Here is a 55980-nt window from a genome sequence, read left to right as displayed (position 1 = left end):
TGGTGGTTCATCGTCAGGAGACAGAAGAGGTGGTCGTCGTACTCGGTGACGGTCTTTCCGGGCCAGTGCTTGTAGACCGCGCCGACCTCGAACTCTTCGTAGGTGCGTCCGAACTGCATGGTGCTCAGGCCTCCGGGGCTTCGAACTTGGAGGTGCGCTGCATGCCCGCGGTGCGTCCCTTGCCGGAGATGACGAGGGCCATCTTGCGGCTGGCCTCGTCGATCATCTCGTCGCCCAGCATCGCCGAGCCCTTCCTGCCGCCGGCCTCGGACGTGCAGTAGTCGTAGGCGTCCAGGATCAGCTCGGCGTGGTCGAAGTCCTCCTGGGAGGGGGAGAAGACCTCGTTGGCGGCCTCGACCTGGCCGGGGTGCAGGACCCACTTGCCGTCGAAGCCGAGGGCGGCGGCACGCTGGGCGACCTCGCGGTAGCCGTCGACGTTCTTGATCTGGAGGTAGGGGCCGTCGATCGCCTGGAGGTTGTTGGCGCGGGCGGCCATCAGGATCTTCATCAGGATGTAGTGGTAGGCGTCGGCGTCGTAGCCGGGCGGCTGCTCGCCGACGACCAGGGACTTCATGTTGATGGAGGCCATGAAGTCGGCCGGGCCGAAGATGATCGTCTCGACGCGCGGCGAGGCCTGCGCGATCGCGTTGACGTTGTTGAGGCCCTGCGCGTTCTCGATCTGCGCCTCGATGCCGAGCTTGCCGGTCTCGAAGCCCATCGTCTTCTCGATCTGCGTGAGCAGCAGGTCGAGCGCGACGATCTGCTGGGCGTCCTGGACCTTCGGCAGCATGATGCAGTCGAGGTTGTGGCCCGCGCCCTCGACGACCGTGACGACGTCGCGGTACGTCCACTCGGTGGTCCAGTCGTTGACGCGCACGACGCGGGTCTTGCCCGTCCAGTCACCCTCGTTGAGGAACTTGACGATGGTGTGCCGCGCTTCCGGCTTGGCGAGCGGCGCGCAGGCGTCCTCCAGGTCCAGGAACACCTGGTCGGCGGGCAGGCCCTGGGCCTTCTCCAGGAAGCGGGGGTTCGAACCCGGTACCGCGAGACACGAACGGCGCGGACGCAGACGGTTGACGGGACTGGTCATGCACTCAACTTCCTTGAATTGACGGCGGGTTGGTTCGGCGGACCGGTCGCCGGCCGGCTCAGCGGCCGAGCAGTTCATCCGAGATGATCTTCAGCTGGATCTCCGAGGTTCCTTCGAAGATCTTGGTCAGGCGGGCGTCGCGCCAGTAGCGCTCGACCGCGAAGTCGGTCGTGTAGCCGGCTCCGCCATGGATCTGGATGCCCTCGCTCGTGACCCACTCGGCCATCTCGGTGGCGTGCTGCTTGACCATGGACGCCTTGACGCTGCTCCGTCGTCCGCCGTCGATCTCGGCGCAGACCTGGTACATCAGGGCGCGGGCGGCCTCGATCCGGGTGGCCATGTCGGCGATCTTGAAGCGGATGGCCTGCTTGTCCGCGATGGGCCGGCCGAACTGCACCCGGGTCCCGGCGTAGGCGATCGAGTCCTCGAGGGCCCCGCGGGCCAGGCCGATCGCGCGGGCAGCGGTGTGCACGCGGGCGATGTCGAGGTCCGCCATCGCGATCCGGAACCCCTTGCCCTCCTCGCCCAACATCATCCCGGGCTCGACGCGGGCGCCGTCGAAGGAGAGCTCCCAGGTCTTCCACCCGTGGTAGCCGATCTTGCGGACCGGTGTGCCGGTCACGCCCTGGGGGAGCGTGCCGCGGGGCTTGGGCATGAGGAAACAGCTGATGCCTTCGGAGCGGCGTTTGGGGTCGGCGGCCATCGGGCGGGTGCGGGCGAAGACCTGAAGGTAGTCCGAGCCGTCCGCGAAGGTGCACCACATCTTCTGGCCGTGGATCCGCCAGCCGTCGCCGTCGCGTTCTGCCCGACAGCGCATGCTCGCCACGTCCGAGCCCGCCTCCGCCTCCGACAGAGCGAAGGCGGAGAGGAACTCGCCCCTGGCCATCATCGGCAGGTAGGCGGCGCGCTGGGCCTCGTCGAGGCCGTGGGTGAACTGCTGGCCGCGCGCGACCAGGCTGGCGACGCTCATCCAGCCGCGGGCCAGCTCCTCGACCACGAGGGCGTATTCGAAGACGCCGAGGCCCAGTCCGCCGTACGCCTCCGGGATCAAGATGCCGAAGAAGCCGAGGCCGGCCATCTTGTCCCGCAGTTCCATGGGGATCTCGCCCTGGACGGGATCGAGCTCGTTCGCGACCGGCAGCACTTCCCTGGCCGTGAACTCGCGCGCCAGTGTCCGGATCGCCAGCCGGTCCTCGCTCAGGTGTGTGTCCGCCCGTGTGCGGCCCTGTGTGCTCACGGATCCTGCTCCCTGTCCGCCCGATGGGGCTGTCTGCGCCCCGCCGACAGGGCCGCAGGTGAATGGCCGTTCGTCGCCGGAGTCGTCCTCTCGATACCCACAGTCTGGCGGCCCGACTCAAATAAGTAAACACTTGATCGCGGATTGAGTCTTTACTTATCGACAGGGTTGGGTGCAGGATGCGCGTCATGGAGCTCAACCTTTGGCGCATTTTCCAGCGGGTATCTGAGGCGCTTCCCGAACGTTCCGCAGTGATTCAAGGCGAACGTGTTTTCACATATGGGCGACTGGCGGACCAGTCGGCGCGCCTGGCACACGTGCTCGGGGCGCACGGGCTCGGCTGCCGGGCGGAACGCGACGCGCTCCAGCCCTGGGAGATCGGACAGGACCGGATCGGGCTGCTCATGCACAACTGCCCGGAGTACCTGGTCGGCATGTTCGGCGCCTTCGCGGCCCGGGCGGCCCCCTTCAACATCAACTACTCCTACGTGGCCGACGAGCTGGAGTATGTGCTGAACGACGCGGAGGCGGCAGCCGTCGTCTACCAGGCGCGCTTCGCACCGAAGATCGCCGAGGTGCTGCCGCGCCTGAAGCGGCAGCCGCTGCTGATCCAGATCGCCGACGCCTCCGGTACGCCACTGCTCCCAGGGGCGCTTGACTACTCGGCGGCCCTGGAGGACGCGGACCCCGCGGCGATCCCCGCCGATCAACAGCCGGACGACATCAACCTCCTGTACACCGGCGGGACCACCGGCATGCCCAAGGGCGTGCTGTGGCGCCAGTCCGACCTGTTCCTGAGCGCGCTGGCACGCGGGAGTCACCGCACCGGGACGGCCGGCGCCGAGGAGGTGGCCGCCCACGCCGCCCAGCGCCGCGGCAGCCGGATCCTCGTGTGCGCACCGATGATGCACGGCGCTGCGAGCCTCAACTCCTTCAGCGCGCTCCTGTACGCGGACACCGTCGTCTTCAGCCGGGTCGACGGGCAGTTCGACGCCGCCGACGTCTGCCGCACCATCGAGCGCGAGCGGATCAATTCCATGATGATCGTCGGCGAGGCCTTCGCCCGGCCGCTGCTACGGGAACTGGCCGCTCACGACTACGACACCTCCAGCCTGCGCATCCTCATGTCCGGGGGCGCCCCGATGACGCAGCGGAGCAAGGACGGAGTCGCCGAGCGCCTGCCCCGGGTCGTCCTGCATGAACTGCTCGGCGCCTCCGAGACCGGCGGCGCGCTGCAGCGGGCCGACGAGAGCGACCGCGACCGCCTCGACGCCGGCGTGTTCGCCCGCCGCCCCGGGGCGAACGTCGAGGTCCTCGACGAGGCGCGGACCCGGATCGAACGACCCGGGCACACCGAGCCCGGCTGGTTCGCCGTCGCCGGAAGCATTCCGCTGGGTTACCTCGGTGACGAGGAGAAGACCCGGGCCACCTTCGCCTCCGTGGCAGGGGTCCGCTGGTCCGTCCCCGGCGACCGGGCGAGGCTGCGGGCCGACGGGCTGATCGAGGTGCTCGGCCGGGACTCCACCACCATCAACACCGGCGGCGAGAAGGTCTTCGCCGAGGAGGTCGAGGAGGCCCTGCTGACCCACCCGGCCGTCAAGGACGTCGCGGTGGCCGGACGACACAGCGAGCGCTGGGGGCAGGAGGTCGTCGCGCTGGTGTCCCTCGTCGACGGAGTCCAGGTCACCGACGAGGAGCTCCGCGAGGCGGCGGCCCGCCGAATCGCCCGCTACAAGCTGCCCAAGGCCGTCGTGCGCGTGGACCAGGTCCGTCGCACGCCCAGCGGCAAGATCGACCGTCCCTGGGCCGGGCGGGCCGCGGCCGACAGCGTGGCCTGACCCCCACCCGGGCGCGGGCCGCGTGACCGGTACCGCACCCACCCGATCGTGAGAGAGAGGTTGTCCCATGGCCGAGGTATGGCCGGCGCACATGCCGCGATCGCTGGAGTATCCCGAGGCGGGCCTCGATGCCCTCGTCGAGGCGGCGGCCCGGCTCTACCCGGAGCGGACCGCGCTCGTCGACGGCGAACAGTCACTGAGTTACGCCGCGTTCGCCGACCTGGTCCACCGGGTCGCGGGAGGGCTGCGTGAGCGTGGCATCGGCCCAGGCGACATCGTCGCCCTCCACATGCCGAACTCGCTGTGGTACCCCATCAGTTACTACGCGGTGGTGACCTGTGGCGCAGCCGCCGCACCGCTCAACCCGGCCCAGCCCCCGGCCGCCCTCGCGGTTCAGCTGCGGGAGCTCGGAGCCACCGCCGCCGTCACCCACGCCAGTTGCTTCCCCGCACTGGCGGCGGCCGGCACAACCGGCCTGCGCCTCATGGTGTGCGCACCTGCCACCGCCGCCGCACCGGCCGACGGCACGCCACCCACCACCCTCACCGGTCTCGAACAGCTCGCCGCCGCCGCGCCATTGAGCGGCCCTCCGGTGTCCCCGGACGCACTGGCGCACCTCCAGCTCACCGGAGGCACGACCGGCCGGGCCAAGGGCGTACGGGTGCTGCACCGCAACCTGCTTGCGCACGTGCTCCAGCAGTCCGCCTGGCGCACCGGGCATCTTCCCCGCACCGACGCCGCGGGCCGACTCCGTCTCGAACCAGCGGCCACCGGCCTCGACACGTTCCCGCTCCGCCCGTGCGGCGGTGTCGTGGTCACCGTCGCCCCGATGTTCCACGGCCTGGCCCTGGTCTCTCACGCGATGAACATTCTGACCGGCGTCACCGTCGTCCTTCCGGGCCGGTTCCAGGCCCACGACTATCTCGCCGCCGTCGAACGGCACCGAGCCACCTACGTCGTCGGCGCACCCGCCTTCTACCACGCCCTGCTGCGCGCGGCCGGGGAGTCGTCCTACGACCTGGGTTCCGTCCGGGCGACGTACAGCGGCGGAGCCCCGCTCGACACGACGGCCCTGGAGCGGCTGCGCCAGGTCTTCCCGCACGCGGTGGTCGGCGAGGGATACGGGCTCAGCGAGGCCACCGGCAGCCTGGTCTCCACCCTGCTCGACCAGCCGGAGGAGAACCCGCGCGGCAGCGTCGGCCTTCCCGTCTTCGACACCGAGATCCAGATCCGCTCCGCGGACGGTGACCGCGTCCTGCCGGCCGGCGAGATCGGCGAGATCTGGGCTCGCGGCCCGCAGATCGCCGACGGTTACCACGGCGCACCCGAACTGACGGAGCAGCAGTTCCGAGAGGGCTGGCTGCACACCGGTGACCTGGGACGCCTCGACGACCGGGGCTTCCTGTTCCTGGCCGGCCGCTCCAAGGACATGCTGATCTACAAGGGCTACAACGTGTACGCGCAGCACCTGGAGGAAGTCCTCGCCGCCCACCCTGACGTCGCCCAGGTCTCCGTCGTCGGAGCCCCGAGGGAGGGCGTCGGCGAGATCCCCTTCGCCTTCGTCGTACTGCGTGAGGGGGCAGTGGCCTGTCCTGGGGACCTCATGGATTTCGTGGCGGCGCGCGTCGCGCCGTATCAGCGCATCCGCGAACTGCGCACCGTCCCCGCGCTGCCGCTGTCGGCCACCGGAAAGGTGCTGAAAACCGAACTGCGTGCCCTGGTGGCCGCCGCCGGCTGAGCCGCACGCTGCCTGACCCGACCGCCGGACCGCCCGGCTGCCCGACCGCCGGACCACCATCAACTGTCCCCATCAGCAGCACGAATCCCGTGCTGTCCCGCGCGAGATCGAAGGAGTTCCCCGTGGCCGAACTACGCGAGCACGACCGGCTGTTCATCGGCGGCACCTGGCAGGCCCCTGCCGGAACCGAGGTCATCGAGGTCGTCTCCCCGCTCACCGGGGAGGTCGTGGGCCGGGTCCCGCACGCCTCCCGGGACGACGTCGACCGCGCCGTCGCCGCCGCCCGCGAGGCCTTCGACGCCGGCCCGTGGCCGCTCCTGCCACTGGAGGAACGCATCGCCGTGGTGGAGCGGATCGGCGAGGGCATCACCGCCCGTCACGCAGAACTGGCCGCGCTCATCTCGGAACAGAACGGCTGCCCCGTCACCTGGGCCGTGCCGGGACAGGCCCTCGTGGCGAGCGCCGTGGTGAGTGCCGCGGTGGCGACCGCCCGCCAGTTCCCGTTCGAGGAGCGCAAACAGGGCATGTTCGGCCCGTTCGTCCAGGTGCACGAGCCCGTCGGCGTGGTCGCGGCCGTGGTGCCGTGGAACGTGCCGCTCTTCGCGGCCGTGTCCAAGCTGGCCCCCGCGTTGCTGGCCGGGTGCCCGGTCGTGCTCAAGCCTTCTCCGGAGACTCCGCTGGACTCCTTCGTCCTGGCCGAGATCGCCGCCGCGGCCGGGCTGCCCAAGGGAGTGCTCAGCATCCTGCCCGCCGACCGTGAGGTCAGCGAGTACCTGGTGGCCCACCCCGGAGTGGACAAGGTGAGCTTCACCGGCTCCGTCCCGGCCGGCAAGAGGATCATGGAAGTGGCCGCCGCCAGGCTCGCCAGGGTCACCCTTGAACTGGGCGGCAAGTCGGCCGCGGTCGTCCTGGAGGACGCCGACCTGGAGACCGTCGTACAGACCGTCCTCTCGCGCAGCTTCGTCAACAACGGACAGATCTGCGTGGCGCTGACGCGTGTGCTGGTCGCCCGCAGCCGCTACGACGAGATCGCCGCCGCCCTGGTCAAGGCGGTCTCCGCGCTCAGGACCGGCCCGCAGCACGACCCGGACACACAGGTGGGTCCGCTGGTGAGCAGGCGTCAGCAGCAACGAGTGCTCGACTACATCCGCATCGGACGGGAGGAGGGAGCGGAACTGCTCAGCGGCGGGGGTGTGCCGGCCGGGCTCGAACAGGGCTGTTTCGTCGAGCCGACCCTCTTCGGCGGGGACAACACCATGCGGATCGCGCGTGAGGAGATATTCGGTCCGGTCGTCGTGCTGATCCCGTTCGAGGACGAGGACGAGGAGGAGGCGGTGCGCCTGGCGAACGACTCCGACTACGGACTCGCGGGGACCGTCTTCTCGGCCGACGAGGAGCGCGCGCTCCGCGTCGCCCGTCAGATCCGTTCCGGCACGCTGGGCGTCAACTGCGCCCGCCTGGACCCGCTCGGCACCTTCGGCGGCTTCAAGGAGTCGGGCCTGGGCCGCGAACTCGGCGCGGAGGGGCTGGCCGCCTACACCGAGATCAAGACGGTCCACCTGCCGGCCGAGGCCCCCGCCCGCGCCTGACGCGTGTATGTCCTACCCCTTCATCTCGTCGCCAGAGCCATGCCCAACGCTGTGAGGAGACCCGCCATGGTGGACACGAGCGTCCGCGAGTACGTGAACCCCTATCCGCACGACGCCGAGCAGGGAGAGAGGTTCTTCTGGTCCGGCGGGCCCGTCGAAGTGGCCCCGAACACCTGGTACGTGGCGCTGCGCTCCGGTGTGACCGCGTTCGAGACCGCCGAGGGCCTCGTCCTGGTCGACAGCGGTCACAGCCAACCCGCACCGGTCATGGCGGAGAAGCTGCGCGTCCACACGACGGCGCCCGTGCACACCGCCGTCTACACCCACGGCCACCTCGACCACGCCTACGGGTTGCCGGCCTTCCTCGCCGAGGGACAGCAACGGCCGCGGGTCGTGGCCCACCGTGCGATGCAGGCCCGGTTCGACCGCTACGAGGCCACCGGCGGCTACAACACCGCCATCAACAACCGGCAGTTCGTCGGCGACATCGACGCCAACGACCGGTCCGCCGCGCTCACCTACACCCGGCCCCCGATCGCACCGGACACCTTCTACGACGAGGGGCTGACCCTGGAGGTCGGCGGCCTCACCTTCGAACTCCACCACGCCCGCGGCGAGACGGACGACCACACGTGGGTGTTCAACCGCGACCACGGTGTGCTGTGCCCGGGCGACCTGGTCATCTGGGCCGTGCCCAACGCCGGCAATCCGCAGAAGGTCCAGCGCTATCCCTGGGAGTGGTCCGCCGCGCTCCGCGCGATGGCGGCCAAGCAGCCCCGCACCATGTGCCCCGGCCACGGCGCGCCGATCATCGACGACCCCGGGACCATTCAGCGGCTGCTCCTGGAGACCGCCGACTACCTGGACGCGATCGTCGAGCAGACGGTGGCCGCCCTCAACGACGGCGCGCCGCCCCACGTCGACATCGTCCACCGCGTCGCGCCGCCCGCGTCCGACTCCCCGTGGCTGCAACCGATCTATGACGAGGCCGAGTTCATCGTGCGGAACGTGATCCGCTACTTCGGCGGCTGGTACTCCGGCCGTCCCGGCGAGCTCAAGCCCGCCCCGCGGTCCGCAGTGGCGGAGGCGGTGCTTGAGCTCGCCGGCGGAGCGGGGCCGGTGCTGGCGCGTGCCGAGTCGGCGGTGGCGGCAGGCGATCTGAGGCTGGCCTGTCATCTGGCCGACTGGGCCGTCGAGGCGGATCCCGGCAACCCGCGGGTCCGCGAGGGCGCGGCCCAGGTCTACGAGACCCGGGCCGAGGCCGAGACCAGCCTGATGGCGATCAACATCTACCGCGCGGCGGCGAAGTACGCCCGCGCCGGACGTCCGTTCTGCTGATCGACGGCGGGCCGGGGCCCGTACGCCCTCCGTCGGTGTGGGCACGCGAAAGGACAGCTCATGAGCAATGATCAACCCAATGTCGTCCTCGTCACCGCCGACAACCAGCCGGCGACGCTGCTCGGCTGCTACGGGAACGCCGACGTCCACACACCGCACATCGATCGGATGGCGGCCGAGGGAATCCGGTTCAACTGGGCGTTCTCCTCGAACGGAATGTGCTCGCCGGGACGCGCCACCCTGTTCACCGGCCTGATGCCCTCCCAGCACGGCCTGCACAACTGGCTCGACGACTCGGCCATGCCCGACTGGCCCGAGGACTGGTGCGCGGTGAGGGAGTTCCGCACCCTCCCCGCGACCCTCGCGCGACGCGGATACGCCACCGCGCTGATCGGCAAGTACCACATGGGGCAGCCGGACGCCCCGATGCCCGGCTTCGACCGCTGGCTCGCCTTCGCGCTCGGGCACACCCACGACTTCTACGAGAACCGGGTCATCGAGGACGGGCGCGAGTACTCCGTCAGCGGCACCCACATCGTCGACTTCTTCACCGACCGCGCCGTGGACTACCTCTCCGAAGTGGACTCAGGCCGCCCCTTCTTCCTGAACATCAACTACGACGCTCCGTACCTGCTTCCACCCACCAACTACGGCCCTGATCCGCGTAATCCTTTCTACAGCCGGTACGCCGACCGTGAACTGCCCTCCTTCCCGCGCGAGGCGATCCACCCCGGCCTCCTGGACCAGATCGGCGATGCGGAGACGCCGGAGCGGCTGCGCAGGTTCTCCCGGGCGCTGGCCCTGATGCACAACGACCCGGCCACCATGGCCAATGTCTGCGCCCAGGTGTCCCTCGTGGACGATGCCGTGGGCCGGCTCCTTGCCGCACTCGACGCGCGGGGGCTCGCGGAGAACACGGTCGTCGTCGTGACCGCCGATCAGGCCAACCTCTATGGCCAGCACGGGCTTTGGGGCCATACGAGTAATACCTTCCCCGCCCACCTCTACGACGCAGGACTGCGGATCCCCCTCGTCGTGCGCAGGCCCGGCCACATCCCCGCCGGAGTCGTCAGCGACCTGCTGGTGGGCCAGTACGACGTGGCGCCGACGCTGACCGACTACCTGGGGTTCGGCGACGTGCGCTTCGAGGGCACGCCGGGACACAGCCTGGCCGGTGTGCTGCGCGGGAACGGGACGGTCCGGGAGTGGCCGGACGCCGTCTGCTTCGAGCAGGAGGAGAGCAGGGGCATCCGCACAGCCCGGTACTCGTACTGGAAGAGGCTGTCCGGAGTCGGCCCGGCCGTCCTCTTCGACATGGAGGAAGACCCCGGCCAGCACCACGACGTTGCCGCCGATCCCCGGTACGCGGGCGTCGTCGCCGAGCTCGACGCACGGCTCGAGTCCTTCTACGGCCGCTACCGCGATCCCCGGCACGACCTGTGGCAAGGCGGCACGGCAAAGGGATCGGTGGTCCGCCCCGAGCTCTACCGCAGGCTCTACGGAGACGACTGGGCCCCGGTGGCCGACACCAGGCCCGACTTCACGGAGTAGCCGGCGGACCAGCCGGCGGACCAGCCGGCGGCCCAGCCGGCGGCCGGCCATGGGACCCCGGGCCCGCCCAGGTCGCCGCCGGCTCCGCCTCAGAGAAATTCAGCCGTCCGACCAACCTTTTCGACCCGACCTTTTCGACCACAAACGCATGGAGTGACCGTGGAGCGTTTCGATGTCGCCGTGGTGGGTGCCGGACTCGCCGGCCTCACCGCGGCCGTGGACCTGGCCGACCAGGGCCACCGGGTCGTCGTCCTCGAAGCCCGCGACCGGGTGGGCGGCCGCACCACCGGCGAGGTGATGGGCAACGGAGAGACCATCGAGATGGGCGGCCAGTGGATCGGCCCCAGCCAGACCGCGGTGCTCGCCCTCTGTGACCGGTACGGGCTCAAGACGCACCCGCAGTACGTCGCCGGGGACGATCTCCTGGCGCGACGCAGCGAGATCCGCCGCTTCGGTGGGGAACAGCCGAAGCTCGACGGCGCGTCGGCACGCGAAGTGGGCCGCCTCAAGGCCGAGATCGAGGCCAAGGCCGCCACGCTGGACCTCGAGCGGCCGTGGGACGCCCCGGAAGCCGCCGCCTGGGACTCCATGACCGTGCACTCCTGGCTCGACCAGGCCACCGCCGACGAGGAGGCGCGGGAGTTCTGGCGGCTCATCGTGGCGGCGATGTTCGCGGCCGAGTCACACGAACTGTCGCTGCTGCACTTCCTCTTCTACGTCGCCTCCGGCGGCATGATCGACATGCTGCTCGGCACCGCCGGCGGAGCCCAGGACTCCCGCGTCGTCGGCGGATCACACCTGGTGTCGGAGGCGATGGCCGAGACACTCGGCCCGGCCCTCCGCCTGTCGGCCCCGGTCCATGCCGTCGAGCACACCGCCGACGGCGCCGTGGTGCACTACGAGGGAGGTGCCGTCCGTGCGGACCGGGTGGTGGTGAGCCTGCCGCCCGCACTCGCCGGCCGGCTCCGTTACACCCCCGCGTTGCCCGCTCTGCGGGACCAGCTCACGCAGCAGGTACCGATGGGATCGGTCATCAAGGTCAACGTGCGCTATGCGCGGCCGTTCTGGCGGGACGCCGGGCTGACCGGCCACGCGAGCAGTCTCCACCATCCTCTGTCGACCATCCTCGACAACGGTCCGTCCGGCTCCGAACAGGGCGTGCTCGTCGGCTTCTTCGAGGGCGCGAACGCCCGCCGGGTCAGCCGGCTCACCCGTGACGAGCGCCGGAAGATCGCCCTGGACTGTCTGGTCGACTTCTTCGGCCCCGACGCGGCCGAACCGCTCGAGTACCTGGAGAAGGACTGGAGCGCCGAGCAGTACAGCGGCGGCTGCTACGGCGGCCGCTTCGGAACCGGCGTATGGACGGCCTACGGGCCGCAGCTGCGCGAATCGGTCGGCGTCATCCACTGGGCGGGCACCGAGAGCGCCTCCGTCTGGAACGGCTACATGGACGGAGCCGTGCGCTCCGGTCACCGTGCCGCGACCGAGGTGTGCACCGCGCTCACCGCGGCCGGCAGAACCTCCGCCTGCTGACGTGCCCCCGAAGGAGCCCTCATGTCCGACCAGCTCGCCTCCAGAGGCGGACTCGGCACCACCAAGATCGTCTTCTTCCTGATCGCGGCCACCGCGCCCATGGCCGCGATGGTCGGCACCGTGCCGTACGGCTTCGCCCTCGGCACCGGCCCCGGAATGCCCGCCGCCTACGTACTCGCCGGCGTCGTCATGTTCTGTTTCGTCGCGGGTTACGCGGCGATCAGCCGACGGGTCGTCAACGCCGGGGCACTGTACGCCTACATCCGCGCGGGGCTCGGCCCGGTCGCGGGCGCCGCGGCCGCCTGGCTCGCCGTGCTCTCCTACAACGCGGTCACGATCGGAGCGTTCGCGGTCTTCGGCTACTTCGCCGATCTCATCCTTGACGTCCCGGGACTGAGCTGGCACTGGTACACGGCCGCGGCCCTGGTCCTCACCGCCGTTCTGGGACGACGCCAGATCGATCTCTCCGCGCGCGTGCTGGGCGTTTTGATGTGTGCCGAGATCCTGATCCTGCTGGTCCTGGACGCCGCCATCGCTGTCGAACGGGGCGCGTCCGCGCTGCCCCTGGAGTCGTTCGAACCGCGGACCGCTCTGGGCACCGGACTCGGGGCCGCGCTGACCTTCGCCTTCACGTCCTTCGCGGGGGTCGAGTCCGCGGCCCTGTACGCGGACGAGGCCCGTGACCCCGCCCGCTCCGTGGCGCGTGCCTCCTACTGGGCCGTGGCCGTGGTCGCCGTCTTCTACGCCCTCACCAGCTGGCTGGCCGTCGGTGGGATCGGCGCGTCCGGGGTACGCGACCGCGCCCGTACCGACCAGGGCCAGCTCTTCTTCGAGCTCAACACCGAGTACACGTCCTCCGCGCTGACCGCCGTCATGGGCCTGCTCCTGCTCACCAGCGTGCTCGCCACCGCCCTGGCCCTGCACAACGCCACGAGCCGCTACCTGTTCGCGCTCGGCCGCGAGCGCCTGCTGCCCGGCGCGCTCGCGGCCACGCACCCCAAGTTCCTCTCACCCCACCGGGCCAGCGCGCTGCAACTGGTCCTCGCCACCGCCGTGATCGGGGCCTTCGCCGTCTTCGGACTCGCCCCCTACAGCAGTCTGGCGGTCAGTCTGATCAGCCTGGGCACGGTCGGCATCATGGTGCTGCTGCTGGGCGCCTCGCTCGCTGTCGTGGTGTTCTTCGTCCGCGATCCCGTCGGGCGGCACTGGTGGCGTACGGGTGTCGCGCCGGGACTCGCTGCGCTGGGCCTGGGGATCGCGGTGGTCCTGGTGCTGTTCAACTACCGCTATCTGACCGGAACCCGTTCCGTCCTGGTCAACGGTCTGACCCTGTTGATCCCGGTCGCCCTCGCGGGCGGCGCAGGCCGGTTCCTGTGGCTGCGGTCCCGGGATTCCGAGGCCGTCCGTGCCGTGGATCCGTCCGGCGCCGCGGGCTGACGGGTAGTCAGCCATACGGGGCGGGGCTCAGCGAGCGGTGAAGGCCCCGTCGGCCATGTGGCAGCCTCCGTGGACGAAGGATGCGCGGTCCGAGAGCAGGAAGGCCACCAGCTCGGCCACCTCCTGCGGGGTGCCGAGCCGGCCGGCCGGGTGCAGGGCCGCCAGTGCGGCCCTGGCCTGCTCGGGCGCGTCCGCCAGCAGGGGGGTGTCGATGAACCCCGGGCACACGGCGTTCACCCGAATGCCCTTCGACGCGTACTCGACGGCGGCGGTCCGGGTCAGCCCGACGACGCCGTGCTTCGCCGCGACGTACGCGCCGGCACCGGGGAAGCCCTGAGTTCCGAGCACCGAGGCGATGTTGACGATGGCGCCGCCGCCGGCGCTGAGCATCACCGGGAGCTCGTGCCGCAGCGAGTAGAAGACCCCGTCCAGGTTGGTGGCGACGGTCCGGCGGTAGTCGTCGAGCGAGAACTCGGCGAGCGGGGTGGACGTGGTGCCGATGCCCGCGTTGTTCACGGCGAGGTGCAGGCCACCGAGAGCGGAGACCGTGGCGTCCACGGCGTCGCGCACGGAGTCGGGGTCGGTGACGTCCATGGCGACGGCGAGCGCCCGACCGCCTTCCGCTTCGATCGCGGTGACCGCCTTCTGTGCGCCCTCCTGGTCGAAGTCGGCGAGCGCGACGGCTGCGCCGGACGCGGCGAGGCGGTGGGCGATGCTCAGGCCGATGCCGGACGCGCCGCCGGTGATGAACGCCGTACGGCCGGCGAACTCCTGGGCGTGGTCGGCGGCGTGGTGACTGGTCATGGAAGGTCCTGTCTGTGGAGTGGCCGGCAGCGGGAATCGGCGGGACCGCTGGGGCGATGCACTGGATTCGACTTATACATACGGAGGTCGACGCGACTGCCGGCCTCGACATCATGCGCCGGTCTATCGGCAAATTCTCCATCTCTTGCTGACGGAGGGCTGGAGTTGTATTCCGATTCACTGTTTACTTTTTAGTGATGCAGTGCCTGCTGTCAAGCCCTCGGTGAGGGCCCGGAGATGAGGAGAAGCCTGTGAAGGCTGTGCAGTACCGCAAGTTCGGCGGCGGCCCCGAGGTCGTGGACATCCCTGTGCCGCAGCCGGGTCCCGGACAGGTCCTGCTGCGCGTGCTGGCCGCAGGCGTGTGTCATTCCGACCTCGCCGTGATGTCCTTCCCCGAGAGCGCCGTCCCCTTCCCGCTGCCGCTGACCCTCGGTCACGAGGGCGTCGGGGAGGTGGCAGCCCTCGGCGAGGGCGCGACGGGCGTCGCCGTCGGTGAACGCGTCGCGGTGTACGGCCCCTGGGGCTGCGGCCGGTGTGCGGTGTGCGCGGTGGGCCGGGAGAACAACTGCCCCCACGCCAGGCGCCTGGGCATCTTCCCGCCCGGTCTCGGAGCCCCCGGGGCGCTGGCCGAGTACCTGCTCGTGGACAGCGTCAGACACCTCATGCCGATCGGGGAACTGGACCCCGTGGCGGCGGTGCCGCTGACGGACGCGGGCCTCACCCCGTACAGCGCCGTCAAGCGGTCCCTGCCCAAGCTCGTGCCCGGGAGTACGTGTGTCGTCATCGGGGCGGGCGGGCTCGGTCATATGGCGGTCCAGCTGCTGCGGGCGCTGACTCCGGCCCGGATCGTGGCCCTCGACGTCTCCCAGGAGAAGCTGGACCTGGCGGCCGAGGTCGGAGCGCACGAGGTGGTCCTCTCCGACGGACAAGCCGCCTCCTGCATACGGGAATTGACCGCAGAAGTAGGCGCCGAGGTGGTGCTGGACTTCGTCGGGGCACAGGCCACCACCGAGACCGCCGCGGCCTCCGCTGCCATGGCCGGCGACATCAGCGTGGTGGGGATGGGGGGTGGTGCGCTTCCGGTGGGATTCGGCAGGCTGCCCTACAACGTCTCCGTCACCCAGCCCTACTGGGGCTCGCGCAGCGAGCTCGCCGAGCTCCTCGCGCTGGCCCGGGCCGGAGCGGTGCACGCGCACGTCGAGACCTACAGCCTCGACCGGGCGCCCGAGGTGTACGAGCGCCTGAGCAAGGGCGGGGTCAGCGGGCGCGCCGTGCTCGTGCCGAACGGCTGAGCGCAGCGGAGAGGCCCCGGTGCGGTGTGCACCGGGGCCTTCGGCGTACCTCGATCAATCGGTCCGGACGACGGGCGGTGGTGTCCAGGTGCCATCGAGTACCTCGCCCAGCGGTGAGAACAGGCGCAGCATCACGTTGAACGGCGTTCCCGCCGCGACCGGGAGCCAGTTGGCCTCCGGGCGGCCCGGCTCCGGCATCTCGGCCTGGATGTACAGGTCCAGCGATCCGTCCGCGCCCAGCACCAGGCCGTCGCGGTCGCGGAGGAGATGGCGGCCCATGGGGTTGGGGATGAAGTAGCCGTCCGCGTTGTACGCAGTGACCGACCAGAAGGCCTCGACGGGCGGGAACGCCCCCTTCTCGAACCGGAGCACATAGCGATGCCCGCCGGACAGATCCCGGCCCTCGCTGTCCTTCGACACGGAGGGGTAGACGGCGTCCTCGGGTCTGTTCATGCCGAGCCCGTAGAAGGCGACGGCCGCGCGCTGGCGGTAGTCCACGCCGTAGCAGCCGCCCTGCCGCGGAGTGGTCCAGCCGGCGCTCCGCGCTCCGGCGGCCTGCCGGCCCAGGTGCTCCACCAGGGTCCTGCCCTCCGTCATGCCTGTTTCGATCTCCCGGCGCAGGCCGTCCTCGACCGCGCCGAGGTCGAAGTCGGCGCCCACCGTGAAGCCGATCCGGGCGAGCCGCTGCACCATCGGGTAGTCACAGGGCCCGGGAGGATTGTCCTTGACCGCCTCGGCGAACCGGGCGAGGAACGCGGCAGCGTCCATCCGCGCCACCTGCACCGGCGGCGGGAGCGTCATGTCGATGGCGGGGTCGACGACGCCCTTGGGCGGGATGTATCCGGACGTGCCCCAGGCGGACAGTGGTGTCAGAAGGTAGCTGTTCTGGACGCGGTGCACGTTCGCGTAGTCGGCGGTGCCGTCGGTCTGGGTGCGTCCGCCGACGCCGACGAACCGGGTGGGGCAGCGGATGAGTTCCAGCCCCTCCGGTACCTCACCCCGCCAGTCCGGGCCCGCAAGCAGGTAGTCGGCTGCCCGTCCACGGCCGGTGACCCGGGTGCCCGGCACCGCGAACACGTCCGTCCACAGGCTCAGCAGGGGCATCATGAAGTAGCGGTCGGTCGCCGGGAGCGAGAGCACGACCGGCTCCGGGGCGAGGTCCAGGTTGGCGGCCGAGTAGAGGGTGTCCAGATTGGGCCGGACCACCACCTTGTAGTCCGTGGACGGGAACTCCCGGGCATGGCTGAACTGGTTCCACGGAGCCTGCGTCAACTGCCCGGTGGGCTCCGCGTAGTTCGTGAATCTGTGCAGGGTGACGTGCATCAGCACCAGCGGGTACGCGTAGACGTACGCGTCGCGGGCGATGGCGCGCGCTTCCTGTGTCATGACGGTTTCCACCTGTCGCTCGTGCGATTCGGCCTGGCTGACGGTGTTCACTGGTCGCCCCGCGCACGCAGCTCGCGCTTGAGGATCTTGCCGGCGGAGGAGAGGGGCAGGCTTTCCGCGATCTCCACGGTGCGCGGGGCCTTGTAGCCGGCGATCAGCGACTTCGTGTGGGCGCGCAGTTCATCGTCCGTGGCCGTGGCGCCGGGGCGCAGGGTCACCACCGCGTGCACGCGCTGGCCCCACGTGTCGTCGTCCACCCCGATCACCGCGCAGAGCGCGACGGCGGGGTGGGTGGCCAGTGCGTTCTCCACCTCGGCGGAGTAGACGTTCTCCCCGCCGCTGATGATCATGTCCTTGATGCGGTCCACCACGTAGAGGAACCCGCCCTCGTCCAGGTAGCCGGCGTCGCCGGTGTGCATCCAGCCGTCCCGCAGGGCCTGCCCGGTCTCGACGGGCTTGTTCCAGTAGCCCGGCATGACGTGGTCGCCCCGGGTCACGATCTCGCCGACCGTGCCGGGAGGCTGTGCCGCCCCCGCCGCGTCGACGATCTTCACGTCCGCGTGGGGCGCTGCCTGCCCGGCCGAGCGCATGCGGGCGCCGCCGGCCAGGTGGGCCTCGTGCAGCAGGTTCGTGATGACGCCGGTTTCGGTCATGCCGAAGGCCTGCGAGAGACGGGCGTGAGGGAAGACGTCCAGGGCCCGGTTCATGACCGCCTCGCTGATCGCGGACCCGCCGTAGCTGAGCGAGCGGACGCACCCGAGGTCGAACTTCGTGCTCTCGGGATGGTCGCAGACCATCTGGATCATCGTCGGGATGAGAGCAACGGTGGTCACCCGGTGGCGGGCTACCGCCTCCAGGAACGCCGTCGGGGTGAACGAGGGCAGGAACACATGGGTCCCGCCGACCAGGTTCTGCCGGTTCCAGCCGGAGAGGCCGCCGGTGTGGAAGAGCGGCGCGGTGATCAGATTGACCCCGCCGCGCACCGATCCGCCCGTGGCGACCTGGGAGCCCATGCTGTTGGTCATCATGTTCCGGTGGCTGACCATGACCCCCTTGGGAACACCGGTGGTTCCGCCGGTGTACAGCAGCAGCGCCAGCGTCTCGCCGCCCGCCCGGCAGTCTCCGACCGGGGACGCCGATGTCGCCAACTCCTCGTAATCGACCGTGTCTTGAGGTGCGCTGCCGCTCTCGGCGCAGTGGACCACCGTCCGCAATGTGGGGCACTTCTCACGCAGGTCCGGCAGCATCGCGGCGAACGACGCGTCCAGGGCCAGCGCGGTGGCGCCGGAGTCCTGCAGTGAGTACCCGATCTCCTTGACGCTCCACCGCGTGTTCACGGGGATGGCGACCGCGCCCAGCCACCAGACGGCGTACAGCAGTTCGTGGTAACGGTCCGAGTTGGGCGAGAGGATCGCGACCCGCTCTCCCGCACCGACGCCCAGCCCTCGCAGCCCCCCGGCGAGGCGTGCCACCCGCTCCGCGCTCTCGCGCGCGGTGCGGACCCGGTCGCCGAAGACGGTCACGGGTCGGTCCGGGGCCCACTGGACGGCGTGGTGCAGCGACTGGGTCAGGTACATGACGGATCCTCTGGAGTTCGCGACCCGGCTCGGCGGCAGCGGCGGGTCAGAAGGCTGGTGTTCAGTGGTGGGGGCCGAAGTGTGAGGGAGTCAGAGCAGTTCGAGCACAGTGGCGTTGGCCATGCCGCCTCCCTCGCACATGGACTGGAGGCCGTAGCGGACACCCCGGTCCTTCATGTGGTGGGCGAGCGTGGTCATGAGGCGGGCGCCCGAGCCGCCCACCGGGTGACCGATCGCCATCGCGCCGCCCAGCGGGTTCATGCGCTCGGGGTCGGCGCCGGTCTCGCGGAGCCAGGCCAGCGTCACCGACGCGAACGCCTCATTGATCTCGTAGGCGCCGATGTCGTCCAGGGTCAGTCCCGCACGCCGCAGGGCCTTGGCCGTGGCGGGGATCGGTCCCTTGAGCATGGTGACCGGGTCCGTGCCCACGACCACGGCCGTGTGGATGCGGGCCAGTGGCCGCCAGTCGTTGCGCGCGGCGGTCTCGCCGGTGGTGATCAGGAGGGCGGCGGCGCCGTCGGAGATCTGGGACGAGTTGCCCGCGGTGATCTCGCCGTCCGGGGCGAACGCGGGCTTCAGGCCCGCGAGTTGGTCCAATGTGGAGCCTCGACGAACGCCCTCATCGGTGTCGAGGACGCCCCCGTCCTCCAGCGGGAACGGTGCGATCTGGCGGGCGAACCGTCCCTGGTCGATCGCGGCGGCGGCGCGCCCATGCGAGTCGAGGGCGTGCTGGTCCATCTCGGCCCGGCTGATCCGGTACTCGTCGGCGATCAGCTGCGCGCCCGTGCCCTGGTTGAACCTGAGGCCGTCGTAGCGAGCCCAGACGTCCGGGCCGTAGGGCTCGCCGTACGAACCGTCCCCGCGCTGTGAGCCGAGCGGGACCGCGCTCATCAGCTCGACGCCGCCGGCGACCGCGATCTCGTACTGCCCCGAGACCACGCCCGCCGCGGCCAGATGGACGGCCTGCTGGGATGACCCGCACTGCCGGTCCACGGTCATGCCCGGAACGGACTCCGGCCAGCCCGCCGCCAGGACGGAGGCGCGGCCGATGCATCCGGCCTGCATCCCGATGGTGCCGACGCAGCCCCACAGCACGTCGTCGACCTGCGCCGGATCGAGTCCGGTGCGCTCGGCGAGCGCGCGCAGGACGTGAGCGGACAGGGAGGCGGCATGGACCTGGGACAGCGAGCCGCCCCGCCGTCCGACCGCGGTGCGGACCGCATCGACGATGACAGCGTCACGCATGGGGGTTCTCCTTGATGTTTCCGATGTGAGGTGGTGGAGGTCCCGTCGGGTGGCCGGGAGGTCAGCGGACGACGCAGCGGAAGCCGAGGTGGCAGGTCGCGGTGTCCTCGGTCTGCCCCTGGCGGGCGGCGGGCCGGTATCGCAGGCAGTAGTTGGGGGCGCACAGGTGGGAGCCGCCCTTGGTCACCCTGCGGGGGAAGCGGGCGCCGGCGTCGTCCTGGTCCGGACGGTCAACCGTCGGGTTGCGCGGCGCGCAGCAGGCGGAGGGCGCGGGCGCGTCGCCGTGCACCCGGTAGAAGTCCTCCGTCCACTCCCACACGTTCCCGGCCATGTCGTGCAGGCTGTACCCGTTGGGCGGATAGCTGCGCACGGGGGTGGTTCCCGGTGCCGGGCAGCGCCGGCCGTCGGGGTGGAACTGCCAGGGGAACTCCCCGTGCCAGGTGTTGGCCCACCGGCGCCCCAGCGGCTGCGGACCGTCGCCCCAGGTGTAGGCCGCCCCCTCCAGGCCCCCACGGGCGGCGAACTCCCACTCCGCCTCGGTGGGCAGGGACTTCCCCGCCCAGGAGGCGTACGCGGCGGCGTCCGCGTGGGCGACGTGGGTGACCGGGTGCAGCTCCCGGCCGTGCAGGGTGCTGCCCGGCCCCAGCGGATGACGCCAGTCGGCTCCCGGGACGTACGTCCACCAGCGCCGCCAGTCGTCCAGCGGTACGGGGCCCGCGGTCATACGGAAGACCAGCGAGCCCGGCACGAGAGCCGCCGGGTCGGCCTCCGGGTAGTCGGCGGAGTCCAACTCCCGCTCGGCCACGGTCACATGACCGGTGGCGCGGACGAACCGGCGGAACTCGGCGACGGTCACCGGGTGCGGGTCGATCCAGAACCCGTCGACCGACACCGGCCGCACCGGCTGTTCCTCGGGGAAGAAGTCCGGGGAACCCATGAGGAACGTGCCGCCGGGCACACGCACCATGCCACGGGTGGCGCTGCCCGGCGGAACGAGGCTGAGTTCGGTCAACGTACTGCCGCTTCCTGGCTGGGGGCGGACCGGATCACTGGTTGGCCATGGCGACCCGGACCCGTTCGGCGTGGCTGATCTCGGGGCCGTCGGTGGTGTCCAGGCGCACCCAGTCGATCGCTCCGGTGAACGCGCTCTCGCCCAGCGGGAGTTCGTCGCTGACCGGAGTGCCGTGCTCGACGCCGACCCCCGCGCTCTCGTCGAAGGAGAAGATGATTCCGTGCGTGCGCTCGAGGCGGCCCTGGGCCACCTCCTTGCCGTCGACGAGGAGGGCCACACCGGCTCCCTTGCCGAGCCCTCCGCCGTCGTACGCGAACTCCACCCGCAGCTCGTGGGGTCCGGGCGTGAGCGGTTCCTCCGCGCGGAACTGCCGACGGTCCAGGCCGACGTAGTTGTAGCAGTAGACCGGTCGTCCGCCCGAGAGGTAGAGGGTCCAGCCGCCGAATTTGCCGCCCTGCGCGAAGACCGTGCCCGAGCCGCCGTCCTCGGGCACGGTGACGCTCGCGGTCACCGTGTGCGAGCGGTTCTTCGTGTTGAGCACGGAGTTCTCGGTGAGCCGGACCATGCCCGGATACAGCGTCTGCGAGGTGCCCTTGACCAGCTGCGGGCGGCCCGCCGTCGCCGGGTTGAAGCGTTCGCCGGTGCGGTCGTCGAGGGGGAGTACGTCGAAGCGGGCGGCCTGGATCAGGAACATCCGTTGCAACTCGTGCAGCTTCTGCGGATGTTCGGCCGACAGGTCGTGGGCCTGGGACCAGTCGGTGCTGCCGTCGTACAGCTCCCACACGTCGTCGTCGAAGGACTTGCCGATCTCGCCCGGGGCGGGAACGCCTGGCGTCTTGTGCTTGGTGACGGCCGACCAGCCCTTGTGGTAGATGCCGCGGTTGCACAGCATCTCGAAGTACTGCGTCTCGTGCCGCTCCGGGGCGTCGGCGTCGCCGAACGAGTACAGCATGCTGGTGCCGTGCATCGGCTCCTGGGTGATGCCGTTGACGACCATCGGCTCCGGAAGCGAGGCCGCTTCAAGGACGGTGGGGGCGACGTCGATGACGTGACTGAACTGGTGGCGCAGCGAGCCGCCGGCGGAGATGCCGCGCGGCCAGTGCACGACCGTGCCATTGCGGGTGCCGCCCCAGTGAGAGGCGACCTGCTTGGTCCACTGGTACGGCGTGGACATCGCGTGTGCCCAGCCCATGGCGTAGTGGTTGTAGGACTCGGGACCGCCGAACTTGTCGATGTTCTCGATCAGGAACTCGTCGGTCTCGGCCGCGTTGGCGTAGTTGATGGTGAGCAGTTCGTTGAACGTGCCCCGCAGGGTGCCCTCGGCCGAGGCCCCGTTGTCGCCGATGATGTAGTAGATGATCGTGTTCTCGAGTCGGCCCAGCTCGTCGAGGGTGTCGACGAGCCGTCCGATGTGGTGGTCGGCGTACTCCAGGAAGCCCGCGTAGACCTCCATCTGCCGGGCGAGCACCGGGCGCATCCTGGGGTCGGTGTCCTCCCAGGCGGGGATGACTTCGTGACGTTCCGTCAGTTCGGTGTCGGGGCCCACCGTCCCGAGCTCCTTCTGGCGCGCGAGAATACGCTCGCGCAGCGCGTCCCAGCCTTCGTCGAACTCGCCCCGGTACCGGTCCGCCCACTCCTTGGGCACATGGTGCGGGGCGTGCGTGGCGCCCGGCGCGAAGTACATGAGCATCGGCTGCTCGGGGGCAAGGGCGTGCCGGCGGCGGGTCCAGGTGATGGCCCGGTCGGTGACGTCCTCCATGAAGTGGTAGCCCTCTTCCGGCGTACGGTCCGGCTCCACCGGCGTGGTGCCTTCGAACAGGGCCGGCGAGTACTGGTTGGTCTCGCCGCCCAGGAAACCGAAGAAGTGCTGGAAGCCGCTGCCGGTGGGCCAGCGGTCGAAGGGGCCGGCCGGGCTGGTCTCCCACATCGGCACCTCGTGGCACTTGCCGAACTGAGCGGTCACGTAGCCGTTGAGGCGCAGTGTCTCGGGCAGTGGCGTGCAGGAGTTGGGGCGCACCGAGTTGTAGCCGGGTGCGGCGGTGGCCACCTCGGCGATGGAGCCCATGCCGACGGCGTGATGGTTGCGGCCGGTCAGCAGGGCGGCCCGGGTCGGTGAGCACAGGGCGGTGGTGTGGAACCGGGTGTACCGCAGGCCCCCGGCGGCGAGCCGCTCGGCGGTCGGCATGCGGACCGGCCCGCCGAACGCGCTGGAGGCGCCGTATCCGACGTCGTCGAGAAGGACCAGGAGCACATCGGGCGCGCCTTCGGGCGGGCGCACGGGGGTGAACGGTGCGAACGCGGTGTCCGGGTCCCGGGCGTCGTAGGTGATCGGGCCGGTGTGCCGGCGGTCGTGCAGTGGCAGCGCGGTCCGGCCGGAGTCGGTGGGCTGTGACATCAGTGGCCCTTTCGCTGTGCGGATGGGGGGCGGCGATCGCGCCCGAGGCGTTGCGGTCCTGTCCGGATGCTGGCACCGCGAACCCGATAAGTAAAGGGTCGATTCACTAAGCGCGACCTGTGGGACGGTCGAGTCGCTGGTGCGTTACCGCTGGACTAGGCGGCTTGCGATGGTTAGCGTGACTTCCACGGCATACATTTTGTGAATTCTGATTCCGCAGTATGGTCGTGTCGAACGAAGAGAGGACCGGCCCATGCGCCGCACCGTGTACACCGAGGAGCACGAAGCCTTCCGCGAGGTGATCCGTGACTTCATCGCCAAAGAAGTGGTCCCTGAGTACCCGCGGTGGATGGAGGCCGGGCACCCGCCCCGCGACTTCTATCGCAAGCTCGGCGACCTCGGCGTCTTCGGCATAGAGGTCCCGACGGAGTACGGCGGGGCCGGTGTGACCGGCTACAAGTACTCCGCCGTCATCGCCGAGGAGACCGCCCGCGCCGGTGTCACCCTCGGCTCGACCGGGGCCCACACCGGTCTGACCCTGCCCTACCTGGTCACATTCGGCAGCGAGGAGCAGAAGGGGCGCTGGCTGCCCGGATTCCTCTCCGGCGACATCATGACCGCCATCGCCATGACCGAGCCCGGCACCGGATCAGACCTGGCAGGCATGACCACCCGGGCCGAGCTCTCCGACGACGGCAGTCACTACGTCCTCAACGGCGCGAAGACCTTCATCTCCGGCGGCGTCCAGGCCGACCTGATGCTCGTGGTCTGCCGTACGTCGCCCGCGACCGCCGAAAACCGCCGCGCGGGCCTGTCCATCCTGTGCGTGGACACCCGGAGCGAGGGCTACGCCGTCGGCCGCAAGCTGGAGAAGATCGGTCTGCGCACCTCCGACACGGCCGAACTCTCCTTCGCCGACGTCGAGGTCCCGGTGGAGAATCTGCTCGGTGAAGAGGGCAAGGCCTTCTCCTACCTCACCCACAACCTGGTCCATGAGCGCCTCGTCTGTGCCGTCGGCGACCAGGCCCGCGCCGTTGCCGCGATCGGTTTCGCAGGCGACTACGTCCGCAGCCGCGACGTATTCGGCAAGCCCCTGGCCTCGTTCCAGAACACCAAGTTCGTGCTCGCGGAGTGCGCGGCGGAGACCGAGGCGGGCCAGACCATGGTGGACAGGGCGCTGGACCTGCACGAGGCCGGAGAACTGACCGAGGCTGACGCCGCCAAGATGAAGCTCTTCGTGAGCGAGAGCGCCGGCCGCGTCATCGACAAGTGTCTCCAATTGCACGGCGGATACGGCTACATGCTGGAGTATCCGATCGCCCGGCTCTACACCGACATCCGGGTGTCGCGCATCTACGCGGGGTCCAGCGAGGTGATGAAGACCATCATCGCCCGCTCCCTGGGCCTGTGACCGCGGCTCCGTAAGTGCTCATGGCCTGCACCGCGGAACTCATGCAGGTGCATCCGGGACGTGTGTCTCAGCTGACGTAAGTGCGCATAGCTGATGGCCTGTTCGCCATCTGGAGAAATGGTCAACGTCCGGTGCCGAGCGCCGGAGTCCGGCTCGCACGGCGCGTCGCGCCCAACGAGCAGTCATCGATCGTCGCCGCGGTGATCCTGTCGCCGCCCCCTCCGGGAGAATCCCCATGGACATCGATCAGCGCTCCCATGCCGACTTCACCCCGCAAGGAGACCTTGCCCCCGACCAACCCGCACGCAGTGGCAAGGCGTGGTTCGCTGTCGTCCTGCTCTTCACCCTGCTCCTGGCGAACTACGCGGACAAGCTCATCGTGGGCCTGGTGGGCCCGGACATGATGCGGGAACTGGGCATCGGTGCCGAGAAGTTCGGTGTCATCCAGAGCAGCTTCTACCTGCCGCTCGTCGTCGGCAGCGTCCTCGGCGGCTGGCTGGGCGGCAAAATCAGGGCCCGTTGGCTGCTCGGCGGACTCGCCGCGGTCTGGTCACTGGCCCTGCTGCCGATGGCCGGCCAGGTGGGATTCGGAGTCATCGTCGCCTGCCGGATGCTCCTCGGCCTCGCCGAGGGCCCGGCGGCCGCGCTCATCATGAAGGTCACCCACTCCTGGTTCCCGCCGGAGAGACGGGCTCTGCCCAGCTCGATCGTCCTGGTGGGCGCGACCGTGGGCCCGATGATCGCCGCTCCGGCGATCAGCTGGATCCTCACCAGGCATGACTGGCACGCGGCCTTCGCCGCCCTCGCCGCGGTCGGCCTGCTCGTCGCCGTCCTCTGGCTGGTCTTCGGCCGTGAGGGAAGCGAGGCCTCGTCGAAGGGCCGCGCGTCCGAGGTGACGTCCGCGTCCGAGGCGGCGCCCGGGTCCGGGCTCCTGCCGGAGCGGGTCCCCCTGGGCAGGATCTTCCGCACCGGCACCGTCATCGGGATGCTCGCCCTGATGATCGTGAGCTACGCGGTGACCGCGATCAAGACCACCTGGCTGCCCGTGTACCTGCGCGACGGACTCAGCTACGACGCCACCGCCACCGGCAATCTGCTCGCCCTCACCTACCTGGGCGTCACGGTCAGCGTCCTCTCGGTCGGCGCGGTCTCCCGCGCCCTGACGAAGCGCGGTGTCACCAACCGTGCGAGCCGTGGACTGCTGTCCTCAGGTGTCTTCCTCGGCGGTGCCGTCGCAACCCTGGCCTTTCCCTTCGTCGACCGCGGACCGCTGCAGATCGCGCTCATCGTCGCCAGCGGTGCGCTCAACGCGGCGGCGTACGGCGTGGTCTTCGCCGTTCTGTCCGACGTGATCCCCGCCGCGCAGCGCGGCATCGCCTACGGCATCGTGACCGCGGTGTACGGCCTCGGCGGCATGGCCGCGCCGTTGGTCATGGGCAACCTGGTCGGAGCGGGGGAAACAGCCGTCTCCGGCTACCAGGTGGGCTTCGTGGGCCTGGGCATCGCGATGCTCATCGGATCCGTAGCCGTCGCGGCGCTCGTCAACCCCGAGCGGGACGTGGCGAAGCTGGCAGGCTGAGGCTGATGGCGCACGCGAGGGATCGTCGACGCCGCCCACGACAAGGAGAACCCTCATGACTCTCGATCCGGCCAGCTCGCAGCTGCTGGCCCGGCTCGCGGAGCAGCCGGACAGGAAGCCGATCCACCAGTGCACCCCGGAAGACGCCCGGGCACAGAGCGCGGCTCTGCGGGAGCTGTACCGACCTCGGCCGGCCATGGTCCGCGTCGAGGACCACCGCATCGGCGACGGGGACGCCCGCTTCGACGTCCGGCTGCTGATACCGAACACCTCCCCGGCGGGGGTGCTCGTGTACTACCACGGGGGCGGCTGGGTCCTTGGCGACCTGTCCTGCTACGACACCCTGGGCCGCATCCTCGCCCACCGCACCGGCTGCGCGGTGGTCCTGGCCGACTACCGCCTGGCCCCCGAACACCGCTATCCCTCAGCGGCCGAGGACGCCTGGACGGCGCTGTGCTGGACCGACGGGCACCTGACGGACATCGCGGGCCGGCGCGTACCCCTGATGGTCGCCGGCGACAGCGCCGGCGGAAACCTGGCCGCCGTGACCGCCCTGCAGGCCAGGGACGCGGGCGGACCCGGCATCGCGCTCCAACTCCTCGTGTATCCCGTCACCGACTGCGACCCGGACACCGCCTCGTACCGCGACCCCGCCAACCAACTCCTGCTCGGCCGGGACACCATGGCGTGGTTCTGGGACCACTACGCCCCCGACGAGGCCGACCGCAAACGCCCCGACGCCGCTCCGCTGCGCGTCGACGGCCTCTCCGGACTGCCTCCCACCGAGGTACTCACCGCCGAACACGACGTACTGCGCGACGAGGGCGAGGCCTACGCCGCCCGCCTCGAACAGGCGGGCGTGCCCACCCGGCTTCGCCGGTTCGAGGGGCAGATGCACGGCTTCTTCACTCTGCCCGGGGTGCTGCCCGGCAGCGCAGCCGGAATCGACCACGCAGCCGAAGCAGTGAACCAGCGGCTCGCCGAACTCACCCACTGACCCGCCCGCCCCGCCGGAATCCACCGACCCGCCCGGGCCCACCTCGGGATGCGCGCAACGCGCTCGCCCAGGACAGAACCCAGGACAGAAGGAGACACAAGCATGTCCACAACGCCGCCCCGGCACCCTCAGGGGGCCGCCCCGTCCACCGGCACCACCGACTTTGACGTGATCGTCGTAGGCGCCGGATTCGCCGGCCTCTACATGCTGCACCGGCTGCGCGGTCTGGGCCTCAAGGCCGTCGTCCTGGAAGCGGGCGACGGTGTCGGAGGCACCTGGTACTGGAACCGCTACCCCGGTGCGCGCTGCGACATCGAGAGCAAGTTCTACTCCTACTCCTTCGACGAAGGACTCCAGCAGGAGTGGGAGTGGAGCGAACGCTATGCCGCACAGCCCGAGATCCTGCGCTATCTGGAACACGTCGCCGACCGGTTCGACCTGCTCCGCGACATCAGGCTCGGCACCCGCGTCACCACCGCCCGCTTTCAGGACGACGCGGGGGTGTGGTGCCTACGCACCGACACCGGGGAGTCCCTGACGAGCCGTTACTGCGTCATGGCCACCGGCAGTCTGTCGGTGGCCAAGGACCTGGACTTCGAGGGCCTGGAAGACTTCGAGGGCGGCTGCTACCGCACCAGTCGCTGGCCGCATGAAGGCGTCGACTTCACCGGCAAACGCGTCGCGATCGTCGGCACCGGCTCCTCCGGTGTGCAGTCCATCCCGGCCATCGCCGAGCAGGCCGCCCATGTGATCGTCCTTCAGCGCACCCCCGGCTTCAGCCTCCCCGCCCACAACCGACTGCTGACCGACGAGGACCACAGGGCCGTCAAGGCCGACTACGCGGCGTTGCGCCACGCCTCCCGTACGTCCCCCTTCGGCATACCCGTAGGTGAACCCCCCACCTTTTCCGCGCTCGAAGTCAGCCCTGAGGAACGGCGGGCGCGCTACCAGGAACGCTGGGACGAGGGCGCCGTCGCTCGGCTGAGCACCAGCTTCACCGACATCAGTACGGATCTCGACGCGAACGCCACGGTCGTGGAGTTCATTCACTCCAAGATTCGCGAGATCGTGACCGACCCGGACACGGCCCAGAAACTGCTGCCGCGCGCATATCCCTACGGCGCCAAGCGCATCTGCTTCGACACCGACTACTACGCCGCCTTCAACCGCGACAATGTCGAACTGGTGGATGTCCGGGCCACACCCATCACCCGCGTCACGGCCACAGGGGTGGCCACGACGAACGCCGAATACCCGGTCGACGCCATCGTCTTCGCCACCGGCTTCGACGCGATGACCGGTGCCCTGCTGGCCATGGACATCCGGGGCCGCGCCGGGCTCTCGCTCCGCGACAAGTGGGCGGCGGGTCCACGCACCTACCTCGGCCTCGGCGTCGCCGGCTTCCCCAATCTGTTTCTCATGGCCGGCCCCGGCAGCCCGTCCGTACTGAGCAATCTGGTCGCATCGATCGAGCAACACGTGGAATGGATCGCCGAGTGCCTCGACACCCTGTGCCGACGCGGGGTCACCGTGATCGAGGCGACAGCGGAAGAAGAGGACGACTGGGTGACCCACGTGAACGAGGTGAGTTCCGGCACCCTTTTCATGCGGGCCGACTCCTGGTACCTGGGCGCCAACGTGCCAGGAAAGCCCCGGGTGTTCATGCCGTACGCCGGCGGGGTCGGCGCCTATCGCAAGACCTGCGACAAGGTCGCGGCCAACGGCTACGAGGGTTTTGCCATCGCCGAGCCTTCTCCGACCCGCCCTCTGTCGGACTGAGTTGACGGACGCCGGGGTCGGTCTTCGACGGTGATCGTGGTCACCCGCGCGACCGGGTACCACCGGGAACAGAGTTGAACCCCGGCCTGTATCGGTCGAACTGCTCACTATGGGTGCACAGTTCTGGGGGTCAAGGGGTCGCAGGTTCAAATCCTGTCGTCCCGACAGTTCGAACGTATCGAACGTCGCAGGTGAAGGGCCGTTTTCGAACGGCCCTTTTTCTGTTCCCGGGGCCCGCTCCCTGGGAGCGCTGGGAGGGAGCATGCTCCCTCCCAGTCCCCATACCTGATTGCTCCCACTCGGGCCTCTGCGCACATATTCGATTTCTTGCCCACGTGTTCACATTCGTGTCCGTTTTGTGGCCGTAGGCTCCCCCGTCGTTCGGGGGGTCTTATGGGTATGGGCTAGCTTTTCGCGCAGGTCACACTCGCTCCCAGTGGGAGCGGGGCTGGGAGCGGCGTCCCTATACCCGGAACCGACGGTATGGGGCCATGCGAAATCTTGGCCCCATGTCCGATTTCGCTGACCCATATGCCCGATTCCTATTCGGGCTGTTGTGCGCGGCATCGAGAAGTTGAACGCGGTTGGGAGATGCCAACAAGGTGGGAGGGGCGCGGCGCGGCAGCAAGTAGGCAGGGTTTCGGTGGCCTTCAAGGGATCAATTCCTCAATAGCGGTCGAACGCCTGTGGGTGCCCGATACTCGGCCGCCCTATGCGACCTGCGTGTATTCGTGGATCACTCCGCCGAGTCGATCATGGCGGATGACCTTGCTCCCGGGGTGCACAGGGTCGGGTAGCGGTCGCAGCGGTGCTGCTTGACCGAGAGACCGGTGCGGCCGGTGGGTGTTGAAGTGTGCCTCGTACTCGGTGAGGACGTGCCGCAGGTGCCGTTCGTTGACGATCAAGGTTCGGTCGAGGAGTTCGCGGCGGCATCCACCGATCCACCGCTCGACGAATGCGTTCGCCCGCGGGGCTTGGACCGGGCTGAGCAACACTTGGATGCCATTGGAAGCGAAGACGGCGTCGAAGGCGTCGGTGAACTTCGCATCCCTGTCCCGGATCAGGAACCTTGTTTGTCTGACCCGGTCTTCCAGAGCCATGAGGAGGTCGCGGGCCTGCTGGGTGGCCCAGCCTCCGGTCGGGTTGGTGGTGACGCCGAGGAGGTGGACCCGCCGGGTGGAGATCTCCATGACCACCATGCAGTACAGGCGCCGCAGCAGCACGGTATCGACGTGGAAGAGGTCCACCGCCAGAATTCCCACTGCCTGGCTGCGCAGGAACTCCGCCCAGGTCGGGCCTGAGCGGTGGGGTGTCGGGTCGACCCCGGGCTTCTTCAGGATCGCCCATACCGTGGAGGCGCCGACCGGGCGGCCCAGGCCCGCCAGTTCGCCCGCGATTCTGCGGTAGCCCCAGGTCGAGTTCTCGTGGCCATCCTCAAGACAAGCTCCCGCACGCTCGGCTGGGTCGGCGGGCGCCCCGGCCTCCGTTGCTTGTAGGTCCAGCGCCGCTTGACCAGGTCGGCATGCCACCGCAGCAGGGTGCCTGGTGTGACGAACGAATGCGCTCGAAGCGTCTTGGGCAGCAGCCGGGTCAGACCCGCGATCACTGCTCGGTCCGCCCACGAGGGTCTCGGCCGGGCGACCTGGCGCCTCAAGACGGCGAGTTGGTGCCGTAACACGAGAATCTCAGCGTTCTTCGAAGTCTCCGATCGTGTCAGCAACGCAATCCATCCCAGGACCTTCAGGAAGATCAGATACAGCAGTCGCAGAGCCATACGTCAGGATCTCGCCCCGCCTGGCCCCGACCGCAAGTCCCAGGCCAACAGCGGTAGCCGAGTTTCGGGCACCCACAGGATCAAGCCCACCCCTGCATCCCCCAGTTGGCGGCAGGCGCTCTCCTGATGTGCAATGAAACAGGGGCCGCTGGAATGGAGGGTCTGCCGTGCCGCCAGTGAATTTAATGGATGGCTTGCGCTTCGCCCTGCGTGGCCGTGTCGTGACGATGGACAGCCAGGGAACGATCCTTGACGACGGCGTCCTATACCTCAACCGTGGGCTCATCGAACACGTACTCCCAGCGGGCGCCCCTGTCCCGGAGGAGTACGAAGACGTTCAACCCGTCGAGATGGCCGGTACCGCCTACCCGGGCCTGATTGAACTCCACAACCACCTCCCTTACGACATCTTGCCCTTGTGGCAGGTGCCACGCCGGTTCAAGAACCGGTCCCAGTGGGGCGGCAGCTCGAACCCCGACTACTCCCGCCTGGTGACGGGGCCCATGAACGTGCTGGGTGAGGACCCGCTATCCATGCCGGCGATCGTCCGCTACGTCGAGGTCAAGGCCCTGGTCAACGGGACGACTACCAGCCAGGGCATTGCTCTCTTCAGCAACGCAGGCTCCCGGCGCATGTACCGCGGCATTGTCCGCAACGTCGAAGCCACCGACGACGCGGCGCTGCCGGAGGCCAAGACACGCATCGCGGACGTTGAGGCGGCTGACGCCCGAAGGTTTCTGGCCCGCCTCCAACAGCCGAACCGCCTCCTCCTGCACCTGGCGGAGGGCACGGATGAACGGGCACGGGGCCACTTCCAGGCACTGCAGTTCGAGCCCGGCCACTGGGCGATCACGGACAATCTCGTCGGCATCCACTGCATACCGCTGACCGCGGAAGACTTCCAGGTCATGGTAGAGCACGGTGGCTCGATGGTGTGGTCGCCGCTGTCCAACCTGCTGCTCTACGGTGGAACCGCCGATGTCGCCGCAGCGAAGGCAGCGGGCATGCTCATCGGACTGGGGTCGGACTGGGCCGTATCGGGAAGCAAGGGCGTCCTCGGTGAGCTCAAGGCGGCCCGGCTCGCCTCCGCCGCGCAGGGCGGGGTATTCACCGACCGGGAGCTGGTCTCCATGGTCACCCGGAACGCGGCGCGCATACTGGGCTGGGACCACGCCCTCGGCTCCCTCGCCCCGGGCATGCACGCCGACGTTCTCGTGATTCACGGCCGTGCTGGCGACCCCTACACCGCACTGATTGAAGCGCGGGACCAGGATATCTCACTGGTCGTCATCAACGGAATTGCACGGTACGGCACGACGTCACTGCTGGAATCACTCACCCAAGACGCGACTTTGCTGGAACGGCTGCCCGCTGACGTACAGGAGGACCGCGCACTGCAACTGCACCAGCTCTCCGCGGACCCGGTCGTGGGCTCACTTACGTTGGTCGATGCCATCCAGCGCCTCACCGGCGCGCTCGGGGACCTGCACCGCAGCGCAGCGCGGGCGGCAGAGTCGCGTCTTGACCGACGGCTCGAAAGAGTGCCGTCCTGGCGTCTCGCACTCGATGAGACAGCGACCACCGGCAGTGAGCTACGTCCCCGCCTTCCGCTGCTCCACACCCGGAGACGCCTCCCCAGCGGGCCGACCATCGGTCCGGCAGACTCTACGATCCCGCTGCCGAACTCGATCGCCCTCGATCCCCTAACCGCTAGCTTCGACATGCGGTTCCTGGACTCGCTGGAAGCACAGGTGAACCTGCCCTCGCACCTAGGCACCCAGCTCCGGGACTTGTTGACGTAGACACTAATAGGACTTCGCTAGTTCGTTCTCGATCTTGAGGTCGGGTGTGTCCTGGCGGGCAGGGCTTGATGGCAGGTGGTGCAGACGCCGGTCCAGCACCTCAGGATGTCCTGGAGGGTGTCGAGGACCTGATAGAGGGTGAGACCGGTCCGGGCACTTTTGGGGCCAGACGCTGTTCGGTGAGGAAGGCATGGGCGGCGGTCACGAGGGTGACGTGGTGGTGCCAGCCTGGCCAGGAACGGCCTTCGAAGTGGTCCAGGCCCAGGCCGTGTTTGAGTTCGCGGCAGTCGTGCTCGATGTGCCAGCGGACCTTGGCCAGCCGGACCAGGTCGGTTATCGGGGTGCCCACCACCCGCCCACCGAGCACCATCAACTACCACGCTACCAGGACATATACCCAGCGAAAGAGGAACCCAGCAGCTTATGCGCCCACTGGTACACCAGTGAAACGATCACCCGGACAGGGTTTCAGCAGACAGTGATGCCGCGCCAGACCGCCTCCGAGCAGTAGCGATGAGTTCCGAACGGCACAGGATAGGCGCCGGACATGTGGGAAGCGCCGTTCGCCGCTTTCCGCTGTATCCCGGCACACCACGCCAATGCATCGGCGTCCCGGATCCGGTCCTTGCGACGGCGTGATCCTTTCCCGGCGCTTGATCGTGTGCCTGGCGCGCCACCGACCGCCGGTTGCGCATCCTGCGCCGCGAGCGCGCGACGGCGTCTTCAAGAGGTATGTCTCGCCACCGCTGTCATCCCGCAGACTCACTGGACGACCGAAGTCCTGCGCCTGCGACAGACGCGCGGGGAGGACCCGGGCAGGGTCGCCATGTACGCCATGTTATTGGACGACGGGCGGGACACCTCCGCTCGCGCGGAGAGGATGTACGGAGACGTACTGTCATGGCTGCTCCTCCGTCGACTCCGCGCGAGTGGAGGTGTCCCGTACCGCTCGGCTTCCACGGGAGCTGGGTGCCGGACGCGTGAGACAGGCACCCTCTGGGGGATGTCACCCCTGGCCGTGCTCTCCCCGGGACATCAAGGCGTGACGGTTCGCGCAACCCACTCACCTGATGGTGCGTCAGATATGTTGGGAACAGCGAATCTTCAACCAATTCGGTCCGCGGTGGTCGACCACAGCGGACGTGTCTATCCTGGTGAAGGGGAACAGCTGGCCGCATGTGATGGGAGCAGGAGCCATGCGCGGCAGGCAGACCTACAGCGCTTTCGAAACGTACACGGCCGTTGCCGACAGCGATCGCGCGGCGGAGATCGCCGACAAGGCGTCTCCTTTCCAGATCGACGTACGGTTCGTCCAGGGGCTGACGAAGAGCCAGAGGATTGTCTTCGCCGAGGCCGCCGAGCGCTGGAGGCGCGTGATCGTCGGCGACCTGGAGACCGCGATCGTGCACGACTTCAACGGGACCGCTGTCGTCGACGACCTCCCCATCGACGCCGAAGGCGTGCCGATCGACGGCGCTGACCACGTCCCGAACATTCTCGGTCAGGCCGGCCCGACCAGGTTCCGCAGGCCCAACGCGGTCAGCGGAGCCGGGCTCCCTGTCACGGTGCGTATGCGGTTCGACAACGCCGACCTGGCGGAGATGGAGGGCGAAGGCTCTCTGCTCGACGTGATCACACATGAGATGGACCACGTGCTGGGATTCGGGACCCTCCGGAACGACTTCGGACTCCGTAAGAACTTTCCTGGCACCAATCCGACCTGCGTCGGCCCGGCAGCCACGAAGGAATTCGGCACCCTGGTCGCAGACCCCCCCGGTCCCGTCCCTCTGGCGAACGTGGGAGGAGTCGGCAGCGCGGGCAGCTACTGGCGTGAGTCCGTCTTCGACAACGAACTGATGTCGCCGAGCATCGATGGCAACGACAACCCCATGAGCAGGCTGGCGGTCGCGAGCCTGCAGGACCTCTGGTACTCGGTCGACCTGGAAGTGGCGGAAGCCTACGTGCTTCCGAACCTCCCCGAGACTGCTCGCTCCTGTCGAATCCTTTGGCAGGCCGCAGTGCGCCGTGCTCCCGACCATCCTGAGCCGCATCCCTGCGGGAGGCCCCCTGACGAACTCGCCATCACCCACACCGGCACGGGCGGCCGAGCGCGACGCCTGTGCTGCGGAGCCGTTCAGTGAGGGGGGACCGTCGGGGGCGTCGATGAGTGCGCCCGGAGGAGTGCGTCATGGACCGTGAAGAGGGACTCAAGCAGAGAAACGAGCCGGGCCCGAGGGCGGAGGAGCCCTTAAGGGTGGTCCCCGACGTCGGTGAGCACATGGACGCCAACGGCATCCTGCGCAGATACGTCGATCCGGGAGCAACGCTCTGCCGGGCGCCGACTGCCCGGCGAGCCGTCAACGCGTTCATGAAGACACGTTCGAAAGACCTCGGCGCCGACGTCACGGATCTCCGCGAGGGCGTCGTCGAGAAGGGCGCCACGCTCAGCGTCCGTTACCAGCAGTTCCACCGTGACGTTCCCGTCCTCGGCGCCGCCGTGCAGGCGGTGGCCGATACCGGACAGGGGGCGGTCGTCCAGGTCGACAACACGGTGGAGCTCGACGTCTCCGACGCCCCCGCCGTGAGTGAGGCCTGCGGGCTCGACGCCGTCGAGAAGGCCGCTCTGGCTCCCTTCCAGAAGGATTACGAGGCAGCCGCCCTCGTCCGGGACGAGCTCGTCTACCTTCGGGACACCACGAGGCCGCGATTGCCGGACGCGGACCGGGCCACCGCCTCGCTCGTCCTCCTGAAGAAGGGCACGAGGAGGCCGGACGGCAGACTCCACCTCGTCCACGATCTCGTCGTCGAGACGACGGGCCCCTTCGAGCACTTCCGCGTGGTCGTGGACGCCGTCTCCGGAAAGCTGCTCTGGACCGAGATCGCGGGCAAGTACGTCACGGCGGTGTTCGACATCTACCAGCCGGACCCCGTCACCCAGTCGGACTTCAGCACACTCAACGGTGGATCGGGCGAGGCGGCCCTGACGCCCTTCATTCACGCCGCCCAGGCAGAGGTCGCCGCGGCCGACTCCAACGGCAAATTCCACCTCGACGGAGACTGGTGCCTGTGCGAGGACTGGGACCTGCCTTTCATCCCCCAGCCGGAGCCGACCACCGCGAACTTCGCATTCGGAACCCACCCCAAGGACGATCGCTTCCTCAGCGCGAACGCCTACTACTGGATCGACACGTTCGCCCGCTATCTGCGCACACTGGGCAACACGACGCTCAACAACCGTATGACCAAAGTCAAAGTCGACCCCCAGGGAGCCCAGGACACCGGCAAGAGCGAATGGATCGGTACGACGACACCCCCGCGGATCCGCTTCGACATGAAGGATGTGCCAGGGGCCGCCGACCTCGGCATCATCGTGCACGAATACACCCACGGAGTTGTCGAATGGCTCCGTGTCGGCCACAGCGGCTCTCTCGAGTACGAGCACAGCGTCTGCGACGTCATGGCCGGCGTATACCGCGACCAGTTCAACCCCGCCGGGCACCGTCGCACTGAGACGTTCCCCTTCGACAACAACGTGAGTAACCAGTGGAGCCCGTACTGGCGGCTCGACCTGTCCCAGCGCTTCGACGACGCGGGGTTCAGCGGCTTCATCGCGGACCAGCGCACCTCCATGCTGGCCTCGGCGCTGTGGCGGTGCTACCTGGGCATGGGCGGGGAATCGGCTGACGCCACCACCCGGGAGAACGCCGCCGATGAGCTGATCCGGACCCTGTTGGAGATGCTGACAAACCTGGCCGACGACACCGCGGACTCCGTCGCCAACGCCGCCCGCATGGCTCAGGGCTGCATCGCCGCGGACATGGCGCTCACCGGCGGCCTGTACAGCAAGGTGATGGACGAGGCGTTCATCAAGCAGGGACTCTGGGCACGGCGGCCGGTAGACCTCTACATCCCCGACAACCCGGCTGACGTCGGCGCTCTGCCGGGCGAGGAGCCGCACTACGTTTCCCCAGACATCTGGGTCCGCAACAAGGACATCAGCACGGGCGACAACCCCGAGTCGGGACACCAGAGCCCGATCAACAAACAGCCGAACTACCTCTACGTGCGCGTGCACAACCGCGGGGTCAAGGAGGCCACAGCGGGAGGGTTCAAGGTCGAGACCTTCCGGTGCGACCCGGGGACCGGCATGAGCTGGCCCAAGCACTTCGACTCCATCGGCAAACAGACGATCGTGGAGCCGATCCCGCCCGGCGGCATGGTGCGGGTCGGGCCGTTCGTCTGGAAGCCCAACATCGTCGACCACGAATGCCTGGTGGCGGTCGTGCACGGCGCGGACGACCCGGCGATCACCGCCACCGTCAAGGGGCCGGTGCCGCACGAAAGGGTTGTCCGGTTCGACAACAACGTGGGGCAGCGCAATGTGTCCCCCCAGATGGCCACCCCCGGCGGCCAGACCAAGATGACCATCACGCTCCGCGGCGCCCCCGAGCCCTCCGACGGCTCCTGGCAGCTCGACGCGAGCGGTATGCCGGACGACACCAGCATCTCCATCCGTACCCTGAGCCGCATCGTCGAGCCCGCCGAACTCACCCACATCGAGGTGAAGGAGGCCGGCGCCGTCCGCTCGGGACTCGAGATGAGTGGCGGCAGCACAGCTGTCGTCGACGGCTTCCGGCTCGGAGCCGACGACCAGGTCTCGGCCGACATCGTCATCGATTTCTCCCACAAGGCCGAGCACCTCAAGGACTATCCCTTCGTCGCCACCCAGTTCCAGAACGGCGAAGAAGCGGGGCGCATGACGATTCAGATCACCGCCGTCAAGGATTTCGACGACTTCTTCTTCGGTAACCCGCGGAGCCACGAAGTACACATCTCCACCTGCCCCTTCTGGGACCAACTCGGCCCGGCGAGCAAAGTCCCGTTCCTGCTCATCGAGGACGCCGTGGCCCGCGGCTACAACGGCTGCGCCTACTGCCTCCCCGAGGCCAACACCGGCTAGTGCACCGAGGAATCGGCGCTCGGCCAAGATGACCGGCTCAACTCCTCGGCGTACGCTGGAAAAGGTGAGATCGAGATGTCAGCAACGAACGGCTTCACGGACGATCTGATGCTCCGGTACTTAACGCCGGACAACGTCACATCGCTTCTCGTTCCCGTCAACGACCTGGATCAGAAGCGGATTCGGTCACTGCTGGCCTCGGTGTACGAGCCTTCCTACCTCGAATTCAAGTCAGTGGATTCCGTCGAAGTCGTCCACAAGGAGTTCCAGACCGCCGTGCACGAGTCGATCGCCGTCCACGGGTCGTGGGACAAGTCGATTCCCACGACCGAGCAGGCCCGGGCCACCGTCGAGATCCCTGCCACACCGCCGGTCCACTGGATCGACATGTCGCTGGAGACCGTGGTCGTGGCCAGGGCGGCACCGACCTCCCGCGTCCTCGGGTCCGTGGACGCGGAGGAGTGGGACGCGACCACCGGACGCGCCGAAGACCAGGACGAGTTCGCGCGGCAGTACCAGCTGAACTACACCGAACCACCCCCGTACGACCCGTCAGCGCCCGCCCGCACCTTCCGACTACGGGTGTCGACGCTCTTCTTCGCCCGACTGGACCTTGCCGACGCACTGCGCCGGCTCAGCAGGGCCAGACGCGCGGTGGACGCGGCGAGTCCGCAGCCGGAGGCCTACGACGGCGGCGCCCTGCTCGCGTCCAGCGCGTGGCTGGCGGTCTTCCCCGCCGGCACGCCCGATTCACCTACGTCAGAGACGACCGAACAACAGGTCGGCGATCTGCTGGCGACCCAAGGGTTCGTCGTCGCTTTCGAGACGGCTCCCTGACGGCCCGGCGGCGCATGGTCGCGATCACGGTGAGGAGCAATCGATGCCGTTCAATTACGTCACTGTCAAAGCGAGCAGTGAACTCTTCGCGCCTGCCACCAGAGCCTTCGGGGACATCCTCGTCATCGGGAAGGGGGCTTTCGGGAGTACGGGTTCTCCCGCCCAGCCCTTCTCCTACCCGAGTGAAGCGGTGAAGGCGTACCCGAAGCGGTTGACGAAGCTGGCAGATAAGGCGGCCCCCAAAGACACCACGATCTCCGCCCCCGTGAGCTTCCCGGACGACACGGTCGTGACGATCGGGAAGGACGAGACCGCCGAGGTCCGTACGGTCAAGACGGTAGCCCCTGCGGCAGGCGGCGGGGCGACGCCCGACAAATTCGACTGGACGCTCGACAACGCCCTGGAGGCCGAACACGAGGCCGGCGAGGACGTGGTCGCGCAAGGTTTCAGCGACCTCAGCGCTGCCATCTCCATCGCCTTCCGGCAGACCCCGCCCCCGACCCGTGTCTGGGCCATCGAAGTGGCCCACGACCAGCCGGAGTGGTCCACGGCGCTCACCGCGGCGGAGGACCTTGCCGTGCAGATCGTGGTACTCGCCAACACCCCGCTGGGGCAGACCTCTGCCGAAGCGGTGGGAGAGGGAGAGGAGAAGCCCCCGGGGGGCGGTGTTGCCGAGCCCGCAGAGGCGCCCTCCGATCACCCAGTCGAGCTCCTCGCGAAGCATGTCGTCGCAGTCTCTAACACCGGCGGCGACGGCAAGGAACGCATCGGAGTGGCCATGCTGGACCAGTCGCTGACAGCGGCCGAGCAAGTCGCCCTGAACACGGGCGCGGTCCACACCAACCGGATGGTGCTGGTGGCACACAAGTCCCCCTCGGACGACGTGGCCGCCGCAGTGGCCGGGGTGATCGCGGGCTATGAGCCGCAGATCTCCATCCTCCTCAAGCCCATCTCCATCGACATGTCGGACCAGTTCACGGTCTCCGACATCGATACCTTCTACGCCAATTCCGTCAACTGGGTGACGAGCCCGACGATGATCCCGGGCCACGGTCTCTATCTGGGCGAGGGGCTCACCGCAAGCCCGAGCGGGAACAAGAAGTACATCGACATCGTGCGGACGCTCGACGACATCAGCTTCCGCATCAAGGCCTCGCTGATCGAGGCCGTCGGCGACCTCCGCATGGACCGTCCGGGCCTGCGCACGGTTGTGACACTCGTCCAGACCGTGCTCTCACCCCTTGTGGGCCGGGGAGTCATCGAGGACTACAGCATCCACATCCCGCTGCTGGTCCTGCTGGAGCGGGAACGCGCCACGCTGACCGCCGACGAGACGAAGCTGATCAGCAATCAGCGGGCAAGCCGAAGCGTCGACATGGAGGTCTCCGTCGTCTACGCGGGCGTGATCCACCAGATCGAAGTCAAGCTGGAGCTCAAGGGTTAAGGAGCGATGTGATGCCCGAGGTCAAATGGGACACCCGGTTGACGGTGATGCTCGGCACCACCGCGGTCACGCCCATCGACTCGTTCAACCCGATGTTCAATAGCCCGGTGCAGCCCCTGCACTCGCTCGAGGCCGACAACGTGGCCCACATCGTCCAGCCGAAGGCCTTCACCTTCACCATGGCCGTGAAGGCGATCGGCCCCGTGGTGGCCAAGCTCACCCAGATGGCACTGGCCCACACCAGCTTCAAGATCGGTGTCCAGGAGGCCACGGGCAGCGACTGGACGTTCCAGCAGGTCGCCTTCAACGACTGCTACATCACGTCCGTCGCGAGCACGATCGTCATCGACGGTGTGCCCACCACCACCTTCAACTGCATCTGCCTGGAAGTCATCCCCACCAGTGCCTGACCGGAGGCGGAGGATCCGATGTCGTACGAGGAAGTCGAACAGCAGGGCACGCAGCCCGAGGCCGCCGTGGGACCGGAGCCGGTCGTGGTCGCCGGTCCGGCGGCCGACCTCCACTACCACTTCCCGATCCATGTCGTCCTGGCGGGGGACATAGCTGAAGAGACCCGTCAGGACATCGCGGCCGGTATCTGGGACGCCCTGCACGAGGCCCTCAGCTGAGCTCGGGGGCAGGAGTGTTCACATGCGCAGGATCACCTGTCATTTTCCGATCACCGTGACGGTCACGGGAACCCCGTCGGCCGACGCCCTGGACCGTCTCGGCGAGTTGGTCGAGGAGGCGCTCGCCGAACGGCTGCGCCTCGCACGTGCACGGCTTGCGGCGGACGGCTACCCCGACATCGTCCCGGCCGAGGCAGCGGACCGCCGGCAGGTGGGAACGTGAACGGGGCCACCGGAGCCGCGCCGAGCACCGTCGAGGAGACGGCGGTGCGTGGTGTGGCGTACCGGTGGCTGCACCTGCCGAGGTCCGTCGCTTTCACGGGGCAGGAACAGTGCCCGTACGAAGGGTCGTTGGAGCTGGTTCTGCTCCGGGCGGTCGCTCGAGCGATGGACGAGGACGACCGCACCGGGGGGGTTACCGGCCGGTGGCCCTGCGGGCGACGGGACACCGAAACCGCGGGGGAACCCGGCAGGGCGGAACCCGGTGTGGGCCAGCCAGTCGCGGTGCGATGGGAAGCCGGCGCGACGGTCGCGGGGCCGACGCAGGACGAGGCTCCCGCGGAGCCCGCTCCGAGCGGTCACAGCGCGCTGGCTTTCGCGGTGGCCGTGCCCGACGCGGACGACGAGGGGGGTGGGAGAGAGGCTCCGGGAGCGGGAAAAGGCGGTACCGGCGCAGAGGGCCAGGGCCAGGGCCAGGGCCAGGGCGAGAGCAGAGGAGACAGCGGGCGCCCGTCCGAACCCGTACGCGAGACGCTCGTATCGGCACGCCGGAGGGCGGTGGCGGCCCGCACCGGCGCCCGACATGCGTCGTCCAGCCCCGCCGTGACCGCCCCCACCGCCACGAGCGGGGCTGGTGCGGCTACGCCCGCCGCCGCACCGGCGCCGGGTGCACCGGGCGAGGCGAGCGGAGAAGTACCCGGGCCCGCTGCCGTACCTGGTCCTGAGGCGACGGCGGAAGGGGCGCCGGCGGACCACGCCGAGGCCGGTGAGACCGAAGAGGCCACCGGGCAGGACACCGGCCGGATCGAGGAGACCGACGCCCTCGACAAGGTCGTCGAAGGGCCGAGCCCGGTCGACGGATGCGCCGTGCTGGTCGTCGGCGCCAGCCAGCTCATCACGCTGGGCGGGGCGACCCGTCACGCTCGCTCGCTGAGCCTGATACACGCGGCCGAACTCGGCGACCACATCTTCGGAGCGCGGTCCTTCGCTGTTCTGGAAGGACCGCTCGGCCACCCACAGGACAACTTCTTCTGGGCTGTCGCCACCACGCCCACCATGACCGATGAGGCCGTGAGATACGTGACGTCGACGCGGATGTTCCAGGGCGAGATGATCACCAACTTCGGCGGCCTCCGGGGCCCACGGACCGTCACCACCCAGGACGGACGCCGGTACGGCGTGGAGGTGATGTGGACCCAGGAGCGCAGCACCTGGGTGTACGGGAGCAATGAGGCGGGCGAGCGCTGGATCCAGCTCAAGCAGTCGACGGCGGACCGGTTGTCGGCGCGAGAACTGAAGGCCCTCACCTTCCAGGACGTCGACCGCTTGGTCGACGCCGGCCTCGCCGGGGACGACGAGAGTGTCGAGAAAGCCGCGGCCCAACTGGCCGAGCTGGACGCGGGGGCCTTCGCCCTGGTGGACGCGGAGGCCAGGGAGAAGTACCTGGAGATCCTGGTCAAGGCTTGGACGTTCGGAGATCAGCGGCACGCGATCATCGAGATCATGCGCTCGCTGGAGGGCGAGAGTGACTTGCGCGCGGTCCGCGCCCTGTTGATCCAGCACGGTCTGTATGAGCAGCTCTTCGCAGACTTGGGGAGCGATCTCTGGGAGCTGCTCACCACGGTCGGCCAGAAGTTCGGCGACCACAAACCCCTCACCAGCGGGGAGTTCCTCGGCCTGGTGGCCGAGGCGTTCAACCTTAAGACGAGCCGTGACGCCGGGCTGAAGCAGACCGTCGAGGAGGAGAAGCCCGCAGTCCTCGGCCTCAAGGAGATGAGCGACCTAGAGGAGGCCGCCAGAGCGGCGGCGGGATTCGTCATGTCGACGCTCGAATCCTTCAAGATGATGCTGACCGAGCCCGAGAAGATCATTTCGGGACTCTTCCAGCTCGTCCGCCTCCTGGTCATCTGCCAGTTGGCCGGGAGCGGCCACAAGAAGTCGATGGAGCAGCTGCGAGACCTCATCCACCACGTCGGCCCGGTTCTCGTCAACGGCCTGCGCGGCGCGGCACTGCTGGGCGTCGGCCCGAGAGCCGTCACCAGGATCAAATGGGCCGTGATCATCGAGGCGCTCACCTGGATGACAGAGATCAAGGCCGTGGCCGAGGTGCTGGTCAAGATCGAGAAGGTCGCCGCCGTCCTGCGCTTCCTCGGGCTCCTGCGGGCTGCCGAGGGAGAGCTGTTCGCGGCCCGGTTCACCAAGTGGGCCGAGGCCCTGCACGGCGGCAGCGTGGTGTTGAAGGGCCTGGAGGAGCACGAGGTGGGGACACTGCTGCGCATGCTGCCGGAGGAGGACGGCGCCCGCCTCGGCGCGGTCCTCAGCGAGGTCGACGTACCCCCGGGCAGCACGCTCGCATCGCTGATGAAGCACGAGCGGCTCGGTCCGGTTACCGCCGACCTTCTGGAGAAGGCCGAGGTCCTGCACACCTTGGGTTTGAAGTCGGGCGGCCTCACCCCGGAACTCGCCCACACATTCGGTCAGCTGATCGGGAAGGACGGCTTCGAGATCGCTGAGGTGTCCAAGGTGGCCCAGGCCCTCAAGGAGGGCGAGGGCACCCGGTTCACCCACATGCTGGAACAGATCGGGTTCGGCCGGATCGGAGCCAAGGCCGAGGTGAAGGCCGACCTGCTGGCGATGCTGGCGGGGGAGGCCCGGCGCATGGAGGCCGTCCACCAGTACGGGATCGGAATCGTCAGCGAGATGCACATGCGTTCCGGCGGCGAGGCACCGGCCTTTGACGCCATGATCGCGAGACTCGAGAAGATCAGGGCGAAGATGAGCGCCGAGGGCAACGCGGTCGAGTTCAGCGAGTACCTCGACAAGCTCCGCCGTGGCAGGAAGGGAGCGTGGAGACGGGTCGCGCCGCCGCCGCGCAAGGCCGTCGTCAAGCCGCCGAGCGAGCCGGTCGTCAAGCCGCCGCGCAAGCCCCCCGTCAAGGTGTCGGAGGCCGCTCGGGCCCCGGTCCGGGAACGCATCAAGGACCTGCGCAAGCGCTTCCCGAAGGGCAAGGTCAAGGACCCGAAGCGGATGAAGCAGGCGCTGGAGCAGATAGACCGGATGTCCCGGACCGATCCCGAGAAGGCGATGGAGCACCTCGACAGGTTCGAGGAGATGCTCAAGGCCCAGCAGTCGACGGAGGGTCAGATCGCCGCGGTCCGGGCGGCGGAGGAGGCGAAGGCGAGCCGAGAGGCCAAGGTCCTGCACCACGAGCCTGACGAGGCGCCGGCCGAGGCGCTCACCGTCCGCGACAAGAAGGTGAGCAAGCTTGGTGAGCTCGACCGGGCGTCGCACGACCTGGCGGCGGCGATGGAGGCGATCGGCCAGCACCAGCCGTACGGCCACGATGCGCACCACATCATCGCCTGGTCCGACCGACGGGCCGGGCCCGCGCGGGAGATCCTCGAATGGGCCGGCATCAACCCTCGCGACCACCCGTTGAACGGGATCTTCCTGCCGCGTACCTCCACCGACCCGAAGATCATCCCTCAGGCCGCTACGCGGCATCAGACGCTGCACACCGACAACTACTACAAGGAGGTGACGAGGCGGCTGGTCGAGGCGAGGAAGGAGGGGCCGGACGCGGTCATCCGTGAGATGCAGGAGATCAAGAAGGACCTCGTCAAGGGGTGGCAGGACCCCGGTCCCCTCAGGGGCAAGAAGAAGCAGAACTTCGCCCAGTGGTTCGACGAGTACAAGCACGAACTGGACTGGCTGAGCGCGGAGGAGCAGGCCGAAGCCGTCAAGAAGGCGACGCGCCCGCCACCCAAGAAGAAGGCGCCCGCGTCTCCCTCGAAGGCAAAGGCAAAGGCGAAGGGGAAGACGACGCCGCACATCAAACCGAAGCCAAAGCCAAAGCCGAAGCCGCAGACGCGGGTGTCCACCGAGACCAGTCCGGCGGGAGAGACGCGAGACGTCCCCCCGGACGAGCCCGCAGAGCAGACCACGCGCATACGTATAGACCCCGCCCTCGAAGAAGTACCGGACGACGGCGTCGACGAGCTCGTGAAGCCTGCGCTGAAAGTGATGAGGGCTGGCAAGGAGGCCGGGAAAGATGACCAGGAGAGGTAGGCGCGGATCATGCCGGCCGGTGTGAACGTTCCCGTTCTGATCGGCGCGGTGCCGCTGTTCACGGTCACCAGTCTGACCCTCAGCGAGGGGTACCAGGTGGCCAGGATCGCGGGCAGCCGTCTCGCCCAGCTCGTCTCGCCGACGACCCGCACGATCGGCGTCGAAGCCGTACTCGTCGGCAGGACGCGACTCCTGTCCAAGAAGGGCCTGGAGGCGATGGCGCTGACCTCGCGCGCGCTGGCCGGTTCCACGGCACCCCTGATGAACCTGGCCGGACTTCCGGTGGTCTGCGGGATGACCGTCAGTCTCGACATGCAGATCACGAGTCTGCGCTTCACGCAGTCCAACCAGAAGCGGGACGCCGTGGACGTCAGCATCACCCTGGAACAGGTCCCCCGCTCCACCCTGACCACCGTTCTTGGGGAAGCCCTCGACATCGCTCTGGCGGCGGGAACCGTCGCGATCCCGGCCGCGAGCGAGATGATCCCGCCGGAACGCCAGCTGGGAGGTGGACTGTGAACACCGATCTGAGTTTCCTGAGACTGCCGGTCGAGCCCGACGAAGGACTTCCCCAGGTCTTCAGCTGCCCGGTGGGCGACACGGGCTACGACTTCGCCCTGTACGCCAACTTCGAAGGTGGTGAGCAGGACCCGCCCGAGACGCTGTACGACCTCGGGGCGTGCAGCCGGGCCCCGCAGCTTGCCTGTCGCGCCCTGCAGCACAGGCCGCCGGGCCACTTGGTGCTCAGGGTGGCCGGCCCCGGCCCCGACGGTCCGCGCGTGCTCTTTCTCCGCAAGCTCGTCGCCGAACCCGACCTCGTCCACGAGGCCGGTCCGCTGGCCATCCGGCTGGCCGAGGCGACCGTGGCCCGCGGGAACCTCAACGGAAGCGGCCACTACGGCTCCCGGATCGTGATCGGGGTGGCGCTGAGATGGGCGTGATCCTCTGGTACCAGATCGACTTCCCGATCCTGCGGCTGAAGATCTCGAACGACCTCCGCGCCGGAACGGTCCTGGCCGACGCCGAGATCACCGTCAAATACGGGATCGGCGCACCGGGTTCGTTCGACATCACCTTTGCCGACGTGCCGCTCGACGTACACAAGGCGCTGACCACCGGCCTCGGCACCAAGAGCGGCGCGGACGGTGGTATCGACGTCGACATCCACCTCGGCTACCTGGACGACCCCGGCGGCCGGCAGGTGGTCCTCTCCGGCAGGGTCGACTCGATCAAGTCGTCGACCAGATACCAGCCGCTCGGTCTGCAACTGAGCGGGTACGAGGAAGCCTCGTACCGGCTCCTCAATCGCGTGGACCCCGGCGTCAAGCCGCCGATGGCCCGTATCTCGATGGAGAAGACGACTCCCGCCGACGCAGCGAAGCACATCGCCGGACTCGCCGGGCTCGACGTGATCGGCACACCCGATCCCCCCTCCTTCGAGCGTGACATGACGAAGAAGGCCATGAACGGCTTCTTGCTGCTGACCGATCTGGCAAATCAGTTCGGCGCCGAACTCCTCGTCCAGGACGGGGCGGTGCAGTTCGGCAAGGCGATCAGCTACCCGCCCGAGGGCGCGTTCCCCACCGCCCCCGACGGACCGGCAATCGACGCGGCCATCGGCGGCGAGGACTGCCTGCTGGCCCTCAAGACGATGACCGCGGCCCGGCTGGCCGAGTTCAAGCCGGTCGACCTGGGGCCGGTCGGTAAACAGAGCCTCGTCACCAATGTCGTGGACGAGGCCGCGGTGGGGGCGTTCGACTTCACCGTGCTCGGCCTGCCGGCCCTCCGGGCGGGACAGCTGGTGGCGGCAGGGGTGGAGGGCTACCAGAATCCGTTCAAGGGGTTCCGCATCCTCCAGCTGACCCACACCTTCTCGCCGCGCACGGGATACACCTGTTCCGGACGGGCGGTGACGTTCGGCCGCAGTGGCAACAGCCGGCGCAGCGCGCTGGCCCGCCGGGGCACCGCCCAGTCGGTCGCGGACCTGATCGGCGGGAAGATCCAGCAGAGCGCGACCCTCACACCCTCCGTCGACGTCGCCCGGGTCCAGCGGACCAAGCCGGACCAGCGGCTGGCCGACCTGGAGAGCGGGCAGCGGCCGAATGAGGCGGCGGCTTCGCCGAGCGTCGACCTGGAGATCACGGAGGGCGATCCGTTCCGGCACGACAAGCCGATCGCCTCGCCCTTCGCCTGGCACAAGGTGGGGCTCTCGGTCCCGGTGTACAAGGGCATGCGCGCCCTACTCAACCAGGTCAGGGACAACCCCGACGACGCTGTTGTGAACGGTTTCCTCTGGTCCAACGAGCGCAAGATGGACCGCCCGAAGGCCAAGGAGGGCGACTGGTGGCTCTGCCTGCCCACCGAGCTCAGCATCGGGTCCGTCGCCGAACCCACCGGCAAAGGCGTCAACGACCTCATCACCGCGGACGGCCGTCGCGTCGTCGAGGCGATCGGTCTGAAGGTCGCTATCGGCGAGGACGCCTGCACGCCGGTCGGTGAGCGGCCCACCGAAGGGGACGCCGAAACCTTCCTCGTCTCACACAAGTCCGGGACCACCATCGGGATCGATGCCGGCGGCAGCGTCACCGTCGACGGCGGAGCACATGACGTGGTGCTCAAGTCCGGGGGAATGACTCTGACGATTGGTCAGGGAAAGGTGGCGATCGACGGCGGAGCACAACAGGTGGAGCTCAAATCCGGGGGAGCGACCCTGACGATCGGCAAAGGAAAGGTGGCGATCAGCTGATGTCTCTCGTACTCGTCGCTGGCGCGATCATCGAATGCACCCACCAGGGCAAGCTCCGGCTCGAAGCCGGCGACCCTAGGGTCACCGTCCAGGACAAGGGCGTCGTCCTTGTCGGCAAGGAGGCCGGCCTCACGTTCGGCTCCCCGACCACCCCCGTGCCGGGCATGGTCACGCCCTGCACCGCGACCACCCTCACCTCGCCACCCGTCGCCAAGCCCTGCACCACCGGCCCGGCAACCCCCGACGGATCGTCGAAGAAGCTCACCGTGGGAGGCACCCCCGTGCTACTGGTCGCTGCCTCCGGCCTCACCCAGAGCGGGCAGGGACCCGGCCGCTGGAAAGTCACGACCCCCGGGCAGACCGTGCTGGAGTCCCTCTGATGACCGGCCGGCAGGCGGGACGCGACAGCGCATCGGGCAAGCCGGATACTCCGGACGCCTCCGAGGCCGCGGTTCACGACGGCGCGTTCGCCGACGAATCGACCGGGGGTTTCCTCGCGTCCGGTCCGCAGTCGGCCCCGTACCTGTCGGCCGAAGCCGTCGCCGGCCCGCCGCTGGGCGGTTCCGACTTGCCCGGAATCGGCCCGTATCTCTCCGGCGGCGCCGCGCGGGGCGGCGCCCCCAGCCTCGGCCGCAGCCTCGCCCTCGACGAAGGCGACCTGGTCGTCGACCGGCAGACCCGCGACCTCGCGCCGGTCGTCGGCGCCGAGGCCCTCAACCAGGCGCTGTCGCTGGCCGTCGCCACCCAGACGGGCGGCGACCGGCTCAACATCCGCTTCGGATTCGACCGGCTCTCCCTCGGCGCCTACGCCCATGACCTGCCCACCCGCAAGGAGTACATCACGATGGAACTCGTCCGCTGCCTCAGCTCGGACAGCCGCGTCACCGACGTGCGCGAGGTGTACTTCGACGACGACCCGCGCTTCTTCGAACCGGGAACCGGCCTCGACGAGGAAGCCCACCGCCGGAGCGTGGCGGCCGCCCACGCTGCACGCGTGTACACGGTGTACGCCGTTGTCGACACCATCGCCGGCGCCGCCCTCACCCTGCGAGCAAGGGGAACCCCATGACCTCCGAGGAGCGGTTCGGCGTCACCGAGGACGGGTTCGTCGTCAAAGGCATCGACCGGATCATCGCCGACCAGCAGGCCCGCGCCAGGGCGATGTTCGGCGACGACGTAGACCTCACTTCGGGCAGCGCCATCCGGAAAGTCCTGGATGCCACGGCCGTCGGCACCCACGAACTGTGGCGCGCCATGGAGAACCAGTTCTACGGCAACTTCGTGTCCACCGCCCAGGGCCCCAGCCTGGATCTGCTCGGCGAGGACCTCGGTCTGCCCCGCCGCGAACTGCGCGCCCGCGGCACGATCGGCCTCAACATCTCCGAGGCGGAACCGGATCGCGTCTACGTGCTCCCGCTAGGCACGGTCGTCCAGACAGTGACCTCTCCCCCCGTGGCCTACCGGACCACGAAGGACGTCACACTGTCGTTCCAGCAGGCGTCCGCCACGGTCGAGGCCGAGGCCGTCGTGCGTGGTCACGGCGGGAACCTTGCGACCGGCCAAGAGCTGGTACTCGAGCCCGCATGGGTGCTCCACAACCTCAACCTCGGGTCCGCCGTGGTCAAACCCGTCGTACAACAGCCGTTCGTCGGTGGGGAACTCGGCGAGCCCGACGGCGTCTACCGGGCCCGGCTGCTCGGTGTTCCCAGGACCGTGTGGACCCAGGAGGCACTGCTCGCGCAGATCCTCGACGTGAACGGCGTACGGGACGCGGCGATCTTCGACCCCCTCGGCGGAGTGGAGCCCGCCCGGCGAGCCTTCGGAACCTTCCGCTACGGCGGCCGCGCCTTCTCGCGGCAGCGCCGGACCGGCTCGCCGTACTTCTTCGACATTGTCGTCGCACCCGAGCCGGGCTGGCCCTGGACCAGCAGCGAGGAGTATTTCCCGGGTGTCTACGACGAAGTGCTGAAGACCGTGCGGCAGTGGCGGCCCGTGTCCGTCTTCCCCAACATCCTCGCCGCCGTCCAGATAGACGTCGGGATGCGGGCCACCCTGGTCGTCGAGGCGGGACACAATGAGGAAGCCGCCAAGGGCGCGATCCTCGACGCCGTACGTGATTCCGTCAACCGGCTCCGGCTGGGGCACGGCGTTCTCTACTCCGACATCGTGCTCAGCGCTCGTACCGCCGTCGGCGTGCTGGACGTGCAGAACCTGCGGTTGCGCCGCTTCGCCCCCACCTTCGGCCAGGCCTATTACGGCGGCACGTCCTTCGGAGGAGCCCAGGAACTGTCGGCGGGCGAGAACCTCGTCCTCGCGCCCGACGAGATCGCCCGCCTCTCCGTGGACACCTCCATGGTCGACATCCAGGTCGTGGGCACATGAGCGGCACGGCGACCCCACAAGGCCCGTTCCTCCCCGGCGGCCCGCTTCCCCGCGGCATCCTCGACGTCATGCGGGACGCCCTGCCCGCCACGTACGACCGCGGCATGGAACGGCTCGTCCTCGGGCTCGGGGACCGGAAGCAGGACGGGCGCATTCCTGTCCTCGCGTACGACTTCCTCGCCTACGAGCAGCGCTACAGCCGATCGCCCGAGTCCCCCCGCTACCTGCTCGCCCCGCAGGACGACATCACCGCACCGCTCACCGTACGGGTCTACTTCACCCGGACCCCCTCCGCGGCGCCGGAACACGTGGACGTGCCGATCCCGGCCGGCCACCCCGCCGGGCGCGCCGTCACGATTCCGCTCGCCGGCGGAGTGGGCGAGCTCACCGACCGTCTTCAGCTCAAGGACTTGCGTCCCCTAGACCCCACCCACGTGTTTCATCACGTCAATTGGGAGGTCACCGCACTCCTCGGCAACTTGGCCAAACTCCTCTGGGTCATCGGCGCGGAGCACGAGGAGATTGCTGAGCAGCTCCGGGACGTGACGGCCCAACGCGACTCGGACTCCGCCCACGGCGTCAGCCTGGACCTGCTCGGCCTGGACCTGGGCGCGCCTCGTTTCCCGCCCCGCCCGCACGTCCTGGACGGCGCCACGATCGCGCTCTTCCATCTGGACGACCTCCCGCCGTCCGGTGTGGACGGCCTCCCCGCACCCGGCACCGAGGTGACCACCGTCGTCGACGCCGCGGCACCCGGCGTGCCCGCCCGGCAGGGCACCAACAACGGCGCGCACAGCGGCCGCACCGGACGCTTCTCGCACGCGTTCGGGTTCGGGCCGGGCCCGGGCCGGATCCAGGTGCCGGACTCCGTGGCCTTCGCCCTGCCAGCCACCGCTTCCTTCACCGCCGAAGCGGTGGTGAGGCCCGACCGGGTCACCACGACCGGAGCCCTGGTCGCCAAACGCTTCCCGCTCGACACCCCCGAAAGCGTGGGCTGGGCCCTGACCATGGGCACCTTTCGCGGCATCGACCGCAACCTTCGCTTCTCCCTCAACGACGGCAGCCGCGAAGTCGACCTCTTCGCGGACCGGGACCTCGGCGACGGCGCCTTCCACCATGTCGCCGGGGCGCTCGACCGCCATAAGGCCACTGCCACCGCCACCGCACTGCTCTACCTCGACGGAGAGGAAGTGGCCCGCTGCGTCACCGGCGCCCCGGCCGACGACAAAGAGCAGCCGACCACCCCGAACGGTCCCGACGCCGGAAAACAGCTCGGCGCGCTGACCAACACCGCCCCGCTCGACATGGGCGGCCAGGGACAGGAAACCCCGGACGGACCCGAGGTCACCGCCCCGTACGTGGGCCTGCTCGAAGAGGTACGCATCTCGAGCCTGGCCCGCGACTCCTTCGAACCCGTCACCGGCGAAGGCGACGAGCAGTACCGCCGCCGGCTCCAGATCTTCCAACGCTGGCTCCTGCCCACTCCCGACGGCCTCCAGAACGCCGTGAACACGGCTGCCGCGCCCATCGCTGCCGCTCCCCGCGACCTCGAGCCCTTCCAAGTACGGGAACCGACCGACACCGGAATCACCGGCAGGCACACCCTGCGCGTCCTGCCCCCGGAGCTTTCAGTGAGCCACTCCCTCACCGCCGACGGAGACCTGGACACGCCCGAGGCGCTGGCCGTCGGCACCGCCGCACAGGACGAACCGGACTTCGACACCGCCTGGTTGCTCAGCCACCCCGACCGGCTCGGCTTGACCTTCGCGGGAGGCGAGGACAGCCGGAGGATGCAACTCGTCGTCCTCCGCGCCCTGGATGACCTGCTGGACCGACTCGCCGCCCGGCCCGGCGCCGGCTCCCTGCACGTCCTCAAGGCGTACGACGCCCACGACACCGGCCTGCACGGCGTCGGACGCGCCGTCCTCTTGTCCCACGAGACCATGGCCCCCGCGAAACTCGGGGCGCTCGCCCACGCCGCCGGCTTCGGCTGGGTCCAGCACACTCGCGACGGCCACGTCTACGCCTCCCAGCCCCGCGGCGACGTCTTCCGTATCACTCGCGGCACGGAGGAAACGGCGCCGGGCCTGCCGGACATACCGGAAGGCGACCGACTGGGCCTCGGCATCGAACCCGACCCCTCCCACCTCCCCGACGCGGAGATCCGCTGGTCCGTGATCCGCTCGGGCGCGGGTGACGCGGCCTTCCCGCCGGGCGAGGCGGGCACCCTCCACGCCCTCGCCGCCGGCGACGTCTCCGTCCGGGTCGAGGTCGCCCGCCGCGGCCACATCGGCAGCGGCACCCGGCCGATCCGGATCGGACTGCCCGACACCGCCCTCACAGCCGGACACAGCATCAGCCGCACCGGCCGCCGCGACACCGCGGAGGCGGACGACGCCGGGCCGCCCACCGCCGACTTCGACGACGGCATGCTGAACGTCCGCACCGACGACCTGACCCTGCAGCCCGGCCTTGCCGTCTACGGCACCGACCCCGGGAACCGGATCATGCAACAGATCACCTCCGACGCCCTCGACCGCCTGCTCGCCCTGCTCGCCCACACCCCCGGCAAGCTCACCGTCCTCAGGTCGTACGTCCCGCTCGAGGCAGGACAGCCCGGCGCGAACCTGCACGCACAGGGCCGAGCGCTGTTGCTCCGCCACGACACGCTGACCGCCCCCACCCTCGCCGCGCGGGCGTTCGCAGTCGGCTTCGACCACATCCGCGTCGAGCGACCGGTCGCAGCGGGAGCGCCCGAGACTGTCCACGTCGCCGTGGCAGCCGGCGAGCAACTCACGGTGACCGGCCCGAGCGAGCTCACGACCGGGGAGTCCGCCCCGGTCTCGGTCACGCCCCGCGCCGAACCGACGGCGGCCTGCTTCGCCGACGACGGCACGCGGGTCTTCCTCGCCGAGCCCGGCACACACCGGATCACCTCCTTCACCCTCGCGGCGAAGCCGCCGCAGACGTTCCCCGGGATCGCCCTGGACAAGTCCCTCAGCGTCGCGCCGTTCCCGGGTGACCTTGCGTTCGGCGGTGGACATCTCTTCGTCTCGCACGAACAGCTCGGAAGGGTGTCGGTCCTCGACCCCACCCACCTGAAGGCTCAAGAGTCCGTACCGGATATCACCGGCCCCCGACCGGCAGCCGTGGCGACCGACGCCGACCGGCTCTATGTCGGCTTCCGGGGCGACCGGACCCAGGTCCCGACCCTGCGCGCCTATTCTCTGACGACCGGCCAGGAAGAAGCCGCCCCTCTCACGCTGCCCGCCGCGCCACGATCGATCGTGGTCGCCACCGCGGGCCCATCGCTGTACGTCGTCGTGGACGGCGGCCGATGGTGCCGGGTCGAGCGCGCCACGCTCACCCTGAACGAGACTGTCGACATCGGAGATCCGGAGGCCCACGCTGCCGCCGTCACCCCGGACGGGAGCAAGCTCTACGTGATCTGCCCGGGAGCCGGCACGGCCGGCGGTGGACAGATCCTCGTCCACCGCACGCTGGGGCAGCAGGCCACTGCCACCATCGGAGGCTTCCCCGAGGGCACTGTGCCGGTGGCGCTCAGCCTCAGCGGGGACGGAAAGCTGCTCTACGTGGCGACCGAGGGCTCGCCCTCCGCGGTCGGCCGCGTGCACCTCGTCGACGTCGCCACCGACGTCCGGCTGCCGCAGGTCTTCAGCCCCGGCCGCGGCGGAACCGCCCTCGCGGCGAGCCCGTCCGGGACCCCGTACGGGCCTTGCCTCGTCGTGGCCCCGCACCGCAGTGGAACCGTGCTCCTCGCCGATCCGGCGCCACTCGGCCAGAACCCGTCCGCCCCGCCACGCCTCGACGCTGAGCTGCCGTTGGGGACCGGAGCGGGGGAGGAGCTCGTCTGGTCCGTGACCCCGGACGACAACGGCCTCGCCGAACCCTCGGCGCACGCCGCCCCCGTCAGCGCGGTCACCGGTATCACTCCGGGACGGGCTCTGATCCGGGCCACCTATCTGCGTGGTGACGACCTGCGGCCGTACCAGTGCGAGATCCGGCTCAAGCCGGAGCTGGAGTCCCTGGGCGACGCGGCCATCACGAAGGAGCAGTACGACCTGATCCTCAACATCCTCAACTGGTTCCATCCGCTCGGCGTGGAATGCCGTACAGACCGCCTGCGCGCCCTGGCGGGACTGGGCACCGACGAGGCGGAACTCTTCCCCGTCTACACCTTCCCGACCTACCACGTCGTGGATCCCTTCTCGTCTCCCTTCATCCGCCTGCGCAAGGACGACCGTGATGATTAAGCCGTATGAACGACAGTTCAACCACAAAGACTGGATCGACAACCAGGACCGTGTCCAGGCGGGCGGAGAGGAGGGCCTCAACGACCGGTTCCACCGGCTGGAGGCGGAGTTCGACGGGCTCGCCGGGAACCAGATCAACCCGATCATCGACCAGTTGGCAAAGCCGAGGCATCTCACGCTGATCCCCGCCCTGATTGCGTACGAGGATTCAGGCGTTGCCAAGCCTGCCTGGAACCAGGCCCTCGACATGGTCGAGAAGCCACAGGGCACGGCAGAGGCACACGGCTTCATGAACGTCGTGCTACCCGACGGCGCCTCAGTGACGTCGCTCCTGATGACCGGGAACAAGCAGTCCGCCGCAGGCTCGCTGACGGTGGTGCTGAAAGCCCGCGAGATCAACAACAGCGGGGGCGCCGATTCCCTCATCACGGCCGACGAGTTGGACGAGCCGGCCAAGCCGCCGGGAGGGGTGAGGATCGCGAACGATACGCACCGTTACTTCCTGACAGTCGACATCACCAACGCCGGCCTCAGCGACGTCGTCAAGGTGTTCTGCATCCAGGTCACCTATCAGTGACCGTCCCGGTGCCCCTCGATGAGCGGGAAGAGGAGACGACCATGTCAGCCGCGGGACCAGTCCAAGGACAGAACGGCGCCAGTGGATACGACCCGGGCGCCGAGACTCCACCGGTCAAGTTCGGTGTATGGGGGGACAGTGCCGACAGCAATGGTGTCGTCGGCAGCAGTGGCCGCTCGGGAACCGCGGAACAGCCCGGCGGCGCCGGCGTGAACGGTGTCAACAAGGAGATCGAGGGCGTCGGAGTCCTGGGCCGGTCCACGTCCAACGGCGGTGGTACCGGTGTCCTGGGTACGAGCGTTCGTGGGGCAGGTGTCTCCGGGGCGAGCAAGGGAGACAGCCCCGGCGTGCTGGGCAAGGGCGTAGCGGGCCCGGGGGTGACCGGCCGGAGCGATCAAGGCCCCGGAGTGAAGGGCGAGGGGGCCGTCGGCAGTCCCGGAGTCCTCGGCACCGGTAGCGAGGGGCCCGGCGTTGAGGGCAGCAGTCAGGCGGGAGCCGGGGTGTACGGGACGGGAGGCGGGACCAGCGCGGGACTTCTCGGCATCGCGTCCGCCGGACCGGGAGTGTCGGGGACGAGCTCCGGGGGTCCCGGCGTCGCCGGTCACGGCGGCGGCGCGGACCCGGGCGTGTCCGGCACAGGTGTGACCGCTGCTGGAGTCGCCGGATCGAGCGCTCAGGGCGACGGTGTCTCGGGCACGGGCGGTGGCTCGGGAGCCGGGGTCTCCGGCAGCGCGTCCACCGGTCCGGGACTCCGTGGCAAGAGCGACCAGGGTCCCGGTGTCACTGGCCAGGGCGGCGGAACCGCCCCGGGCGTGGCGGGCACCGCAGCGGCCGGCCCGGGGCTGTCCGGTGAGAGCACGCAGGGCGCCGGCGTCTCGGGTTCGAGCGCCCAGGGCGCAGGCGTCGTCGGAAAGGGCGGAGGTTCCGGCGCGGGCGTCACGGGCAGTGCCACCGCCGGACCGGGCGTCTCGGGCACCAGCACCCAGGGGCCCGGCGTCCAGGGCACGGCCGGAGGACCGGCAGCCGGCGTGGAAGGCGTCGGAACATCTGGTTCGGGCGTGTCCGGCACGAGCACGCAGGGCGCGGGTTTGTCGGGTTCGAGTACGCAGGGTGTGGGTGTCTCGGGTGCGGGTGGTGGGTCGAGTCCGGGGGTGCGGGGTTCAGGTGGCGCGGGTCCGGGTGTGTCGGGCATCAGTACTCAGGGGGTCGGGGTGGATGGCACCGGCGGCGGTACGAGCGCCGGCGTCAAGGGCTCCGGCACCAAGGGACCGGGGGTGTCGGGCGTCAGCAGCAGTGGTGCTGGAGTCCAGGCACAGAGCACCAGCGGTTCGGGCGTGTCCGCCTCGAGCACGCAGGGCGCGGGTTTGTCGGGTTCGAGTACGCAGGGTGTGGGTGTCTCGGGTGCGGGTGGTGGGTCGAGTCCGGGGGTGCGGGGTTCAG

Annotated in this window: 38 protein-coding genes and 3 pseudogenes; 30 read left to right on the top strand and 11 right to left on the bottom strand. The window is 69.2% G+C overall.

The genetic code is table 11. The annotated features are described in order from the left end of the window. From AC07EJ_RS30320 to AC07EJ_RS30310, 3 genes and pseudogenes are all read right to left on the bottom strand, one after another. Positions 1 to 119 (bottom strand): annotated as a pseudogene (locus AC07EJ_RS30320) (MaoC family dehydratase); the annotation flags it as partial. Positions 120 to 124: 5 nt separating this feature from the next. Continuing rightward, positions 125 to 1090: an HpcH/HpaI aldolase/citrate lyase family protein gene (locus tag AC07EJ_RS30315; RefSeq protein ID WP_478885473.1), complete on the bottom strand. Its 966-nt coding sequence runs from the start codon at positions 1088 to 1090 to the stop codon at positions 125 to 127. A gap of 58 nt (positions 1091 to 1148) precedes the next feature. Then, positions 1149 to 2327 carry an acyl-CoA dehydrogenase family protein gene (locus AC07EJ_RS30310; protein ID WP_478885472.1) on the bottom strand — a complete coding sequence of 393 codons (1179 nt, stop codon included), beginning with the start codon at positions 2325 to 2327 and terminating at the stop codon, positions 1149 to 1151. 179 nt (positions 2328 to 2506) lie between these two features. On the opposite strand from AC07EJ_RS30310, the gene AC07EJ_RS30305 reads away from it, so the two are divergent. The 7 genes from AC07EJ_RS30305 (at position 2507) to AC07EJ_RS30275 (ending at position 13351) form a co-directional block, all read left to right on the top strand. Beyond that, entirely contained in the window at positions 2507 to 4165 is a 1659-nt protein-coding gene (locus tag AC07EJ_RS30305; RefSeq protein ID WP_478885471.1) for an AMP-binding protein, read from the top strand. Positions 4166 to 4232: 67 nt separating this feature from the next. Then, entirely contained in the window at positions 4233 to 5903 is a 1671-nt protein-coding gene (locus AC07EJ_RS30300; RefSeq protein WP_393588969.1) for a class I adenylate-forming enzyme family protein, read from the top strand. Positions 5904 to 6025: 122 nt separating this feature from the next. Then, positions 6026 to 7492 (top strand): aldehyde dehydrogenase, encoded by a 1467-nt coding sequence (locus AC07EJ_RS30295; protein WP_393588967.1) that lies wholly within the window; start codon positions 6026 to 6028, stop codon positions 7490 to 7492. A 66-nt stretch (positions 7493 to 7558) separates the two neighbouring features. Further along, positions 7559 to 8830, top strand: coding sequence for an alkyl sulfatase dimerization domain-containing protein (locus AC07EJ_RS30290; protein WP_393588966.1), 1272 nt, complete (start codon positions 7559 to 7561; stop codon positions 8828 to 8830). A 60-nt stretch (positions 8831 to 8890) separates the two neighbouring features. Beyond that, on the top strand, positions 8891 to 10381 hold the full coding sequence (locus tag AC07EJ_RS30285) for a sulfatase family protein (protein WP_478885470.1): 1491 nt from the start codon (positions 8891 to 8893) through the stop codon (positions 10379 to 10381). A 159-nt stretch (positions 10382 to 10540) separates the two neighbouring features. Next, the gene (locus AC07EJ_RS30280; RefSeq protein WP_478885469.1) at positions 10541 to 11914 is read left to right on the top strand and encodes a flavin monoamine oxidase family protein; all 1374 of its coding nucleotides are present in this window, start codon (positions 10541 to 10543) and stop codon (positions 11912 to 11914) included. A 21-nt stretch (positions 11915 to 11935) separates the two neighbouring features. Further along, positions 11936 to 13351, top strand: a complete 1416-nt coding sequence (locus AC07EJ_RS30275; RefSeq protein WP_478885468.1) for an APC family permease — start codon at positions 11936 to 11938, stop codon at positions 13349 to 13351. 27 nt (positions 13352 to 13378) lie between these two features. Here AC07EJ_RS30275 and AC07EJ_RS30270 read toward each other — a convergent pair whose 3' ends face one another. Next, complete coding sequence (locus AC07EJ_RS30270; protein ID WP_393588964.1) at positions 13379 to 14155, bottom strand: SDR family NAD(P)-dependent oxidoreductase; 777 nt, start codon at positions 14153 to 14155, stop codon at positions 13379 to 13381. A gap of 251 nt (positions 14156 to 14406) precedes the next feature. Between AC07EJ_RS30270 and AC07EJ_RS30265 the strand changes: the two genes are divergently transcribed. Further along, the gene (locus AC07EJ_RS30265) at positions 14407 to 15447 is read left to right on the top strand and encodes an NAD(P)-dependent alcohol dehydrogenase (protein ID WP_478885467.1); all 1041 of its coding nucleotides are present in this window, start codon (positions 14407 to 14409) and stop codon (positions 15445 to 15447) included. Between the two features lie 54 nt (positions 15448 to 15501). Here AC07EJ_RS30265 and AC07EJ_RS30260 read toward each other — a convergent pair whose 3' ends face one another. The 5 genes from AC07EJ_RS30260 to AC07EJ_RS30240 form a co-directional block, all read right to left on the bottom strand. Further along, positions 15502 to 16833 carry a DUF1254 domain-containing protein gene (locus AC07EJ_RS30260; protein WP_478885466.1) on the bottom strand — a complete coding sequence of 444 codons (1332 nt, stop codon included), beginning with the start codon at positions 16831 to 16833 and terminating at the stop codon, positions 15502 to 15504. A 47-nt stretch (positions 16834 to 16880) separates the two neighbouring features. Beyond that, a complete protein-coding gene (locus AC07EJ_RS30255) occupies positions 16881 to 18410 on the bottom strand; it encodes an acyl-CoA synthetase (protein ID WP_478885465.1) in 1530 nt (509 codons plus the stop codon). A gap of 90 nt (positions 18411 to 18500) precedes the next feature. Next, positions 18501 to 19655 carry a thiolase family protein gene (locus AC07EJ_RS30250; protein WP_478885464.1) on the bottom strand — a complete coding sequence of 385 codons (1155 nt, stop codon included), beginning with the start codon at positions 19653 to 19655 and terminating at the stop codon, positions 18501 to 18503. Between the two features lie 61 nt (positions 19656 to 19716). Further along, complete coding sequence (locus AC07EJ_RS30245; protein ID WP_478885463.1) at positions 19717 to 20667, bottom strand: formylglycine-generating enzyme family protein; 951 nt, start codon at positions 20665 to 20667, stop codon at positions 19717 to 19719. 34 nt (positions 20668 to 20701) lie between these two features. Continuing rightward, positions 20702 to 23062: an arylsulfatase gene (locus tag AC07EJ_RS30240; RefSeq protein ID WP_478885462.1), complete on the bottom strand. Its 2361-nt coding sequence runs from the start codon at positions 23060 to 23062 to the stop codon at positions 20702 to 20704. Positions 23063 to 23315: 253 nt separating this feature from the next. Between AC07EJ_RS30240 and AC07EJ_RS30235 the strand changes: the two genes are divergently transcribed. The 4 genes from AC07EJ_RS30235 (at position 23316) to AC07EJ_RS30220 (ending at position 28828) form a co-directional block, all read left to right on the top strand. After that, positions 23316 to 24473, top strand: a complete 1158-nt coding sequence (locus AC07EJ_RS30235; protein ID WP_393588951.1) for an acyl-CoA dehydrogenase family protein — start codon at positions 23316 to 23318, stop codon at positions 24471 to 24473. A 235-nt stretch (positions 24474 to 24708) separates the two neighbouring features. Then, positions 24709 to 26052, top strand: coding sequence for an MFS transporter (locus AC07EJ_RS30230; protein WP_478885461.1), 1344 nt, complete (start codon positions 24709 to 24711; stop codon positions 26050 to 26052). A gap of 55 nt (positions 26053 to 26107) precedes the next feature. Next, positions 26108 to 27049: an alpha/beta hydrolase gene (locus AC07EJ_RS30225; RefSeq protein ID WP_478885460.1), complete on the top strand. Its 942-nt coding sequence runs from the start codon at positions 26108 to 26110 to the stop codon at positions 27047 to 27049. A 102-nt stretch (positions 27050 to 27151) separates the two neighbouring features. Beyond that, positions 27152 to 28828 (top strand): flavin-containing monooxygenase, encoded by a 1677-nt coding sequence (locus AC07EJ_RS30220; RefSeq protein WP_393588946.1) that lies wholly within the window; start codon positions 27152 to 27154, stop codon positions 28826 to 28828. Between the two features lie 710 nt (positions 28829 to 29538). Here the strand turns inward: AC07EJ_RS30220 and AC07EJ_RS30215 are convergent. Then, a complete protein-coding gene (locus AC07EJ_RS30215; protein ID WP_478885459.1) occupies positions 29539 to 30357 on the bottom strand; it encodes an integrase core domain-containing protein in 819 nt (272 codons plus the stop codon). Positions 30358 to 30787: 430 nt separating this feature from the next. On the opposite strand from AC07EJ_RS30215, the gene AC07EJ_RS30210 reads away from it, so the two are divergent. After that, positions 30788 to 32404, top strand: coding sequence for an amidohydrolase family protein (locus AC07EJ_RS30210; protein ID WP_478885475.1), 1617 nt, complete (start codon positions 30788 to 30790; stop codon positions 32402 to 32404). 100 nt (positions 32405 to 32504) lie between these two features. On the opposite strand, the pseudogene AC07EJ_RS30205 reads toward AC07EJ_RS30210, so the two are convergent. Next, positions 32505 to 32741, bottom strand: a pseudogene (locus tag AC07EJ_RS30205) (IS701 family transposase); the annotation flags it as partial. 733 nt (positions 32742 to 33474) lie between these two features. Here AC07EJ_RS30205 and AC07EJ_RS30200 point away from each other — a divergent pair. The 17 genes and pseudogenes from AC07EJ_RS30200 to AC07EJ_RS30120 form a co-directional block, all read left to right on the top strand. After that, positions 33475 to 34545: a leishmanolysin-related zinc metalloendopeptidase gene (locus AC07EJ_RS30200; protein ID WP_478885458.1), complete on the top strand. Its 1071-nt coding sequence runs from the start codon at positions 33475 to 33477 to the stop codon at positions 34543 to 34545. 113 nt (positions 34546 to 34658) lie between these two features. Then, a complete protein-coding gene (locus tag AC07EJ_RS30195) occupies positions 34659 to 37364 on the top strand; it encodes a hypothetical protein (RefSeq protein WP_478885457.1) in 2706 nt (901 codons plus the stop codon). A 75-nt stretch (positions 37365 to 37439) separates the two neighbouring features. After that, positions 37440 to 38201 (top strand): hypothetical protein, encoded by a 762-nt coding sequence (locus tag AC07EJ_RS30190; RefSeq protein ID WP_478885456.1) that lies wholly within the window; start codon positions 37440 to 37442, stop codon positions 38199 to 38201. 43 nt (positions 38202 to 38244) lie between these two features. After that, positions 38245 to 39645 carry a hypothetical protein gene (locus tag AC07EJ_RS30185; protein ID WP_478885455.1) on the top strand — a complete coding sequence of 467 codons (1401 nt, stop codon included), beginning with the start codon at positions 38245 to 38247 and terminating at the stop codon, positions 39643 to 39645. 11 nt (positions 39646 to 39656) lie between these two features. Continuing rightward, positions 39657 to 40055 carry a hypothetical protein gene (locus AC07EJ_RS30180; protein ID WP_478885454.1) on the top strand — a complete coding sequence of 133 codons (399 nt, stop codon included), beginning with the start codon at positions 39657 to 39659 and terminating at the stop codon, positions 40053 to 40055. 18 nt (positions 40056 to 40073) lie between these two features. Beyond that, positions 40074 to 40274 (top strand): hypothetical protein, encoded by a 201-nt coding sequence (locus AC07EJ_RS30175; RefSeq protein ID WP_478885453.1) that lies wholly within the window; start codon positions 40074 to 40076, stop codon positions 40272 to 40274. 22 nt (positions 40275 to 40296) lie between these two features. Next, positions 40297 to 40497: a hypothetical protein gene (locus AC07EJ_RS30170; RefSeq protein ID WP_478885452.1), complete on the top strand. Its 201-nt coding sequence runs from the start codon at positions 40297 to 40299 to the stop codon at positions 40495 to 40497. 281 nt (positions 40498 to 40778) lie between these two features. Continuing rightward, the gene (locus AC07EJ_RS30165) at positions 40779 to 44561 is read left to right on the top strand and encodes an AHH domain-containing protein (protein ID WP_478885451.1); all 3783 of its coding nucleotides are present in this window, start codon (positions 40779 to 40781) and stop codon (positions 44559 to 44561) included. Positions 44562 to 44582: 21 nt separating this feature from the next. Then, a complete protein-coding gene (locus AC07EJ_RS30160; RefSeq protein ID WP_478885450.1) occupies positions 44583 to 45080 on the top strand; it encodes a hypothetical protein in 498 nt (165 codons plus the stop codon). Further along, positions 45077 to 45502, top strand: coding sequence for a hypothetical protein (locus AC07EJ_RS30155; protein ID WP_478885449.1), 426 nt, complete (start codon positions 45077 to 45079; stop codon positions 45500 to 45502). Before AC07EJ_RS30160 ends, AC07EJ_RS30155 begins: the two co-directional genes overlap by 4 nt. Beyond that, positions 45493 to 47307 (top strand): hypothetical protein, encoded by a 1815-nt coding sequence (locus tag AC07EJ_RS30150; protein ID WP_478885448.1) that lies wholly within the window; start codon positions 45493 to 45495, stop codon positions 47305 to 47307. Before AC07EJ_RS30155 ends, AC07EJ_RS30150 begins: the two co-directional genes overlap by 10 nt. Beyond that, complete coding sequence (locus AC07EJ_RS30145) at positions 47307 to 47687, top strand: hypothetical protein (protein ID WP_478885447.1); 381 nt, start codon at positions 47307 to 47309, stop codon at positions 47685 to 47687. Before AC07EJ_RS30150 ends, AC07EJ_RS30145 begins: the two co-directional genes overlap by 1 nt. Beyond that, positions 47687 to 48376, top strand: a complete 690-nt coding sequence (locus AC07EJ_RS30140) for a hypothetical protein (protein ID WP_478885446.1) — start codon at positions 47687 to 47689, stop codon at positions 48374 to 48376. Before AC07EJ_RS30145 ends, AC07EJ_RS30140 begins: the two co-directional genes overlap by 1 nt. Beyond that, positions 48373 to 49689 (top strand): baseplate J/gp47 family protein, encoded by a 1317-nt coding sequence (locus AC07EJ_RS30135; RefSeq protein WP_478885445.1) that lies wholly within the window; start codon positions 48373 to 48375, stop codon positions 49687 to 49689. The genes AC07EJ_RS30140 and AC07EJ_RS30135 overlap by 4 nt, the downstream gene beginning before the upstream one ends. After that, complete coding sequence (locus tag AC07EJ_RS30130) at positions 49686 to 53963, top strand: LamG-like jellyroll fold domain-containing protein (RefSeq protein WP_478885444.1); 4278 nt, start codon at positions 49686 to 49688, stop codon at positions 53961 to 53963. Before AC07EJ_RS30135 ends, AC07EJ_RS30130 begins: the two co-directional genes overlap by 4 nt. Further along, positions 53956 to 54540: a hypothetical protein gene (locus AC07EJ_RS30125; RefSeq protein ID WP_478885443.1), complete on the top strand. Its 585-nt coding sequence runs from the start codon at positions 53956 to 53958 to the stop codon at positions 54538 to 54540. The genes AC07EJ_RS30130 and AC07EJ_RS30125 overlap by 8 nt, the downstream gene beginning before the upstream one ends. A 41-nt stretch (positions 54541 to 54581) precedes the next feature. Further along, positions 54582 to 55980 (top strand): annotated as a pseudogene (locus tag AC07EJ_RS30120) (hypothetical protein); the annotation flags it as partial.

The sequence above is a fragment of the Streptomyces sp. NPDC045026 genome (genome assembly GCF_056432625.1).
The sequence above is the reverse complement of the archived record's forward strand: the minus strand, read 5'-3'. Positions and strand labels throughout refer to the sequence as shown.

What these genes read in the sequence shown, in the direction of transcription:
- AC07EJ_RS30210 (WP_478885475.1), top strand. Translation starts at nt 30,788, where the DNA reads ATGGATGGCTTGCGCTTCGCCCTGCGTGGCCGTGTCGTGACGATGGAC.
- AC07EJ_RS30135 (WP_478885445.1), top strand. Translation starts at nt 48,373, where the DNA reads ATGACCTCCGAGGAGCGGTTCGGCGTCACCGAGGACGGGTTCGTCGTC.
- AC07EJ_RS30170 (WP_478885452.1), top strand. Translation starts at nt 40,297, where the DNA reads ATGCGCAGGATCACCTGTCATTTTCCGATCACCGTGACGGTCACGGGA.
- AC07EJ_RS30140 (WP_478885446.1), top strand. Translation starts at nt 47,687, where the DNA reads ATGACCGGCCGGCAGGCGGGACGCGACAGCGCATCGGGCAAGCCGGAT.
- AC07EJ_RS30230 (WP_478885461.1), top strand. Translation starts at nt 24,709, where the DNA reads ATGGACATCGATCAGCGCTCCCATGCCGACTTCACCCCGCAAGGAGAC.
- AC07EJ_RS30300 (WP_393588969.1), top strand. Translation starts at nt 4,233, where the DNA reads ATGGCCGAGGTATGGCCGGCGCACATGCCGCGATCGCTGGAGTATCCC.
- AC07EJ_RS30190 (WP_478885456.1), top strand. Translation starts at nt 37,440, where the DNA reads ATGTCAGCAACGAACGGCTTCACGGACGATCTGATGCTCCGGTACTTA.
- AC07EJ_RS30255 (WP_478885465.1), bottom strand. Translation starts at nt 18,410, where the DNA reads ATGTACCTGACCCAGTCGCTGCACCACGCCGTCCAGTGGGCCCCGGAC.
- AC07EJ_RS30125 (WP_478885443.1), top strand. Translation starts at nt 53,956, where the DNA reads ATGATTAAGCCGTATGAACGACAGTTCAACCACAAAGACTGGATCGAC.
- AC07EJ_RS30235 (WP_393588951.1), top strand. Translation starts at nt 23,316, where the DNA reads ATGCGCCGCACCGTGTACACCGAGGAGCACGAAGCCTTCCGCGAGGTG.
- AC07EJ_RS30145 (WP_478885447.1), top strand. Translation starts at nt 47,307, where the DNA reads ATGTCTCTCGTACTCGTCGCTGGCGCGATCATCGAATGCACCCACCAG.
- AC07EJ_RS30260 (WP_478885466.1), bottom strand. Translation starts at nt 16,833, where the DNA reads ATGACACAGGAAGCGCGCGCCATCGCCCGCGACGCGTACGTCTACGCG.
- AC07EJ_RS30305 (WP_478885471.1), top strand. Translation starts at nt 2,507, where the DNA reads ATGCGCGTCATGGAGCTCAACCTTTGGCGCATTTTCCAGCGGGTATCT.
- AC07EJ_RS30275 (WP_478885468.1), top strand. Translation starts at nt 11,936, where the DNA reads ATGTCCGACCAGCTCGCCTCCAGAGGCGGACTCGGCACCACCAAGATC.
- AC07EJ_RS30220 (WP_393588946.1), top strand. Translation starts at nt 27,152, where the DNA reads ATGTCCACAACGCCGCCCCGGCACCCTCAGGGGGCCGCCCCGTCCACC.
- AC07EJ_RS30270 (WP_393588964.1), bottom strand. Translation starts at nt 14,155, where the DNA reads ATGACCAGTCACCACGCCGCCGACCACGCCCAGGAGTTCGCCGGCCGT.
- AC07EJ_RS30250 (WP_478885464.1), bottom strand. Translation starts at nt 19,655, where the DNA reads ATGCGTGACGCTGTCATCGTCGATGCGGTCCGCACCGCGGTCGGACGG.
- AC07EJ_RS30180 (WP_478885454.1), top strand. Translation starts at nt 39,657, where the DNA reads ATGCCCGAGGTCAAATGGGACACCCGGTTGACGGTGATGCTCGGCACC.
- AC07EJ_RS30200 (WP_478885458.1), top strand. Translation starts at nt 33,475, where the DNA reads ATGGTGCGTCAGATATGTTGGGAACAGCGAATCTTCAACCAATTCGGT.
- AC07EJ_RS30130 (WP_478885444.1), top strand. Translation starts at nt 49,686, where the DNA reads ATGAGCGGCACGGCGACCCCACAAGGCCCGTTCCTCCCCGGCGGCCCG.
- AC07EJ_RS30285 (WP_478885470.1), top strand. Translation starts at nt 8,891, where the DNA reads ATGAGCAATGATCAACCCAATGTCGTCCTCGTCACCGCCGACAACCAG.
- AC07EJ_RS30150 (WP_478885448.1), top strand. Translation starts at nt 45,493, where the DNA reads ATGGGCGTGATCCTCTGGTACCAGATCGACTTCCCGATCCTGCGGCTG.
- AC07EJ_RS30185 (WP_478885455.1), top strand. Translation starts at nt 38,245, where the DNA reads ATGCCGTTCAATTACGTCACTGTCAAAGCGAGCAGTGAACTCTTCGCG.
- AC07EJ_RS30290 (WP_393588966.1), top strand. Translation starts at nt 7,559, where the DNA reads ATGGTGGACACGAGCGTCCGCGAGTACGTGAACCCCTATCCGCACGAC.
- AC07EJ_RS30175 (WP_478885453.1), top strand. Translation starts at nt 40,074, where the DNA reads ATGTCGTACGAGGAAGTCGAACAGCAGGGCACGCAGCCCGAGGCCGCC.
- AC07EJ_RS30225 (WP_478885460.1), top strand. Translation starts at nt 26,108, where the DNA reads ATGACTCTCGATCCGGCCAGCTCGCAGCTGCTGGCCCGGCTCGCGGAG.
- AC07EJ_RS30315 (WP_478885473.1), bottom strand. Translation starts at nt 1,090, where the DNA reads ATGACCAGTCCCGTCAACCGTCTGCGTCCGCGCCGTTCGTGTCTCGCG.
- AC07EJ_RS30240 (WP_478885462.1), bottom strand. Translation starts at nt 23,062, where the DNA reads ATGTCACAGCCCACCGACTCCGGCCGGACCGCGCTGCCACTGCACGAC.